Origin of the sequence: Bacillus sp. FJAT-27445 (assembly GCF_001510665.1) — a bacterium.
GTDB lineage: Bacteria > Bacillota > Bacilli > Bacillales > Cytobacillaceae > Bacillus_D.
Window position 1 is genome coordinate 231815 of record NZ_LMTI01000002.1, and the last position, 55873, is coordinate 287687.

The window sequence follows — 55873 nt, forward strand, 5'->3', positions numbered from 1 at the left end:
AGGAGCTGGATTACAAGAACTTGTTTCGAGTTATCCACAAAGTTCTATTTTATAATTTCCTTTGCTACAAAAAAAGGAACCTGAGGCAAGGATGCCCCGGTTCCCCCTTTTTTTATTTTATTCCCCGGCTTTCACCTTTTTACATTTCCTGTTCGATTTCAGGCGTTTCCTGTTTTAGGCTTTCAAACTGAATACCGACGATATGGATATTGACTTCCTCTGCTTCAAGGGCTGTCATATTCAGCAATGTCTGGCGGATATTGTCCTGCACTTTTTGTGCCACCGCAGGTATTGAAACGCCAAACTTCATCATGCAAAACACGTCAACCTTGATTCCAGTATCCGTTAATTCCACTTTAATTCCTTTGCCATGGTTTTTTTTGCCTAGGCGTTCAACGACACCCGTAGCAAAATTTCCTCTCATTGAGGCGACACCTTCAACCTCAGATGCTGCAATTCCGGCGATAACTTCAATAACCTCGGGCGCGATTTCCACTTTTCCATGGCCACCCATTCCTTCATTCATTTCCAAAACACCGTTTTCATACATTCCAGACACCTCCAGGTATATCTAGGATTTCATCACATCATACAATTCAAGGAACTTTGTATTGAATTCCCCGCCCACGAATTTCTCATGCTCGAGAAGCCTGAGGTGGAAAGGAATCGTTGTATGGATGCCCTCGATGACAAATTCAGAAAGAGCCCTTTTCATCCGGGCGATCGCTTCCTCACGAGTGCTTCCATACGTGATGACTTTTGCTATCATTGAATCATAATATGGGGGAATTGTATACCCCGGGTACGCGGCAGAGTCAACCCTTACGCCAATTCCACCAGGAGGAAGATACATTTTGATCTTTCCTGCAGAAGGCATGAAATTCTTTTCCGGATTTTCTGCATTGATACGGCATTCTATGGACCATCCGGTAAATGTGACATCCTCCTGGTTCATGGCAAGTTTGTCTCCGGAAGCCACGTTGATTTGCTCTTTAATAAGGTCTACCCCAGTAACCATTTCAGTAACCGGATGCTCTACCTGAATTCGCGTATTCATTTCCATGAAGTAAAATTTCCTGTCGCGGTAATCATAGATAAATTCTACAGTACCGGCGCCAGTATAATCAACGGCTTTCGCCGCTTTAACCGCGGCATTGCCCATTTCTTCACGCATTTCAGAATCAAGTGCGGGAGAAGGCGTTTCCTCAAGCAGTTTTTGAAGGCGCCGCTGTATGGAGCAGTCCCGCTCTCCTAGATGGATTGTGTTCCCAAACGAATCGGCAAGAATTTGTATTTCCACATGCCTGAAGTCCTCGATAAATTTTTCGAGATAGACCCCCGGATTCCCAAAGGCAGTCATTGCTTCCTGTTGGGTGATATTGATTCCTTTTATGAGGTCCTGTTCATCACGCGCAATCCGGATTCCCTTTCCTCCGCCGCCAGCGGTAGCCTTAATAATGACTGGGTATCCTATTTGGCCGGCAATTTCAATGGCCTCATCTACATCCTTAACAATTCCCGTCGAGCCTGGTACAATCGGAACTCCGGCTTCCCGCATCGTTTCACGTGCTACATCCTTCGTTCCCATCTTGCTGATCGCCTCCGGGCTTGGCCCGACAAAAATAATGTTGCATTCACGGCACAATTCAGCAAAGGCAGCATTTTCGGCCAAAAATCCATAGCCTGGATGAATGGCGTCACAGCCAGTAAGCTTTGCGACACTGATGATATTCGTAAAATTCAAGTAACTTTCTTTGGAAGAGGTAGGCCCGATGCAATAGGCTTCATCCGCGAGCTGTACATGGAGGGACTCCCGGTCTGCCTCGGAAAAGACGGCCACCGACTCGATGCCTAGATCTCGGCAGGCGCGGACAACCCTGACTGCGATTTCTCCTCTATTTGCTATTAACAGTTTTTTAATCATTCGGTTTAACGCTCCCCTGCCGCTTTTACTAGGAACAACGGCTGGCCATACTCAACAAGCTGTCCGTCCTTTACAAGTACTTCAACGATTTCCCCACTCACTTCGGCTTCAATTTCGTTGAACAGTTTCATTGCTTCAACTATACATACGATTGAATCGGGGCTTACCTTTGAACCTGGCTTGACATAGGCATCGGCATCCGGCGACGGGGATTGGTAAAACGTCCCGACCATCGGTGAAACAATTTTATGAAGGTCTGCATGATCCTTTTCGGCTGCTGATTCTTCCGGCTGGCTCGGTGCCTGTTGTGCAGGAGCAGCAGGTTGAACTTGGGCTGCTCGAGCTGCCTGGACTTGGACTGGCGCTGCCTGGACTGGCTGCTGCAGGACAGTAACCTCTTGGGCATGCTTTTTCATTTTAATTTTTGAACCTTCTGATTCATAAACGAATTCATCAATGCTTGACTGGTCTATAAGTTTAATTATTTCACGAATTTCCTGTACTTTTAACACAATTGCAGCACTCCTTAATAATTATGACTAGATATTAATACTATACGATAACACCTTGTAAAAATTCAATAACGAAACAAGGTCGCCATGGCCACCTTTCTATTGTAATCCTTTTTAATAAAAAAAGAAATTTCCGCCTCGTTCTTGTTGGCAAATAAAGAATATTCACCTTTATAACAAGATAGGATCAATTCATAAAAAACAATACGGTTGTTCAACAAAAAGTAGTTTAATCAATGTGTTGATTTGCGCTACAGGCACACGCTTTCCGCGGGGCGTCAGTGGAGCCTCCTCGGCGCTGGCGCCTGTGGGGTCTCCACCTTGCCGCTGCATCCCGCAGGACTCTGAATGGCTTCCCCGAATTCACCCACGCACGAAGAAAATGCGTAGCATTTTCGAGGAGTCGGTGCCCTCCGCTCCAATCAACATATAAGTTAGGCATTTTATCATAAACCAGCACTAATAGTGAAGAACCAACAATGCTTTAAACAAAATTAGTAATATTGATATTTAAAGCTTAAATCCAGACTGACCTTTTTTGAATATTCATGGAATATGAAACCATTCCGAGTTAAAAAGTTTATTTTCCGGTCCACATTAGGTTAATTCAAAAATAACGTTCGCGCGGAAACCTGGCTAGGCGCTCTTCGTAAATCCTCATATTATCCGTGCAAGGATTATGCTATCGAAGCCTATTCTTGAGGAGCTGAAACACATTAATTTATTTCGAGGTATCCTCAAAGTTCTATTTAATAATTTCATTTACAACAAGAAAAAGCCGTGATTTTACGGCCTTTTCTTTAAAAATAATAGGATTGTAATTTTTCATTTCCAAGGTTACCCGAAGTGTCAACTCTTCTATTTCGCGGTTTTGAACTCCACGGCTGTAATGGCCATCGACCCAATCTCTTTCCGGACCAGCTGGATGATTTCGTTCGCTGCCTGGGTTGAATGTCCGTCCTTCGTCTTAACTGTTACTCGCACATTCCCTCCGTCAGCCATGACAAGGGCGTCTTCGTACCCCATCGTCGATTTCAGCAATGTTTCGAGGACTTCTTCCTTATAGCCAATCTCTTTCAGCTCATCAATTTTATCATAGTACTCGCTTCTTTTGCTTTCAGGAAGATTGGTCGTGCCAACAAGTGCTTCCAGCTCTTCCTTCAATTCATTGCGATGGTCGTTCAACCTTAGGCGCAATGTTTCAAATCCTTCATCGGCGGATGCTTCCGTAATGACTGTTTTTCCATCCTTTTGGGCGGAAGTTCCCTGCTGTTTCGTTCCAGCTTCCTCTTTTGCCTTTTCACCAATGGCAGCAAATTCATTTTCACCCTGTGGCTCAGAGGTAATATAGTAAACAGATAAAACGATAACAAGGCTCAGCATCGTTAAAAGCCAAACGGTTTGTTTTTTCAGTAGCATTCTTATGATTCCCCCTTAATTTTTTTTGGCCATCACGGCAACCCTGTGGCTCGGTACCCCGAGTGCCCTCGTGACCGCTTCAATAATCCGTTTTTTTACCTCTATGTTATCCGCACCCCGGGCGACAACTAGTACGCCCCTGATTTCCGGTTTTTTTGTTTCAATGACAATGGGTTCTTCTTTTTCCCCGTTGCGGATAATGACAAGCTGTTCATCAACAGAGGCATCCTCTACTTCACGTGTTCCGCCATTGGGATCCCGCTCATTCGTCATTTGCCTTTTGGTAACTGTGTTCTTTTCAAGAACTTTGGATTCGGTTGAATCCAGGTTGACCATAACAGTCACTTCTCCCACACCCAGCATTTCCTCGAGTGCTTCCTTCAATTGGCTTTCATATGCACGCTCGTAATCGGTGGCGGTTGTTTTCCTTTTTTTTTGCCCAAAGGCGGCTATTTCTTGGCTGTCAGGTTCTGTGCTTGCCAGCAATGCAGCTTCACTATTTTCCCGGTCCGGCAAAAATAAATTCCCAATCAGCATAAAGCCGGCTCCGATACTGAGGACGAGAGCCATGTACTGATACTTCAATTTCCTTCCTTCCGGCTGTCCATCAGCAAGCTTGTTTTTTAACCATTCAATTGGGCTATGCTTATTTTTCACCACCCTTGTCATCCCCCTCCAATGGCAACCTCTAGTGCACTTTCAGGGACACTCCATTTTTCCGCTAAAAACGAGGTTACCGATTCCTGTACTTCTTCCCGGCCATTTTCCGCTACTGGAGAAGATGCCCTGATTACGACCGTTTCCACAACCTTGATTGGCTGGCCCGCTTCTTCCTGCTCTGTTAAGTGCACAGTTACGGTTTTAATAGAACTGGGTAAGCCCTGCCCGTCCGTATTTTCAGCATCTATTGTTACCCCGGCAATCCGGAAACCATATTGTTCCATCAACTCCTCCTCAGCGTCCTTTTTCAGTTGGACAGCCATTTGTTCTAAAATATATGCTTGCTGTGTCTCCTGTATTTCATTTTTCTTCATTTCTATTAAATTTTTACTATTTTCAATTTCACCCGCAGCTTCTATGGAGGGAATCGAGGCCATCGCATCTTCAAAATCACTTGATAGCAGCTTAAGGACAGGTCCTAGAAGAACAGCTATTAAAAGCAGGCCGGTCACAATCTTCGTGTATTTTTGCATTGCCGTATTGGGCAAAAGCATATCAACCACTGTCGCCAGCAAAATGAACATAATAATATTGGTAACCCATTCTATTAAAAACCCCAAGTTTCCGCCTCCTTTATCTCATCATCATCGTTATGTTGCCGGCTGCCACAATTACTGTGATGCATAGAAAGAACATAAGGGATACAATGCCGAGTGAGGCAAAAACATAAATGATGCTTTTTCCAATTATGTCAAGGCATGAGATGACAGGACCTCCTCCAAGAGGCTGCAGGATGGCGGCTGCAAATTTATAGATAAACGCTATCATAAGGATTTTAATAGCGGGAAAGGCGGCTATGATGAGCAGTATGGCAACCCCGGCTATTCCGACTGTATTTTTTAAAAGCACGGACGCGCCAATGACTGTATCCGCCGCGTCGGTAAAGGCCCTGCCAATGACAGGCACAAAGTTTCCGGTCACGAACTTTGCCGTCCTGATCGCAATCCCGTCCGTAATCGCGGAGGAAGCTCCCTGGACGGATAAAACGCCAAGGAAAACAGTCAGGAAGATACCTAAAAGCCCAATGCTCCAATTTCTTAGCAAGCTTGCGAGCTGGGTTACCTTATAGTGGTCTGACATGGCACTGACAATGCTGAGCAAGGCCGAGAGAAATAAAAGCGGAAGGACAATATGCTCAATGAGAACGCCGCTCATATTCATCAGGAAGAGGACAACGGGATGGAAGAATGCCGCCGATACGACTCCGCCGGATGAGGCTATCAAACCTAGCAAAAGGGGAATCAATGCCAGAATAAAGGACGTCATGGTCCGGATTGTTTCATTGGCAAACTCGATGACTATATGGAAGCTATTCAGCGCTATGATCACCAATACCATAAAGACAATTGAATAAGCCGCCTTGCTGATGGTGCTTTTTTCAAAGGAGTTTTGGAGCGATTGCAGAAACATACTGAATACAGTCAGCAGGATAAGGGAGCCAAGCAATTTCCCATTTGCAATGAACTCGTGGAAGGCAAACCTCATAAACCCTTTCGCCCAGTCCTTAAGAGAAAATTGTTTGTCACCTTTTAGGAAATCATATAGGCTTCCTTTTTGGCTTTCGGGCAAAAAACCTTCATACTTTTTAGATAAATCATTCCAAAAACCCATCAACTCGGAGACGTCCATTGATTTTAGCTGGGCCTCTACAAGTTCTTCGGAGAAAGGGGCGGAAGTTTCCGGTGACGCATTTACTTTCGGTAAAAATGCAAAAAAGAATAGCAGGAACACTACAGCAGCAAGGAAAGTAGAGTGCTTCATATATTTCCACCTCGGCAATACGGGACGTATTCGTCTAATTTGGTATTAGCTTGATGATGGTCTCAATCAGGACGGTCAAAATGGGGATGGCCATTGCAAGAATAATAATCTTCCCTCCGAGCTCGATTTTGGAGGCCATCGCTCCTTGCCCGGCATCCTTGGACACCTGCGCGGCAAATTCAGCAATATACGCTATCCCGATAATTTTTAGGATTGTCTCTACATAAATCAAATTAACCTTTGCGCTTGCGGCTAACCGTTCAATCATCGAAATAATTTCATAGATTTTATCCACTAGAAAAAGAAAAATTGTACAGCCGGTGAACAATATAAGGAGAAAGGCGAAATTGGGTTTTTGTTCCTTGAGAACCATCGCAAGGAACGTGGCTGTAAGGGATATGCCGACAATTTTTAGAATTTCAATGGGAAAACCCCTCCCCTCTACTGGAACAAGAAGACTGATTTGATTTTTTGAAAGAGGCCATCGACGATGACAGCCACCTGGAACAGGATATAGATAAACCCAAATAGGGTTACCCATTGGGCATATTCCTTTTTCCCTACTTGGTCAAGGACCGTATGCAAAAATGCGACGACGATGCCTACTCCGGCAATTTTAAAGATGATATCCACTTCCAATCCCATTCCAATCCCCCCTATATCAGTACAATGATGAGCAGCAGGCCAGACAGGAAGCCGAGGCTTTTCAACATCTTTTCGTATTTTGACTGCCTTTCCCTTGCTTCCGCCTCTTCCCTCTCGAGGTGGCTGAGCGTGAGCTGGATGTGCTTTTGCTGTGAGATACGATCATGGCGGCCGAGCGTTTCACCAAATTGGCTCATAATTTCCATTTCTCCTTGGCCGAGCGCTGTCAGTTTCCATACTTCCCGCAGGCTATCTTCCCAGGCATCCTTGACTGTGGTTTCCGTGAGGGCAAGCTTTGAACCAAACGACTCGAACAAAAATGATAATGGTTTGGGAAGCTGGGCCGAAAGCCTTCTTGCTGCTTCGTGCAAGGGTGTATGGCCATACATAATTTCCGCTTCAAGGGATTGAAGAGCCGCTTTTAGCTGGCGGAGCTGTTTTGGCCTTTCACTTAGGTGCCGGGATAATTCAAAGCCCGTCCAAGTTGTCGCTGACAAAATAAATAGGGCTCCTATTAATTTCACCATTTATGTCACCCTCACTTTTCCGGCAAGAGGGAGCCCTGCCTTATCAAGGATATGGCTGATTGTTCCGGGCCCTTCCGCTCTTCCAAGAACAATGTACCGATCGAAAATTTGGGATTGAATAATCCGTTCCAGTGTGGGCCTCTTCCTGATTTCTTCCATAGAACCACCGTGGACAGTCGTGATTATTTTAATTCCCGCATGAACCGCTTCATGGATTGCATCCGAGTCTTCCTTTCGGCCAATTTCATCCGCAATGATAACATCCGGGCTCATCGACCGAATCAGCATCATTATCCCCTCCGCTTTTGGACACGCGTCAAGCACATCGATTCTTTGGCCAAACGTTAGCTGTGGAATCCCTTTTACACAGCCGGCAATTTCGGATCGTTCATCCACGATACCTGCCTTTTTGGGGGCAATTGCGTTAGGTTCGCTTCCGCTAGACACGAGCCTTGCAATATCCCTGAGCAATGTTGTTTTGCCGGCTTGGGGAGGTCCGATAATAAGAGTGTGGAGCCAATTATTCCCTTCATATAAAAAGGGGATCAAAGGATGGGCAATTCCGATTTTTTCCCTTGCAATCCTGATATTGAATGACGAAACATCCCTGATGGCCCTAACTTTGCCGCTTTCAAGAATGACTTTTCCCGCTAGCCCGACCCTATGTCCTCCTGCAATTGTAATGTAGCCTCTCATTAACTCTTCATCCATGGCGTACAGGGAATGCTGGCTGATTTTTTGCAATAGAATGTCCGCATCTTCTTGCATTGTAATCAACGGGAGAAAGACCGGGGCTCCCCTTACGGTTACTTCGATTGGCCTATTGATCCTAATCCTGATTTCTTCGACCTTTTCTCTATCCGCAGAAGGGATACCTTCGATAGCATTCGCGACTGCAATCGGCAAAAACGCCTTGATAATATCCATTGGCATACAACCTCCCTAATGCTTGCACCATTGTTAAAATGTATGCCTGTACAGCCTCGATATGACTTGTTTCACTGTTTTCAGATAGAATGGTTCTAATGTCAACGGTCATTTTTTCACAAATGTTTCAGTAAACTGCAAATAGGAATGGGAACGAAAAACCGAAGGAGGCTGATCCAAGGTGCATTTTGAAAAACAAGGAGCTGTGGATGAGAAGAAAATCAGAGTCAAAGGAGAAGGTACTGTAACTACGAGGCCGGATAGTGCGACAGCAGTAGTTGGCGTTTCAACAGAGCAGATGGATTTGGTGGGAGGGCAGCAGCAAAATGCGCTGGCGGTTTCCAAGGTGATAAACTCTCTCCTGGGTCTCGGGATTCCAGCCGAAAATATCCGCACCTCCGACTACAGGATTGAATCGATGTATGATTACAAGGAGGGTACACAAATTTTTCGTGGTTATAAAATTACCCACCTTTTGCAGGTAAGGATAACAGATTTGGAGAAGGTCGGAATTGTGATTGATTCAGCAGTACAAAATGGGGCGAATTATGTTTCCGACATTCAATTTACATCCAGCAAACGGGATGCCTTTTATAAGGAAGCTCTAACACTCGCAGTAAAAAATGCATATGAAAAAGCCATGACTATTAGTAATGCACTGGGAGTAAGATTGAATCCCGTACCGCTATCAGTCATAGAAGGGAACGAATCTCCAAGGCCTTTTCAGGAATACCATACCTCCATGGTAAAAGGCATCTCTACAACTCAAATTCAGCCCGGCCAGCTCCTAGTCGAAGCTTACGTCACATCAGAATACCAATTCGAAACCGGGAGGTAAAACGAAAAAAAACCTCCCTCTTCGGTTAAAAATGTGAATGTTACTATGAATATAAATAGACAACAAGAAAAGGATTAAGCCCACTGGGAGCTTAATCCTTTAATCATACTTGCTTACAAGATTATAAAGTTCCATTTTTGTGATGGGACCCTGGATGTATTCGCGGATGACACCTTCTTTGTCGATAACGAAGGATTCAGGCTGCTTTAAGACTCCATACATCCTTGAAACTTTGGAATTGTAATCAAACAGGTAAGTGGACGAGCCAACATCGTGCTTTTCAATAAACTTTTTGACGCGGTCGCGTGTTTCGCCCCTGTCAATGATAAGTAATTCATACTTATCTCCATATTCTTTCGAAAAAGCCTCCAGCTCGGGGGCTTCATCCACGCATGGGACGCACCAGGTTGCAAAGTAGTTCAGGACCACAACCTTCCCCTTATAATCGGATAGGCTAGCCATCTTCCCATCCAGATTTTCAAGTTCGAACACTGGAGCAGGGTCGCCTTCCCTTGGAATATCCGATTTATTGGCCATGGTATAAGAGAAATATCCAAACATGCCAATAACCAGCAAAAGAACAGTTAACCTGATCATTCTTTTTTTCATCGGAGAGGAATTGGATGATTCGGCCGGCTCGGCTTCTTCCGCTTTTCCTTTGATTTCATCCTGGTTCATAGTATTTTCCTCCAAACAGTAATTGCCCGCTTCCCCCTTAAGTTATGTTCGGGTTAACCGGCACTTTCCCGGCCGGGGCTCATCCAGGCCGGGAAAAAGATCTTTATTTATCGTGGAGCTTTAGAAATTCGATTTCCTTTTTTAGGCTGCTTTGGCGCTTTCCAAGAACGACTAGATAGGAAAAGATCACAATCCAGGCTACTGAATAAGCTGCATACATGTATTCCATTTTGGTTTCCTCCTAATTTTCAATTGATTCTCTCAATTTTTCTTTATACTGGGCGACTTTTATTTTCATATTTTCAATGGTGACCCCTTTATTCAGCAAATACGCATAAAAGAAAGTCAGCGCTGTAATGGTTGCGAGCAGGGCGACCAGCATTGTGCTGTCAATCCCGCCGCCTTTCTGGCTAGGGCCTTCACCGAATACAATTGGGTGAAATTTGGAATTCCACCAGCGGATGGCAAACCAGACGATCGGCACATCGGCAAAACCGATAATTCCAAATACCGCTGCGAGGCGGGCTTTTTTGTCCCATACCCCGTCCATTTGGTGAATCATGATATAAGCCATATAGATGAACCATAAGACCAGGGTGGTCGTCAGGCGCGGCTCCCAGGCCCACCATGTATTCCATGAAGATTTTGCCCAAATCGGACCTGTAGTCAGGACAATCGTTGTAAAGACGACGCCGATTTCCGCCGAAATGAAGGCGTACGTATCGAAAATTCTCTTTCGTTTAAACAAGTACAAAATACTAAAAATGAATGTTACGAAAAATGCGAGAAACCCCGTCCACGCGGATGCTACGTGTATATAAAAGATTTTTTGAACGGCTCCCATTGTAATTTCAACCTTGGCATACATGAATATTAGATAAATTGCGGCAAGCATCGATACGACAGCACAGCCAAACAATATTTTAGTAACGGCCGGCTTTCCGGTGGACGCCTGGCTGGCTGGGTTGAGTGGAGCATGCTGCTTTTCGAGATTAGCACTCATCTCCTATACCTCCAATACATAGTCTATTAATAAAAAGCAAAGAACAAAGAAGATTACATCATACGCTCCAATCAATTGCATCCAGGCAATTGCTGTAGGGAGATTTTCCATGTTGGTCAGGATAATCTTTGTGGACTGGACCGCACCAATCAAAATCGGGCTGGTTATCGGGAACAGTAATAGCGGCAGAAGCATCTCGCTGCTCTTTGAATTCGCTGCCAGTGCCGCAAGGAATGTCCCGATTGCTATAAAACCGAAACTTCCGATAAAAAGGACGAGAACGAAATACGGGAAGCTGCCCATATATTTAAAATCAAAAAGAAGGAATAAAAACGGCAGCGCGACAATTTCAACAATAAGTATCATCACCAGGTTGGCCAACATTTTACCTAAATAAATACCCGATGCCTCAATTGGCGCAATCAGAAGGCTCTGCATCGTGTCGTTCCTCTGTTCAGAAATAAAAGACCTGTTCAGACCAAGAATTCCTGCGAAAACAATTATGACCCAGATGACTCCTGGAACTACAGCTTTTGTGAAATTGTTTTGCGGGTCGAAAGCAATACTGAATATTAAAATGACTAGCCCTGCAAAAATAAGCATGGTGGCAAGGACTTGTTTTGTTTTTAATTCCGATTTTAATTCCTTTGCTGCGATTAGGAGGGCAGGCCGGAAAATATTCATGAAACTCCCTCCACCTGGTATAAATACTTTTCATTCAAGGTATTGATCTTCCTATCCTTAAGCACAAAGTCATCGGCTATCTTTCCGTTTTTGATAATGATGATCCTGTCGCATATTTCCGCGGCCTGTTTGAAGTCATGGGTTACCATCAATGTGGTCCCGCCCCTTTTCTTCATTTCGAGGATGACATTGTTCAGAATGGAAATCGCTCCTTGGTCAAGCCCGGTGTGAGGTTCATCAAGGAGGAGGATTTCAGGTTGATGGATAATCGCCCTTGCAATTGCAATCCTTTGGACCATTCCCCTCGAAAAGTTTTTGACCGGCTCATTCAGGAAGAAAGATAAACCCACTTCCTTAACAAGTTGAATCGCTCTCTCTTCCGCATTTTTCAACCCGTATAGTTTCCCGAAGAAAACAAGGTTTTCAAGGGGAGAATAGTGGTCATAGAGCAGACTGGAGTGGGGGAGATACCCAAACAGCTTCTTGATCTCGGCCTGGTTCTTCTTCAATTCAAATCCGCCGATTTCCAACTGCCCTGTCGACGGTTTAACAAGAGTGGCGAGCACCTTTAAGAGCGTGCTTTTCCCTGCTCCGTTCGGACCAAGTATCCCAACTGTTTCCCCCTTATTAATGGAAAGGTCAATCCCCCTAAGGATCATCTTATTATCTGCCTGTTTTGTCAGTTTTTTTATCTTAATCACACAGAGACCCTCCCACTCCGCTTTTACTCTACAAACCTTCTTAATCCAATCTTAACTTTTACTAAATGTTGCTTATAAGCATCAATTTTCGCGTTATACTCATCTTCTGTCAGCAACCCATTCCCATAGGTCTCTTCCAGCTCCAAAATTTTGTCCATGATCGTATTTTGCTTTGCCATTAGGAGCTTGAATGCCTTTTCATCGGAGTCATTCTCAAGCTTTTCGGCCTCGGCGCGGTTTTTCATCCTAAAATAAGAGAAGTAGGATATACCGGCGATGAGAATAGCTGCAAGCACAATCATTAATATATGGGGATTAAAGGTTTTCAATGGTGACTGGTACCACATCCGCAGGTGTCCCGGATTATGGAATGCTGGCGATTGTTTGTTCACTACGCCTCCCTTTTCTGTACCGGTCCCTGTTTGCTTTGTTTCTCCCGTACTCGGCTGGATGTCCCTGTTGTAAATCATGGTAATCGCCTGGTCCGCGGGTACTCCTTCAATGCTATACCCAACATATTTCTGGTCTTCAAAATTAAACGATCCTTGGTTTGTCGCTTCTATTCCTTTGAATTCAATGCTGCCCATTCCTTCCGGGATCAGCACCTGCATCATCTGGACCGGATAGTCAAAAGCAAGGTTTATATCTTTTCCCGCGGGCATCTTGTAGCTGTAAGGAAGGACAATCGTCTGTCCTCCCGGAAGAGGATCCGTTGTAATGAATCCTTCCGGAGTTTGTTTCAGGGCAATCTTGCCGTCGAGGAAGTTTAGGCTCGTGCTGCCCTCCGGCAAGGTTACCTTCAAAACGGCCTCACTGTTGCCATCTCCCTTGTATTCCTCCGAATCTGTGTTGGTGTAGTTCACCATATTCATCATGTTCGTCGATCCATCTTCGGCGGGGCTGACAACGAGGTAATGCATATCGATCATGACTTTTGATTCGGCTGCCATACCTGTACCAGCCGGCGCCAGCAGGAGGAGGCCTAAGAGGAAAATCGTGATTTTCCTAATCACTTCCCTCCCCCCTTTTTCTTCTTCATGGAGGCTTCGATTTCCCTTTCAACCTCGGCCATTAATTCCTTGTCTACATTGCTTTCCGTTGTTTCTTCTTCATCACGCATGATTTTCGCAACCTGGCTTTCATATTGCTTCTTCAATTGCCGATAGTCGCTTTCAGAGAGTTTTTCCATTTTATATTCAAATTCAATTTCGTTAAGTGTTGTTAGTAATGCTTCCCTGGAGGCGGCATTTGTCTGGCTTTTCCTTGTATGGTCAAGAAATGTTTCCTCTTTAAACAAGGGCGCCAGTACCAAATAGAGGCAGCCGAGCACAAACACAGCGGTAAGGAGCATCGAGATGATTGAAATGCCTTCCATTCTGTTCACATCCTAAAGATACTTTTTTCGTTCCTCATCAATGATCGAAGAGAGAATTTCATTTTCCACTTCGTCCTGCCCGGTTGTTTCATCGAGTTGTTCGGAAGCCGGCCCTTTCTTTCCAACCCATTTCCGAATGACAAAGAACAATGCTGTTCCCGCTCCTCCGAGTGCTACAAACGGCAGCACCCACGCTGTAAGGCTGAACCCCTCTTTTTCCGGGGCAGTCAGGATTTCTTCCCCATAAATGCCAATGTAATATTTACGGATTTCATCTTTATCCATGCCTTTATTCATCATATCAACGAGGTCTTTTTTAAATTCAACAGTCAGGTTGCAGGTATTTGGGTCGCATTCAAAATGGTCCTGCCCACAGCCGCAAGTACATGAAAACTGAGAGGCAACTGCTTTAAATTCCTTCGACTTGTAATCAAATTCCTTTGCATGCGCGGGAAAACTGGCTCCATTTATGAAAAACAGGGCAAGAACGATTGCGATATATGCTTTGTACCGCATATTACGCCACCCCCTTGGATGTACCAGTATACCTTGGGGTAACTCCTTGGAACTTGCCATTCCAAACCGCAAACAATGAGCCAACGACAATTAGGAATGAACCGAACCACATCCAGGTCATCATTGGAATGACTTTAACGATGAAGGTTGCTCTACCGTCATCCTCCCAAGCACTGAGAATGATATAAAGGTCTTCCTTCGCACTGGAGATTAGAGCTACTTCGGAAGAAGGCTGGTCCCAGTTCCCGTAAAAAACTTTTTCCACTTCGTAGTTGCCAAGACGTTTTCCATTTTTGAAAATTGTCAGGTCAGCATAGACAATATCATTGATGCCTTCTGATTTTTGATCAAGTTTATCGTAGTTAATTCGGTAATCATCAATTTCGATAGATTCTCCTATCGGAACTGTTTTCATTGTTTCATGATCATAGTTTTGCGAGCCGATTATTCCCAGTGCTATGAAAGCAATACCCAAATGGACGATATACCCTCCATAACGGCGGCGATTCTTTGTCATCAGCCTGTAAAGCGCCACGGGAACATTTTCGCGGGTCATTTTCCTTCTCGCCTTTACTCCCCTGTAAAATTCAAGGTAGTGAGTAATAAGGAGCAGGATGATGACCCCATTACCGATTACAGCCCAGGCTTTTTGGATGCCGAGGACAACCATTAGAGCCATTGCGGCTACCGCAAGAATGGCAGGTATCAGGAAGTTTTTCTTAAGGTTTTTCAAAGATGACCTCTGCCATGCAAGGAGAGGGCATACGGCCATGACAAACATCATTGACAACAGGATTGGAGCCTGGACCGCATTGAAGAACGGGATTCCAACAGTTACCTTTGTGCCCCTTACTGCCTCCGATACGAGCGGGAAAATGGTTCCCCAGAATACGGCGAATGCAGATCCGACAAGCAACAGATTATTGATTAAGAACGAGCTTTCTTTTGAAACAAACGAATTGAATTCGCCTGCGCTCCGCTTTATTAGATTGTAACGGCTCATCAGGACATACATCGCGCCAATTACAGCCACTCCCATGAAAATCAGGAAATATAAACCCAGATTCGAGTTTGCGAAAGCATGGACTGAGGTAAGGACGCCGCTTCGCACAAGGAAGGTTCCAAAGAGAGTGAGAGCATAAGAGATTATGATTAAGCTAACATTCCATACCTTCAGCATGTTCTTGCGTTCCTGAATCATAACGGAATGCAGGAATGCGGTGGCAGTCAGCCATGGCATAAAGGATGCGTTTTCAACTGGATCCCATGCCCAGTAACCGCCCCAGCCAAGCTCTACATAAGCCCACTGGCCGCCAAAAATATTGCCGAGGCTTAAGAATAGCCAGGCTATGATGGTCCATCTTCTTGTCATCTTAATCCAGAAATCATCCATGTTTTTTAAAATTAGTGCGGCCATCGCAAATGCGAATGGTACGGCGAGGCCAACATAGCCTAGATAAAGTGTAACAGGGTGAATCACCATCCCCGGATTTTGAAGCATAGGGTTCAGGCCTTTTCCTTCAATTGGGATTTCAGCCAATAGCGTGAATGGCTTTGCTACAAATCCAAGAATAAGGAAGAAGAATACCGCATTGCCCATAAGGATGGACAGGATGTAAGGAATCATTGGATTCCCTTTCATCTTCCTCGAGAAAATAATCATGACAATGTAAAGTGTCAGGAAGAACGTCCATAACAGAAGCGAACCAGAATTCCCTGCCCATAATGCAGTCAGTTTATAAATGATGGGAAGTTCGCTGCTTGTATAATCGTTGACATATTCATATTGGAACTGGGATGTAGCAAGTAAATAGAATAGGGTAATCATTGCAAGGGAGGCGCTAATAAAAACACCTAGTGAAGCGCCTTTTCCGCTGTTGACCAGCCTTTGGCTTTTTACGGCAATCCCGTAGGTGGTTACTAGCAGTGCGTATACAGCCAGTGCCAGACCAACATAAATTGTAGCGTTAGCGAATAAATACATTTGTCGTCACCTTCTTTAGTTTTTGCCTTTATTCATTGCCGGAAGGCTCTTTCTTTAACTTATCTTTATGCTTATCGGGGTCATAGTCTTTCATGTCTTCGCCTTCATATTTGGATGGGCACCTTGTTTTGACAGTTTCGGCGACGAATGTATCTTTTTCTATCGGGGCCCCCTGCAGGATGGTAATTACCCCTTCCGAAAAGTTGTCGGGTTTAACGCCGTTATGGACTACGTGCATGATGTTTCCTTCATTGTCCTTGACATCAAATTTCAGCTCGATTTTATCTGCATTCCATTTAATTGATTCCTCAATCAGTAAGCCTTCTACTGTTACAAAATCATTTTTATGCTTCTGTTGGTTTGCGAGAAGCTCCTTCATGGTCAGTTCCACTCCGCTTGAACCAGGTGTTGCCGCCATGAGCAGAAATACAATTGCCCCAGCGATAATAAAACCGCCTAGCATAACAATCGTGTTTTTTTTCATTTTCCTTCTCCCCCTAAATTAATTTTTTCACCTGTTCATCATATGTTTCCTGGTCGATCTTACCGTTTAACAGCTTTCTGCGGAGTTCCTTGATTTCATCTGCATGCGATGGATTCATTCTTTGCTTCTGATCCGAAGAATTTTTACCTTTATTCTTTTTAGGGGTTGCTGATGTTTTTCGATTTTCAGCCTTGTTCCTTAGCCCGAAGAAAATTAGCATCGCGGCAATGATGATGGATGCGCCGATGATGACTCCACCAGCTGCGCCGATAATTGGGCGGTTTTGTTTTTCTCCACCATTGCCGCCACTGTTTGCGGCAACCTGGTCCGTTGCTGTTGAGCCGGTATGATTTTCATCATTCGGCGCTTTGTTCTTGTCAATCATTGAAAGTGTGGAGTCATTTCCTTCTTTTTTATAGGAAACCTTGTAGTTGAAAGAACTCCCTTTCTTTGCATCCTTTTGCTGGTAAAATGCGATTTGTTCCCCGTATTCACTTTTCTGAGTACTTGATGGCTTGGGATCCATTGAAATCTCTGAAGATTTTAATGGTGCATAGATGATGACGTCCATTGTTTCAATGTCTGCAGGGGCCGTATACTCATAGGTGAAATTTTTTGTACCTTTCACTTCGATAGGGTTGGAGTAATATTCGACAACGAATTTATAGACTTCATCCTTCTTAATTGGATTCTCGGGGGTAAAAGAAATGACCCCTTTTTCTTTATCAACCTCGAAAGGCCGTTGAACTTCCGGTTTGTCGTCACTTGGAAATTCAGCTACTAGATAAACCTGGAAGTTTTTTTCATTGGCAGGAACAGGAACTTCTACTTTGCCGGTATAATCTTGGCCGCTCTTGTTTGTAATGGTTCCATATAGCCCTACCAAAAGGGATGGCTCTTCTTTCGGCCAGTTTTCAGGATAATCGAATTCAGGCATCACTTGGATCTGCAATTCTTTGTAGGGAAATTGCCCTGGGTCAAAATTCACTTCCGCATTTGCACCAGGAGCTCCGATAATCAAACCGGAAGATGTGATTAATAAAAATGCCATTAGTTTTTTCAGCATGACAGTCCTCCTCGATAAGTGAAAACACATGACTAGAACGTACTACTTTTCACTATAGTCCTCTTTGGAATAAATATAATCGACAGCGCACCCCAATTGTTGAGGGACTCTTGAACATTTTGTTAAAGGGTAGAAAACGTTGCGGTTTGGACAAAAAAACATCATAAATTGTTCACATCTTAAAAGCTTTCTATTTACTAGTGAAAAAAACAGGTAGAAAGAACTATTCATCACGGAAAAAATGGAGCCCTTGTGAAACCTTTAACAATAAGAATGCCACGTTTCTCTCTTGACCCCAGCCAGGGCGAGTGGTGCTAGTTGAAGTTTCCATATTGTTACTACATGATAACTATAAAGCCTATCCTTTTTTACCAGTAATAGTGTTTTTGACTATTTTGTTACACTTAGGCAACCTTGGCTGATATCCTTTCGATTTTCCATATCCCGTTGAGCTGCAACTCCCTTATAATCAAGATAAAAGGTGGGGTAACGTTGAAAAAGTATCTAATCCTATTCATTGTTCTCCTGGTTTTAGGCTGTAGCGCTAACAACTATCAAACGGTTTCGGTTGACGAAGCGATGAACATGATAGTAAAAAACGATGTAAAGATTCTGGATGTAAGAACACCTGAGGAGTACAATGGCGGGCATATCCCAGGCGCCCAACTAATTCCCTTGCAAGTCCTTGATGGGCTATCTGAAAATCTCGACAAAGACGAAAAATATATTATCGTCTGTAGAAGCGGAAACCGGTCCCAGCAGGCAAGCGAACTTCTTGCGGCAAAGGGTTTCAAGGTTATCAATATGTCTGGCGGTATGAATGCCTGGACCGGGGAAATTGAATATAAATAAAAAAATCCCTGTCTGCATTGAATGCAGGCAGGGGTTCCTTATTCTCCTTTTTCAAGGGATCTGATATATGAAACGACATCGGTAATATCTTTTTTACTAAGTTGCCGGACACCTTCAGTACCTTTTAGCGATGGTGCCATTCTCGTGTCTTCCCGCCCATATGCAGTATTGATCCAGATTTGCTCATCGGTGTTGTACTTTAAGTATCCAGGATTTGCAAGGGCTGTCCCCATTTTTACTTTTCCCGCGCCCCGTTCGCCGTGGCATTGGATACAGGCACGCTGGTAGATTTTTTCTCCATTTTCCACGTTTCCGGAAATTTTATCGGGGACATCGAATTTAATTTTCTTTTTTTGCCAATTCCTAATAAACGCGACGACATTTTTCAATTGCTCCTCGCTAAGCCTTGGCCCATACGCAGGCATTGCCGCTTCAGGACGTCCGAACTCAATATAGTGGGTTAGGTCCTGGTCGCTTACAGAACTTAAAAATATCTGGCTGTTGATAGAGGTCCCCGCGTTTTTGCCCTCTCCTTTTCCTGTATCGCCGTGGCAGATCAAACATTGCTGTTGATAGACTTTTTCTCCTGCCTGGACAGCCTTGTAATTCTTTCCTTTTAAGCCATTTGTCGTGATAAAAACTGTTACCCCGATAATAGCGATTAACAAGTAAAAACTAATTAATACTTTTTTCTTCATGACAGCACCTTTACTCCGGCCCTTTAATTGGTGATATGGCCAAAGCCCCTTATCCTTAATTCTATCTTTTTCTTGGATGGTCTGAGACAGACTAAGATATGCCTTTGCTCTTTTTTTGAGAGGGCTACAGACAGTTAAACTGTCTTTTGTAGCCAACCTTCCTGCATCGCAAAAGCGGCTGCCTGAGCCCGGTTATTCATGTGGAGTTTCTCCATGATGTTCCGGATATGGTTCTTAACTGTATTTTCAGAGATGAAGAGAGTACAAGCTATTTGGCGGTTTGTCATTCCTTTTGTAACCTCTAAGAGGATTTCCTTTTCTCTCTTGGTGAGCAAATTATTTTTCGCCCCCATCTTTCCTGCTGCAAAATTATTTTCCAGCCTGATGATATTATCAATGATGTTTCTTGCGATTGGGCCGGAAATGACATACTCGCCCCGATTTGCCATATGGATAAAGGCAATAAGTTCATTTGGCAGCAAACTTTTCAACAAGTACCCCCTCGCCCCGTTTCTTAGTGCATCGAGAAGGTCTTGCTCTTCATCATTAACGGACAGCACGAGGATATTGCTTTCGGGCAGTTCTTCAATCAGCTTTTTCATCGCCGCAATTCCATCCTCTGTTGGCATATTTACATCCATCAGGATGACATTCGGTTTTAGATCTTTGGCCAACTCTAATGCTTCGCAGCCATTGCGTGCTTGCCCGACCAGTTCCAGGGAAGCTTCCTCCCTCAGAATACTTTCAAGCCCTTTCAGGAACATAAAATTCACGTCGACAATCAATACTTTTAGTTTTTCCATAAGGCAAAGAGCCTCCCTCATCCTGGGTGTAACGGAAGTTTCGCAATCTGGCTGTCCCGAGCCAGGCCATTAACCGCATTTCCCTAGTAATTACTATTAATTAGTTTCATTGTAGTCCCCCTTACCTATACTGACTAGTTACCCAAAGGGGTTTTAAGAAATTGTTCATAATTAGAGAGAAAAATCTTCACAATATCTTCATAAGTTTGTGCTTTGTCGGCCTTCGAAAATAGAAATCCATCTATCGTGATCTCCAATAGATTATCGTTTTCTGGCTTGGGACCAAATAAAATTCATCAAAAAAACCCGGCTTCCGCTTGATTCGCAGAGCCGGGTTTTCTATTTTTGAAAATCTAATGTAATTAATTAAGCGCGTGATACATAGCTGCCATCGGTCGTGTTGATAATCAGGCGGTCACCCTGGTTAACAAAGAATGGCACATGGACAACCAAGCCGGTTTCAACAGTTGCAGGCTTGGAGCCGCCGGAAGCAGTGTCTCCTTTGATGCCTGGTTCTGTTTCTGTTACCTCTAGTTCAACCGTATTTGGAAGTTCAACTCCCAATGTTTCCCCATGGTACATCATGATAGAGACTTCCATATTTTCCTTAAGGAATTTCAATTCGTATTCAATCGCGCTGGCTGGCAGCTCGATTTGCTCATAGGATTCATTATCCATAAAAATGTGCTGGTCGCCGCTTGCATATAGATATTGCATCCTGCGGTTGTCAATTTGTGCCTTTCCAACTTTTTCTCCAGCACGGAATGTTTTTTCATTCACGTTGCCTGTGCGAAGATTTCGTAGCTTGGAACGGACAAAAGCCGCGCCTTTACCCGGCTTGACATGCTGGAAATCCATAACGCGCCAAATACCGCCGTCTACCTCGATTGTAAGTCCTGTACGGAAGTCGTTAACTGAAATCATGTGTGTTCCTCCTAGTTCCTTAAAGAATAATCAATTCCTTCGTTGAGTGGGTGAGCGATTCATTGTGGTCAAGGGTAATGACCGTATCATCCTCGATACGTACGCCGCCTAGGCCAGGAATATAGATGCCTGGTTCAACGGTCACAACCATCCCCGGTTCGAGAACCGTTTCGGAAATCCTTGATAACGATGGCCCCTCATGGACCTCCAGCCCAATCCCGTGGCCAGTTGAATGCCCAAAATATTCACCATATCCCTTTTCGGCAATAAGGTTGCGAGTCAATGCATCCGCTTCCTTCCCGGTCATTCCAGGCTTGATGCCAGCCATGCCCCGCAGCTGCGCTTCAAGGACAATATCGTAAATATCCCGTAATTTCTGGTCAGCAGCACCAACAGAAACAGTCCTGGTAATATCGGATACGTACCCCTTATAATAGGCGCCATAATCAAGAGTTACAAAATCTCCTGCTTCGATTACTTTTTCGCTTGCGACTCCGTGCGGCAAAGCCGAACGGTAACCTGATGCGACAATGATATCAAAGGAAGAGCTCGAGGCTCCTGCCTTCCGCATGAAAAATTCAAGTTCATTTGAAACTTCCAGTTCCGTCTTGCCCGGGCGAATAAACTCCAAGATATGAGTAAATGCAGCATCGGCAATGCCCGCTGCTTCCTTTAATATCTTAATCTCTGCATCCGTCTTTATCAAGCGCAACTTTTCGATTGCGCCATCAACAGGAACAAGCTCGCCTTCAAAAACCTTTTCATACGATTTGTACAACCCATATGTAACGTGATTTTGCTCAAATCCAAGCTTTGCTATCCCCAGCAGCTTTGCCTGATGGGCGACTTCTTCCTGCATCGTCCCATTGTGGCGTACGACCTCGAAACCTTCGCATTGCTTTGAAGCCTGCTCTACATACCTGAAATCCGTAATGAACAGAGCTTTATCTGCACTGATTAGGACAGTCCCTGCGGAACCTGTGAAATTGGACATATACCTTCGGTTAAATCCGCTTGTAATCAGCATTCCATCAATTCCTAATTTGCCAAACTCATTCCTCAGTTTCTCCACTTTTACCATTATAGTTCCCTCTCCTTTTCCATGTCCAACAGGGCAAAAAATGCAAGCTCATATCCTTTTAATCCGAGGCCGCTGATTTGTCCCCTGCAAACTGCGGCTGTGACGGAAGTATGCCTGAAATTTTCCCGTGCATAGATATTCGAAATATGTACTTCGATAACAGGCACATGAATTCCTGCAATTGCATCCCGTATCGCATAACTATAATGCGTATAAGCGCCGGGATTAAAAATAACCCCTGCAAAACCCGCTTCATCTGCTTCCTGAAGCCAGTCGACAAGGGTACCTTCATGATTCGATTGCCTGCACTCCACTTCCGCACCGTGTGTGGCAGCAAGTTGGGCAACGGAGGCTTCTACATCCTTTAAAGTTCCCTGGCCATACACCCCGGGTTCCCGTTTGCCAAGCATATTCAAATTTGGACCATTCAACAATAATATTTTTTTCATTTCCCGATATCCCCATATCTTATGGTATGCCTTACGTGTCAGCAGTTATTTTTCTAAACCATTTTACCATACTCCCCCTCAATCTCCTACTCGGATACATTCAAGTTTCCTCTACGGTTTTTATAGTCATAGGAAATAGAATACCCAATAAAAACTCCATAAAGGATGAACAGGCATATTGATGTGTACATGGTATTTTGGTCTAATCTGCCAAAAGGAGAAATACCGGGAAACATTGGATTAAGCAATAAAAACACCAGAAGGAATAAAACGATTCCATACCCGATTCCAGAAAGAATGCCGCCTGTTTTCTTTAATAAGGCTGAATAAATGAAGGCTGTTCCAATCGAAATTAACGCAATTAGGACAATGGCAACGAGCGTACCGAGCCATCCGTTTTTCCAGGAACCAAGTGCCCATGGCCCAAGTACCGCCCTAGGGCTTATTTTTGTAAAATGAAAGTAATAGCCAACCTGGCCTATAAAGCTCCAGAACAAGCCTCCCCAAAGCCCGGTAAGCAATACAAGCTTCGCAAATCCCCTTTCTCCGGCAAGCTCTTTATTGGCAGTACAGCTGTTTTTTTCCATAATCACCAATCCTTTTGAACGAGATAGTTGCAGTCAGGATTAGTATGTGCGTTTATTTATTTTTCCTTCCCTTGAGGATATTTTTGTAATGGTAGAGAAATTAAGTCTAATGTAGAGGTTTTCACAATTTTCTAGTAGAATAAATGTAAGTACATCCAGCCTATGCTGTTTGTGCAACTTCAAGATTAGGTTGGTGTAATGTATGGCAAATGGAAACAAACCAATTTACGGGGGCCAGGCAGTGGTGGAAGGTGTCATGTTTGGCGGAAAGCATCATTATGTTACCGCAGTAAGGCGGAAGGATGAGTCTGTAGACTATTTCCGGCTGCCGAGAAAAACACACCCGTTTGTCGCTTTCTTAAAGAAAATTCCTTTTGTGCGCGGGATTGCGGCAATTATCGAAGCGAGTGCGAACGGCTCCAAACATCTGAATTTTTCTACCGAACGCTTTGATATAGATCCAAAGGATGACGAAACGATTGATCAGCAGGAAACCTCAAAACTAGCTATGTATCTGGGAGTTGCAGCAATCGGCGTTATCTCGTTTTTATTCGGGAAATTCATTTTCACGCTTATACCCGCTTCCCTGGCCCATCTGGCAACGCCAATCTTTCCGGGCCACACATCACAGGTTCTCCTTGAAGGTCTAATCAAACTGATCTTTCTGCTCGCATATATATATATTGTATCGCTTACTCCGCTTGTAAGAAGGGTATTCCAATATCACGGGGCCGAGCATAAAGTAATAAATTGCTATGAAAATGGGCTGGAACTGACAGTGAAGAATGTCCAGTCAAGTTCCCGTCTCCATTACCGATGTGGTTCAAGTTTTATTTTGTTTACAGTGATTGTCGGAGTCTTTGTTTACATGTTTGTCCCGGCTGAACCTTTATGGGTACGCCTTTTAAACCGGCTCGCGCTCATCCCAGTTGTGCTTGGGATATCTTTTGAAGTCCTTCAGCTGACGAATAAACTTCGCGATGTGCCTGTCCTCAAATGGCTCGGTCTCCCTGGGCTTTGGCTGCAGCTCCTGACAACAAAAGAACCTGATGACAGCCAGGCGGAAATTGCCATTCTCTCGTTTAAAGAACTTTTAAAAATGGAAAAGGATAGTGAGGAACAAAGAAAAGCGCAAGCGCTCGTTTAGCGCCGTATGGACTGGAGGGCCCCGATGGAGATTAAGGAAACACGATAAGCGTAAGCGAATCGATGTTGACTTATCGTAGCGAGGGGACCGAAGTACACTAGGCGCTGGGCGGTGGAGCTAGACAAATATATAATAAGACAGAAGAAATTGTCTAAATTCCTTTTGGCGTGTGTTTAAAATTGGGGGAATATGCTTATGATGCTCTTAGGGAGGTGGCTATCTTGAAAAAACGGAAATCCGTTCTTTTTATAGGCGCACTTATACTTCTTGCGGGAATCGGCATAATAGGGTCGCTTATAGACAATCCTGCTGGTTTTATCCAACGAATAGCAATAGTTGCCCTTATCAGTTTTGTACTATATTTAATTTTTCGCCGATTTACTGGAGCCGGCCCAGGCAAGAAAGAGCAACGGGCATTCCTCAAGGCTGCCAGGGAATCCAGAAAACGGAACGGACATAAAAATGACTCGGCTGGGCGAAATGTCGTCCACGGCTCACTCGCCTCATTGAGGAAGCCGAAAAAGAAAGCAACGGCTCACTTGACAGTAATAGAAGGCAAAAAAGGCAAAAAGAAAAACCGGGCTTCCTTTTAGGGAGACCGGTTTTCTTTTTCTTAAAGTTAATAACTCCATTTTCGAAAAAAGAGCTCGGCACATTGCTGCCCATGCCTTATCAGCTTTTCCTTTTTCTCATTTGTAAGTTGGAACTCGGTAGAGACTACTCCCGCAGTTGGGATAAAAATAATGTTTTTTGCGTGTTTCCTAGAGATATACCTAGCATCATGGGCGTCCTTCATTGTTTCAAAGAGCGCCTCAAACAACTGGATTGCATTTTTGATTTTGTGTTTTGGATTGTTATCAGGCTCATGGCTTAACTGAATTCCCAAAACTGGCCTCACCTTTTTCACATTCTCGTGGTCAAACAGCCACATCGGAAAGTTGCTTAGCACCCCTCCATCTACGACAATGTTCTTCCCCCCCGCTGTTGGAAGCTTTACCGGTTCAAAAAAATAGGGAATGCTGCAGCTCATCCTTACAGCCTTGGCAACAGGAAATTCTGCAGGTGAAATCCCATATTTATGGAGGTCGTCAGGGAGGATAATCATCGTACCGTTTGTTAAGTCGGAAGCAACTACCCGGAGCGCATCAGACGGAAGGTCGCCAAACGTTCTGAGGCCTTTTAAAGCAAGTTTTTGTGCAAGCCACTGCTCAAGCGCTTCTCCTTTATATAATCCCATTTTCCAATATAAGAGCAGCCATTTTGTTACGGGGCCGGGAACGAGCAGCTTTCTGGAGTCCAAAAATTTGGCCGGATTTAGTTCGTCGAGCAATCCAAGCATTTCACTGCTTGAATAGCCCGCGGAAATTAGGCTGGCGATGATAGAGCCTGCGCTTGTCCCGGCTACCCTGCAAAACCTGAAGCCCCTCCTTTCGATTGCTTCATAGGCGCCAGCCAGTGCAAAGCCTTTAATGCCTCCGCCAGAAAAAACACCATCAATCAGCATGGAAGCCACTCCCGTCGATGTATTCCCTCCTACATCTTTAAGCGGCTTCCTTTAATTATAGTACTGTGGACAAACAGAATATTTTAGTTAAGTAAAATACTGTATTTCTGCTTCTGGGAAGTATTTGTTAATATATCCCCGGATGGTTCTTTCAAGCTCGGCAGCTTCTTCCGTCGGGTATACGTATTTGCCAATTCCGTATCTTCCCCACTTGTATTTTCGCTTTTCCTCATCCATTTCCAGCTTTGTTTTCGGATAACGTTTCATAATGACGTTTTTGGCCGGTTTCGTATAGCGGTGCTGAATCATTTCAAAGGAAAGGCTATTGATATTAACTCCATCGAGCGATGCCTCCAGCCTTTCAAAAAGCTCATGGTACCCTTCTTCCCAGCCTTCGTGCCTGTATATTGGCGCCACGATAAATCCCAGAGGATAACCAGCGTTTGCGACCTTCCTCGCCGCTTCAAGCCTTTCGTCAAAAGACGAAGTCCCTGGTTCGAAATTTTTAATGACAAAACGGGAATTGACACTGAACCTGAACCGGGTTTTTCCATTATGCTTCGCATCGAGCAGATGGTCGACATGCTGGTATTTCGTCACAAACCGCAATTGCCCGAATTCGCTCTGACCAATGAATTCAATTGTCTTTTTAAGAGAATGCGTTAGGTGATCAATCCCAACAATATCGGATGTACAGGCTGCCTCAAACCGGGTAATTTCCGGTGCACGCTCATCCATATATTTTTGCGCTTGTTCAAAAATTTCGTCCAAATTCACATACGTCCGGATATACGGCTTTGAGCCAAGCGTTGTTTGGAGGTAGCAGTAATGGCAATGCCCCATACAGCCGGTGGCAAGCGGGATGGCATATTCGGCGGATGGTTTGGATGTATCAAATTTCAACGTTCTTCTTATGCCTACCACCAAAGTCGACTTTGCTTTCCGGTACTGCTGCAGCTCATTGTTTCCGGGAATGCCCCGTACTTGGTTATGGGATGTCGTTTCGCGTATTTCAATCCCCATCCCCTCAAATTTATCCTTCAATTCACGGCCGAGCGGATATTCCAGTGCCTGCGGCTCGATATAGACCAATTGCGGCATGAACGGTTTCATCTTCAATCCCCTCTCTTTTGCAATACTGTTTAGTGTAGTATTGGCAAAAGCGGTGATAGAAACAAAAAAAGAGGACGGAAAATTTATCCATCCTCTTTCAATCATATTAAAGGCCGCATTTCAACTGAGCATTGCAGTTCGTGCAAGTGTTGCATCCGCCAATTTCCTTTACTTGCCCTTTTCGGCAGACAGGGCATGTATTGCCGATTTCCGAGCCGATTGTGACATTGGTGGAGCGAAGATCGCTGATTGTGTCAACCAACACAACATGCTGCTTCTGTTTTGGTTTAACCTGAACTGAGTCCTCGACTGTATTTTCTTCCGCCTTCAGGGTCAGCACCTGGGAATCGCGCGATCCATCAACATAGACCGTGCCACCCTTGGCGCCGCCTTTGTAAAGACGCTCGTACACTTTTTCAACCTGTTCAACCGTATAGCCTTTAGGCGCGTTGACCGTTTTGCTGATGGAGCTGTCAATCCAGCGCTGGATGACACACTGCACATCGGCATGAGCTTCTGGAGCAAGCTCCATCGCGGCCACAAACCAATTCGGAAGGTTTTCCGGATCCGCTTCAGGATGTTTATCCAAATACTCGCTTACGATATCCGCTTTTACTTCGATGAACTTCCCAAGCCTTCCGCTTCTGAAGTAAGAAAAGGAAAAATATGGTTCTAATCCGGTGCTGACCCCAACCATTGTCCCAGTAGATCCCGTGGGAGCAACAGTCAGTAAATGCGAGTTGCGAATCCCATTGTCCAAAACCGCTTCCCTTACTTCTTCAGGCATTTTTTGCATAAAGCCTGTTTCAGTGAATGCCTTCCTAAGGCGGTTCGTTTCTTCGTCAGTTTGGCCAACGAGGAATGGGAAGCTTCCTTTTTCTTTCGCCAGTTCAACTGATGTGCTATAGGCGGTTACTGCTATGGTTTCAAATACTTTATCAACCAGTTTGTTTCCTTCTTCTGACCCGTACTCTGTTTCACAGTAGATAAGCAGATCGTGAAGACCCATCACTCCGAGTCCGACACGGCGTTCGCCAAGCGCTTGTTTCTTGTTGGCTTCCAGGAAGTATGGAGTTGAATCGATAACATTGTCCTGCATTCTGACGCCGGTTGCGACTGTTTTCTTCAGTTTTTCAAAGTTGACTGTCTTTGTTTCTTTGTCTGCCATTGCCGCTAGATTTACCGCAGCTAGGTTGCAGACGGAATAAGGTGCGAGAGGCTGCTCCAATTTCTCGCTCTCCTGTTTCCAGAAGGATTGGACTATCGCTTACAGTATAATATACTGGCTCAACCGCTTTAGTCTCTCAGCCTGGCATTACCCTTGGCCCCTGTTGCCCTCAGCATTACCTGTTAGGGTTCCAAGTCAATTAGGTCGAGTTTTTAACGTGAGGCAAGCACTTTACCACACGGGTTGGTTGCAACCACCTTTTGCCCATATGCCTGGGCGTTTGTCATGTCATTGGCATTGTCGATAAAGAAGATTCCCGGCTCAGCCGAATAGGTGGCGCAGATGTTAATCAAATTCCAAAGTTCTACTGCCTTGATCTTTTTATAAGTACGGACTTGGTAGCCCATTTTTTCCCACTCGCGAACATCGCCGACTTTATGCCATTCTTCGTTGTAAATTTTCATTGTTTTCTCGTCGTAGCTTTCGACTGCCGGGAAACGGAGTTCATATTCAGCGTCCTTTTCGACTGCCTCCATGAATTCCTTTGTGAGGGTAACGGAAATATTTGCCCCTGTTAAAAATTCAGAATTGTGGACGGTATAATTGCCACCTTCCGCGAGCTTTTCTTCAGCATCGGCTATGATTCTATCACTGAATCCGCCATAGCCTGGAATATGTTTATAATTGATGATTCCTTGGTACATTGCCTTTTCCTGCTCTGTGAGCGGGGTGAACTTAAGCTTGTTTTTCGCCTGCTTCTGGATCCATTCATCGGTTGTGTTTTCAATAAGGAATCTTAGGATCCTAGGGTTTTGCATTTTCGAAATGATGAACTCGATAATATCAGGATGCCAGTCCGCCAGCATGATCATTTGGGCCAAATATGTTGCGCTGAATCGTTACTTCAGCTCTCTAAGTCACCTTAGAGTTCAGACCATCTCTTACACTCTAACTGAGTGTCCTCGCGCTTCGGGACCACTTGATCCCTACTCTACTTCCTTCCGCATAAAAGCGTGGTTTCGATGGTCGTTGGACCTTCTCCATATTCTTCCAGAAACTAGGAGCTTGGCTGCTGATTGTCTTTATCCACCTGCTGTTTTCATGCATTCACGTCTACCGTTTCCAGTTGCGTTGTAGCCAGCAAGGTCATAAAAGAGTTTCCAGCAATTCACGAGGTTTTTTTATAGACGAGGCACTTATTTACCACGTCTTGACCCACCCTGCTCAACTAGATGTGTCAGCTTGGCGATGTCATCGAGCCAGGATACCGAACCGGAAGATTTCCCGTTTACCCCTCTTGCTAGTGTCGCACGCGGCCTGAGCGTTGAACCGTTTGTTCCAACTCCGCCTCCGCGGCTCATGATTTCCATTACCTGTTTCCTGTGGTCTGAAATCCCTTCACGGGAATCCTGTACAAAAGGCATGACATAGCAATTGAAGAAAGTTACGTCCGTACCCGCGCCTGCCCCGTAAAGTACCCGTCCTGCCGGAATGAAGTTCATGTTCACTAGCTCTTCGTAGAATTTATTGAACCATTCCAGCCTTTTTTCTTCCGTCTTTTCTACTGATGCCAGGCCTGTAGCATTACGCAGAGCGATTTGCTCATAAAAGATTTCAAGGGGCTTTTCAATTACATCAAGGGATCTGGTAATAACGCCTGTAGTGATTTCCTCCTGAGTATCAAGGACTCCCCGGTATTCCTCATCGACCATGACCTGGGCAGTTTTCCTCTCCCAGTCAATTCCAAGGATGTAACCAAGGCCTCTCGCCGGGAATTTAGGGTCTTCCTTCACAGTCAAAACAACGAAATCGCCTTTTGTCAGGGTAATCTTTTCAGTATCCTTGAACGTATACCTGTCAAGCATGACGAGGCGGGAAACACCCTTGTGGGTAATGTGCATATCCGGCGTTACAGGATGAACCTGCGGAAATAATCGGATATCCTCATTCAGCCTTTCAAAATCAATATTTAGTTTTTTTCTTAACGCAACAGACATGATCACATCTCCTTGTCTAAATTTTCGCTTTCCTCATTTGTCGAACTCTTGGCTGTTATGTTAAATCAAGTTGTTCTTAGGAATACCCTTAACCTATCACACCGAAACTACCAAAATCAATATATAGTGCCTAAATAATTTTCAGTACTACTATATATTGGGTAATAGGCAAAAGAAAAATAATTTGTCAAAATCAAAATCAATTAAAAAACAGAGATAAACAGAGATTTTGCAGGAAATCCTACATCAGATAATTAATTTTGACATTTTTCGAAGGTTGCTCTTTCGGGGCATAACCCAATAAAGAACAGGAATTTTTTTCTAATTAAAACAAGATAGGAGCGGGGCTCCGCTCCTATCTTTTAAAATTCCATTCATCGTTCTCATAAACGTCCAGAGCAATTTTTTCTACCTTCAGCCGCTGTTCCTCTGTCAGGTGATATGGAACCAATTCAATCTCAAGCCCTGTTTCAAATCCTTTTTTAAAAGCATCCTTCGCTTCGTCTAGACTGACTGGGTGCATACTAACTTCGTTAATCGTAACAGCTTTATTTTTGAAGGAAGCCATCATCCTCTCCTTTACCCTCTCACTCGGGTAATGGAACAAGGAAAAAAGCTTTTCTTCATCAAGGTCGAGTAGGATTGATCCATGTTGGAGGATTACTCCTTTTTGCCGTGTCTGTGCGCTTCCGGCTACTTTTCGCCCCTCGACAACGAGCTCATACCAGCTTGGCGCATCAAAGCAATTCGATGATCTTGGATTCTTTAATGAATCCTTTTCCTCATCTGTCTTTGGTACTGCAAAATTTGCGTCCAGGCCCAGATTCCTAAACCCATGAAGAATGCCCTCTGAGATGACCCGGTAGGCCTCTGTAACAGAAGCCGGCATTTTGGGATGATCCTCCGAAACAATTACACTGTATGTAAGCTCATTTTCATGCAGGACGCCCCTTCCGCCGGTCGGCCTCCTGACAAAGCCCAGTCCACTTTCTCTGACAGCATCCATATTTATTTCTTTCTCTACCTTTTGGAAGTAGCCGATTGATAGTGTCGCAGGGTTCCAGCCGTAAAAACGGATGACAGGCGGCATCTGTCCCTCGCTATGCCAATCCAAAAGCGCTTCATCAAGCGCCATGTTAAAGGAAGGAGAACCAAACCCCGAATCAATGAAATACCATTTTTCCTTCATAAATAGCCCCTCTTTACATGATTAACTAGAAATGCCGCGACTTTTAGTCTATCAGAACAAAGGTGAAAATCCTAGCAGTATGAATTGCCAAAAAGAGCACCAATAAAAAGAATTTGGGAAATGCCCTTTACTGTACCATCCATTGGCTTATATAATAATACTTGTTGTCGCAGCAAAGCTTGAAAGGGGTACTTAAACGTGAGTCCATTATATTTTATGCTAGTAATGATTGCCGGTTTCCTTGTATACTCAGTCATTATGTGGCTCTATCAGCGCAAAATTGTCAAAACGCTTTCAGAGGAAGAGTTCCGCGCAGGCTATCGAAAGGCGCAGCTAATTGACGTACGGGAAGCGAATGAATTCAATGCAGGGCATATCCTTGGCTCAAGGAACATCCCGCTATCCCAATTGAAAACACGCATGAACGAAATCCGTCCCGACCTGCCTGTTTATTTATATTGCCAAAGCGGAATGCGCAGCGGACGTGCCGCTCAATTCCTTTACCGAAAAGGCTACAAGGATTTGAGCCAGCTTGCAGGCGGATTCAAAAAATGGTCCGGAAAAGTGAAAGCAAAGAAATAATAACGAGGCCCTTGCAGAAATGCGAGAGGCCTTTTGTTATTTTAAAGCACTTGGCAGATTATCTCGATGAAAAAAGCCCGCACAAGTATGTACGGGCCTAATTTCTATTTATTCCGGGCGGTAGCGGAGTATCGGTTTCCTTGCCGCTGCGGTTTCATCAAGCCTTCCGACCACGGTTGTGTGCGGCGCTTCCTGAACGATTTCCGGATTTTCCTCTACTTCTTTTGCAATCTGAATCATCGTGTCAATGAAGCCATCCAGCGTTTCCTTCGACTCGGTTTCAGTCGGCTCAATCATAATGCACTCCTCGACATTAAGCGGGAAGTAGATGGTTGGCGGGTGATATCCGAAATCTAGAAGTCTCTTGGCGATATCAAGTGTACGGACGCCGAGCTTCTTCTGCCTGCGGCCGCTCAAAACGAATTCGTGCTTGCAATGGCGGTCAAATGGAAGATCAAAATGAGGCTGTAGCCTTCTCATCATGTAATTCGCATTCAGTACCGCATATTCGGTCACTGCCTTCAGACCATCCGGACCCATGGAACGGATATATGTGTAGGCACGGACATTAATACCAAAGTTGCCATAGAATGGCTTTACCCGGCCGATTGATTGCGGCCTGTCATAATCAAATACGTACTCGTCACCACGCTTGGCAACGATCGGCTTTGGCAGGAATGGAATCAGGTCAGCCTTGACGCCGACTGGCCCCGAACCTGGGCCGCCGCCGCCGTGCGGGCCGGTAAACGTTTTATGCAGGTTGAGGTGGACGACATCGAATCCCATATCTCCCGGGCGCGCCTTCGAAAGGACTGCGTTCAGGTTGGCACCGTCATAATACAGCTTGCCTCCAGCGCCGTGGACAATTTCAGCCATCTCAAGGATATTTTCCTCAAAAAGCCCAAGTGTGTTCGGATTGGTTAGCATTAGTGCGGCAGTATCCTCGCCAACAACCCTGCGAAGGTCATCCAAATCAACTAGGCCGTGCTCGTTCGACTTTACCGTAATGGTGTCAAGGCCGGCTACTGTTGCGGAAGCAGGGTTGGTACCATGGGCGGAGTCAGGCACGATAACCTTTGTTCTCTTTAAATCATTGTTGGCCTCATGGAATGCGCGGATCATCATCAATCCAGTCCATTCACCATGAGCTCCGGCGGCTGGCTGGAGCGTTACTTCGTCCATGCCGGTGATTTCGATCAAATGCTGCTGAAGGTCATACAGCAGTCCAAGGGCGCCTTGGACGGAGCTTTCATCCTGGAGCGGATGGATGTGGGCAAATCCGCTGTACCTGGCAACATTCTCATTGATTTTCGGATTGTATTTCATTGTGCACGACCCGAGCGGGTAAAAGCCCGAATCAACACCATGGTTACGTTTTGATAGCGCTGTATAGTGGCGCATAATATCGAGTTCGGATACTTCCGGAAGATTCGGCTCCTCCTCGCGGACATAGCCAACCGGAAGAAGGCCGTCCAAATCAAGCTCGGGAACATCCATTTCCGGCAGGCTGTAGCCGATACGGCCTGGTTTGCTTACCTCGAAAATTAGCTGCTGGTCCTGGTTATGCATGCAGATCCCCCAATTCCTTAGCAAATGTATCAATTTCTTCCTTTGTCCTCAGCTCTGTTACAGCGATAAGCATGTGTCCTGATAAATCTTTGTAATCACGGCCAAGGTCATAGCCGCCTATAATCCCTTTTTGAAGAAGGGCCTGATTGATTTCTTTAACAGGCTTATCAAGCTTTAGGACGAATTCATTAAAGGACGGGCCATCCATGACGATTTCAAGGCCGTTTTCCTTCAAGGCTTTTTTCGCATAGTGTGCTTTTTGAATATTGGCAGCCGCCATCTCCCTAACGCCCTTTTTACCGAGAGCAGTCATCGCAACAGAAGCTGCAAGAGCGTTGAGCGCCTGATTGGAACAAATATTGGATGTCGCCTTGTCACGGCGGATATGCTGTTCACGGGCTTGGAGCGTCAGTACAAAGCCGCGTCGTCCCTGATCATCGTGGGTTTGGCCGACAAGCCTGCCCGGTACCTTTCTCATCAGCTTATCCGTTACGGCAAAATAACCGCAATGAGGGCCGCCGAATGCTGCAGGGATTCCGAATGGTTGTGCATCTCCTACGACGATGTCCGCGCCGAATTTGCCTGGAGGTGTCAAGACACCTAGTGAAAGCGGGTTGCTTGAGACCACGAACATAGATTTATTGGCATGGGCAATTTCCTCGATTTCCTTTAACGGCTCAATTCTGCCAAAGAAATTTGGATATTGGACGATGACAGCCGCAATTTCCCCTCCTGCGAGCTCTCTCATTGCATCCAGGTCAGTTATTCCGTCTTTTAACGGAATTTCAACAACTTCGATGTATTGGCCCTTTGCGTAGGTTTTTACAACCTCGCGGGATTCAGGGTGGACAGCTTCGGATATAAGGATTTTCTTCCTTCTCGTCTGAGCGGCGCTTAGCATGGCTGCCTCGGCAAGGGCGGTTCCCCCGTCATACATCGAGGAGTTTGCCACATCCATGCCGGTTAGCTCGCAAATCATTGTTTGGAATTCAAAGATAGCCTGGAGCTCCCCCTGTGAAATTTCCGGCTGGTAAGGTGTATATGCTGTATAAAATTCTGAACGCGACAGGACATGGTCAACGATAACTGGCATGTAATGATCGTATACCCCTGCGCCAAGGAAGGAAGCGTGGCTCTTGAAATCGGCATTTTTCCCTGCGAGGTCAGCGAGTTCCTTCATGAGTCCAGTTTCTGATTTTGCAGGTTTGATGTTGTACTCTCCCTGAAAACGTACTTTTTCAGGGATATCATTGAAAAGCTCATCAACGGATTTGACGCCAATTGCTTCAAGCATTGCCGCTTTATCTTGTTCCGTCATCGGTAAATAGCGGTGTTTCATCAGGATTTCCCCCTAATTATTTCTTTTCCCTTTTGTAAAAAGGCACTGGCACTATAGTTGCTTTTAGTTTTTTGCCGCGTATTTCAACTTCCACTTCATTATCCAATCCTGCAAATTCAGATTTAATCAGGATAAGGCCAATATTTTTCTTCAATGTTGGAGACTGTGTTCCAGTTGTTACCTCGCCTATCAACTCTCCGCCCGCATAGACCGGATAGCCATGGCGAGGAATACCGCGATCAATCATTTCAATGCCGGCGATCTTCCTTGGAATACCATTTTCCTTTTGCTGCTTAAGCGCTTCTTTGCCGATAAAGTCATCTTCCTTATTGACTTTGACGGCAAAACCAACTCCCGCCTCAAGCGGAGAAATTTCTGGGGACAATTCCTGGCCGTAAAGGGCAAGATTAGCTTCAAAACGAAGTGTATCGCGCGCGCCAAGGCCGCATGGAAGCACTCCTTCCTCACGTCCTGCATCAAGTATGTCCTTCCAAATCTTCACTACATCTTCAGGATTGCAGTAAATTTCAAAACCATCCTCACCGGTGTAGCCAGTCCTCGATACAAGTGCCTTTGCTCCATTCAAGTCAACACCATCTTTAAACTTGAAGAAGCCAATATCGGATAAATCGTCTTCACTAGCAAGCTTTTGCAGTACATCTTCGGCCAATGGCCCCTGAATTGCGAGCTGCGCTGTTTTTTCCGAAAGGTTGACCATGGTGACATTGCCTTCAAGATGGTCATTTAACCATTCATAGTCCTTATCAGTATTAGAGGCATTGACGACAAGGAGGTAGTGCTCAGCCCCCATTTTATAAATAAGCAAGTCATCAATAGTGCCGCCGTTCTCATAGCACATTGCTGTATATTGGGCAGCGCCGTCCTGGACCTTTGATACATCATTGGTCATCATCTTTTGCAAAAACTTCAAGCTGTCGGGTCCCTTTATTTCAATTTCGCCCATATGGGAAACATCGAATAATCCAGCCCTTTTCCTGACTGCTTCATGCTCTTCCTTAATACCGGAAAATTGGACCGGCAATTCCCAGCCGCCGAAATCAACCGTTTTGCCGCCGTATTCCTTATAAACCCCATAAAGCGGCGTGCGCTTCAGTTCCGCCATTCAAACTCCCCCTTTTCTGATTCGTCCCTCAACTCTTTGCACTTCTCTCATCAGGATCTGCACCCGTACCATGCCACGTCCATATCTTGCTTCGTTCGTGCCCTCCAAAGCTTTTTCGGCAAAAAAGGACAGAAGCCTCCCTATAAACGTAAGAGAGGTCTCTGTCCTTTCACCTGAAAGTTTACCTGTGGCAGGTTTTCCCCTTTGGTGGCTTTATCATATGTAAAGCGCTCTCCAGAGCCGCGTCCAACAAGGGTTCTTTTGCCTGAGAGATTCGCATAGTTTGCTTGCTCCTTCGGCGCTACTAATGTAGTCTCTCCCCTTGTTTTCATCCGCAATTATAATATTTTTTAAAAAGGCTATACTAACATTCAGTCAAACTTCAAATTAATGAAGGTCATGCTGCCATTGCCTTTTCATGGATGGCCATTTCCCTAGCCTTCCCTTCACTGTCAATAAAGGATTAGGCAGAGGTCTTCTGTAGTACGGGAAAACAGGTGAGATCTGAGATTGTTGCAATAATTGAAACTTTTAAAACTACATCCATCCTATCATTAAACCAGTAGGGAGAGCAATGGTTTTGTGGCTGAATTATTACCCCAGAAACAAAAAAAGAAAGCGTTTGCAGCATTTTGTTTGTTTTCCGACACTTTTTGAAAGGGGCTTTGCTGTATGCCTGTTCAAATAGATTTCGATTGCTCCTGGCATGACGATTTCCTCCAAAGGATTGACCAGGACGGGCCCTGGGGCAACTGGGAACTTTATAAATTGGCAGTTGCATCGGAACAGCATCTAGCCATTCCAGATTTCGAGGGGCTGCAGGCTCCTAAACATCTGCCCGGGCTGACCCCACTTCCCCACCAGCTTGAAGCTGCCAGACAGGTAGTTGAACATATGAATGGCAAGGCAATTTTGGCGGATGAAGTGGGCCTTGGCAAAACGATTGAAGCAGGTTTGATTCTGAAGGAATATATGATCAGAGGGCTAGTGAGGAAGGTTTTGATTCTCGTACCGGCTTCCCTTGTTACTCAGTGGGCCATTGAACTCAATACGAAGTTCCATATACCCGCGATTGCGCAAAAAAAAGCATATGTTTGGGAACAGTGTGATGTAGTCGTATCCTCTATTGATACAGCAAAGAGAAATCCGCACAGAGAACTCGTATATAAACAAGACTACGATATGGTCATCATAGATGAGGCGCATAAATTGAAAAATAACAAAACGAAAAACTATGAATTCGTCCAGAACCTAAAAAAGAAATTCTGTCTTCTCCTGACAGCTACCCCCATCCAGAATAAAATCGAGGAAATTTTCAATCTCGTCTCACTACTAAAACCTGGCCATCTGGGAAACGAGTCCGTTTTTTATGATAGGTACAGAAAGGACTCACGTACAGTAGGTGAAGATGCCAACTTGAAGGCGCTTGTAAATAAAGTCATGATTCGGAACCGGAGGGGAGATACCGGAATTGAATGGACAAAACGCCATGTACAAACCATGCCGATAGATTTTTCGCCCTCTGAGAGAAGGCTTTATGATGCAATAACAAACATCAGGGCTACTGGAAACTGGGCGGATAATAGTGCATTTTCGCTAATTACCCTACAGCGGGAAGCGTGCAGCAGCCGTGAAGCTGTCTACTATACATTAAAGAATATGCTCTTACGGAGTAAGTCCCCTTCCAGTGGTTTTGAGGGCAGCATTAATGAGCTTATTGAACTTGTTAATCTTGTCGATAAAAATTCAAAGGCTGAAAAAGCGCTGGAACTGATAAAATCGATTGGGGACAAAGTCATTGTTTTTACAGAATACCGTGCTACACAGCTTTATTTGCAATGGTTCCTTAAACAGCACGGCATAAGCTCTGTCCCATTCCGAGGTGGCTTTAAAAGGGGCAAAAAGGACTGGATGAGGGAGCTTTTTGAAAAACATGCCCAGGTGTTGATTGCTACTGAGGCTGGCGGAGAAGGAATTAATTTGCAATTTTGCAGCCATATTATCAATTTCGATCTTCCGTGGAACCCTATGCGCCTGGAACAGAGGATTGGACGCGTTCACCGCCTCGGCCAGGAAAAAGATGTAATGATCTATAATTTTGCAGTTAGGGACACGATAGAAGAGCAAGTCCTTAAGCTTTTATATGAAAAAATCCAGTTGTTTGAAAAAGTAATTGGAGACCTTGATGATATTCTCGCAAAATTCGAACTCGGCAATATTGAAGACCATTTGGCCGATATCTTCGGCCATTCTTTAACAGAAGGAGAAATGAGGATTAAAATGGAGAACTTAACTTCCATGATTGAATTCGCAAATGTTTTCAGGGAGGGAAGCCAGCATGCTGCAGCAGGACATCCATAATTTTCTTAGCGGCTATTTCAAGGCGACCGAATGCGGCGTGATTGAGCAGAGTCCCGGCCACCTATCAGTCCAGCTGACAGAGGATATTGATAAAGAACTCATGAACCGGCCCTTTTACTGGCACTACCTTGAAAAAACAGGCGGAATCCCGAACCCAATGTCGGTTACATTTATTACCGACAAAGATAATGCGCCCTCCGACCTAAAGGGGGAATATATTCATTTTGGCTCGCCCCGCCTCCACCAAATCTTTGAATCGGCAAAAAAACTCGCAAAATTTACTCGGCAATACCATGCCCATGGAACAGCCAGCCAGACAGCACTCCTGCCCTGGCTTGGCATGAATATTGTTATCTCCTATAAGTGTGATCGAAAAAGGGATGTATTTATGTCTGTCGGTCTCCATTTAATCAATGGCCGGATCGTTGAAGGCTTTCATGAAAAGATGCTTAAAATACCATTAACCCCAAAGATACCGGATTATTCTTATACGCTTTCCCCGCTTATTAAACCAAAAAGCGGTTTTTCTCGAATAGAGAACTATGTTAAGGCAGAGATTGACCAGGAGGACCATGAATGGGCCAGGGCAGCAATTGATAGATGGGAAAAGGACCAACGCCTACTCGACCACTTTTATGAGGATTCCACCGAGGAACCCGCTGAAAGCTACCAAATCGAAAAAACAGCCTTAAAGGAACAATATGAGCCTAAGGTGATTATCTCCCTGGTTAATGGAGGCCTTTTTTACTTAGAGGAAGAAGCAATTTGAGTCCAAGTGTTCTTTTACAAAAAAAACAATGGGAAGCTTGAATTAAATTCGGCTTCTCATTGTTTTTTTCGTTTCACGCCAAGATAAACAACATAAGGCAAAATCCCAAACCATCGATACCAAAAGGATGCCCTTCCCTGCCTTTTTTCCGTCCGTGCCCTTTTTCGTTCATCCTTTGGCTGGTCAATATATTTAACGAAGGACTGAGCCATATAATGGACAAAATCATTTGTTTTCATTATGCACACCTGCTTTCATTTCTGCTAACAAGTATGCCCCAGCCCGCGTTCTTTCAAACTTGAAATTAGCTCCTCCGCTATTTCTGCCGGAGTTTTTCCGCTTGTGGATATGCATATATCTGCTGTTTCCAGGTAGAATGGCATTCTTCCAGCAAGCCTGTCACGCACTTCCTGTTCTTTATTTCCCTGAAGGAGCGGACGGGATTTATCTCCCTTTAGCCTTACAAGAATTTCCTCGGCAGGAGTATCAAGAAAAATGACAGTTCCCTTTTCTTTCATCAGCTTCCGGTTGCAACCCCTCTGAATTGCTCCTCCGCCTGTTGAAACAACAGTATCTCTTTCAGGCATAGTTTCTAGGGCTGCCGTTTCTAAATCCCTGAACCATTTTTCACCATTGTCGCCAAATATTTCATTAATGCTTTTCCCTTCCTGCTTTTCAATTTCCACGTCAGTATCCAAAAATTCCATGCCTAGCAATTCCCCTAACAGCCGTCCAACCGTGGATTTGCCAGACCCCATAAAACCAATTAAAAAAATTGTCTTCATAATGCAGCTCCGTTAGTTCTTTTCCCCCCATTTTACCATCTTTTTAAGTGTGATGTCATAATACCCATAGCCTATAACTGATGATCTTCCTTCAACCTTGGCTAAAAGGGTTACATAGAGCATACCTGGAGCACTTGATACGACTGTATAGGAGGCGGTTCCTTTTCGATAGGTGAAACTGCCTGCCGCTGGAGTTCCGCCCTTCTCCTTAAGGATGGTCTCAACTTTCTTCAGGGTTCTCAGTAAATAATAGTCCTGCAGCTGGATTATTTCTGCTTCCTTGGCCATCCTCCTCTCAATGAGCAGTAGCTCTGAAGTCGCAGCGAGGCAAATGGAGATTGAGAGAAGGATGGACAAAGTTATTGGATAGGTAAAGCCGTTTTCATCGTTGGCCATGTTTTTTACTCCCAATTAACAAAGGAATGGATGGTCCCTTTGTATTCCTTACCGTACAAGTCCTTGAGCCGAATGGTGACCGTCTGCCCTTCTTTTGAAAATGTAGAAGCAGCTATATTTTGAATGAGGATTTCATGTCCGGTAAGGTTTACCCTCCGCCTAATGGAGTTCCCATACTTTTCGTAAAATATCGTGTCCTTCCCGTTCTTCATGACAAGCCTTTCCGAAAAAACTTCAACAGAACTGCACATTCTTAACTCCTTTTTTGCCTGATTTAAAAAAACATCCCATTCCATTTCTTGAAGCCTGTACTTAGCCTGGTCTTTGCTGCTGCCGATAGACGATATTGCCGGAACTAGAAGGAAGGCTATCATAGAAAATGCGCTCAGAGCAATCAGCATTTCCGCCAAACTGAAACCCTTCTCATTCGACATAGCCGCAAACCGTTCCTTTACCTGTTGATAAGCGGCCATATTCCACACAAACCTCTGAAGCCTCGTCCAGTGAACTTTTCAAAAAGATGGTAAAAACAGATCCATTAATCGTTTCGGTGCGGGCAATTTGGTTGTTCCCTTCGGCAGCGGCTTTGAAAAGCTCCGCATACATGAATTGCGTAGCGGTCTTCTTAAGGCTGACCTCCTCCCCTTCTTTCCAAAGAAAAAAAATGGCCGGAAGGAGAAACAGGACAGCGATACCAAGTGCCGATATGGAGAGAAGCATTTCAGCAAGGAAGAAGCCCTTATTCTGCCGTAACATAAAATCTCCCCCTCCCGATCTGGATCGTCATCTTGTACGTTTTATCATCGATAATGATAAAAAACGACCCAAAAAAGTTTACATTTCCATTCGGCATAAATTTAAAGGACAAGGGCATCGATCCTTTTGTGATATTGATATACTCTGGGTACTTGCGCTCTACTATATACGGCAAGTCAAATTGTTCAAAGGAAAAATAGAGGTTTTTTTCCCTTACAATTGTAAAGGTAACTTCCTTTTGATGGGAAATTGCGTAGAGCTGTGAATAATAAAGGTCTGACTTCAGGTCACTGAAGAACTTTTCTTTTGTAGCAGTTTCATAAATGGGTCCCGCCAAAATTAGGGAGGCACTTGAAATGACAAGCAAACAAGCCAACGCAATTAAAGCTTCTGCCATCGTAAAACCTTTTTGGCCCCTTATCATTGTGAAGGTGTGACTTCTTGTACTTCACCATTTGGCCCGATTGTTAAGGTCGTTTTACCTCCAGGGCAGCCGCCTGCTTTGGGTGGCAAGTACTCTGCGGTAATTAGTTCTTCGATAGTAGTGGGATACTTCCCTTTATCCATTTCATAAGCCTGAACCTGGGCCTGAACCATTTTTTTATACGCATCGCAACCTTTTTTATTAATATTCTGGTTGTGCTTGGTGATATTAGGGATGGTAATAACGAGGAGTACGGAAATAACCAGCATGACGACCATCATTTCAATTAGTGTAAAACCTCGATTGTTTTTAATTAGGCGTTTCATAATTTTCCTCCTTTATATGCCGTCCATCATATGGAACATTGGCAGCAATATAGACATGTATATGGAAACAACAAGCAATGCAATGACCAGGAACATTGTAGGCTGGATGACACTGGTCAGTTTTTCGATTCTCGCTTCTAGCCGAACCATGCAATTCTGGCTGTAAAACCGCAGTTCCTCCCCTAGCCGTCCGTTGTCCTGCCCATGGCGAACGACCATGGGCAATTCCTTTTCAAAGTACGGCAATGAGGCCAAAATGGCATCGAGCCTTTCTCCTCCGGCCAGTTGACCCTTTATCAGCAATCCTACACTGCTGTAAAACTCCTGCTCCCTGTTTTCCACAAAAAACGAAAGTGCTTCATAAACGGATAATCCTCCTGACAACAGGTAGCTTAATTGTATGGATAAATAATGGGTTTGAAGAATTCTTTGCAGGCTGCCCGCGAATGGAACACGCAAAATGAGTTTCCGCTGAATTAAGATTTGAAGTTTTTTGAACCAGGAATGATAGAGTATGGCGCCTAGGAGTATAACGGCAGCAAACATAAACCCAATAACGGGAAGTGCTTCTGCAAAAGAGGAGATAATGATTGTAAATAGGTTAGCCTTGAGCCCCATTGAGTCAAATAATAGGGAAAAACGGGGAAGAAGTGATTTTTGGACAAAAATCAGGAGAATGCTTGTAAATAAAAACAGAAGAAGCGGATAATACATTAGCTTCATCAGCTTGCGAGTATCCCTGTCTCTCGTAAGAAGCGCCTTGCTCCCTTCAAGCGCCGCTTCGGCGAAATTTCCATGTTTCTCTGCAAAAAAGACATATCCAGTCAGTTCTTTGTTGAAACCCATCTTTTCAAGGGCAGCGTGGAATGGAATACCGTTTTTTAGTGAATTCAAACAATCTGTGAGGTCGAGCTTTCGTGTTTCGGGGAGCTGGCAGGAAATGGACTCGATGGCTTCAGAAATGTGGTATCCCCTTTGAAGAAGCTCCCCCGCCTTTTTCAGGAACTCCGCCTGCTCCTTTAATGGCCAACTACGCTTCCTCATGGGAATACACCAGCCTTTCGTATTCTGATTCCTTAATAAATCCCAGCGCGATTCCCTTCCTGATCGCTTTTCCCAATGTTTCATACTTAACCAGAGCCCCTTCCCCTCTGGATGCTTTAATGGCTGCATCAAGGCTCTTCCCTGTCAGCAGTTCAAACACGCTTGCTCTCTTCCTTACCCCGCTTGAATGGCAGAAAGGTGAACATTCCGTCCCACAAAAAGGACATTCCAATTCCACAATCCGCTGGGCAGTAACGGCAATGAGGGTCTGTTCAACCTCAAGCCAATTTACCCCGAATTCATGAAGCCTGTGAATTGCACCAGGAGCGTCACGGGTATGCATTGTCGTGAGCACAAGGTGTCCGGTCATTGAAGCCCTTACAGCAACTCTTGCCGTTTCGGCATCCCGGATTTCCCCCACCATAATGATGTCAGGATCGTGCCTAAGGATAGCCTTCAGACCAGCAGCATAGGTTACGCCGGCTTTCTCATTCACCTGAACCTGCAATACAGTCCCGCATTCTTTTTCAATTGGGTCTTCAAGGGTGATGACACTTCGCTGCAGCTTGCTAGCGGTTTCGTTCAAAAGGGAATAAAGAGTCGTGGTCTTGCCACTGCCGGTTGGCCCGGTGAAAATGACCATCCCGTGGGAAGCTTTTAGAAGGTTTAGCAATTTTTTTGCCATGCCGGGAAAGAGGGATAGCTTATCGAAGGAAAACTTATCATGCTGGGGCAAAAGCCTGATGACCATGCTTTCTCGGTTATTGGATGGGAGTGTCGAAAGCCTCAGCCCAAAAGAATTGCCGTTCACTTCGGCAAATACCGCACCGCTTTGCGGCCTTCGCCGTTCTCCTATATCCATGTGGGCAGTAAATTTAAAGTGGGATATGAGGCGGTCACATTCTTCTTTTGGCAGGGACAAGCGCGGGCTTAGTTTGTTGGTAATGCGGAATTGGATCAGCGTATCTTCTTTACGGGGGAGAATGTGGATGTCTGTGGCGTGATGCTGGACAGCTTCAGCAATGATACGGTCAGCGAGGGCTTCTATGGCACTTGCAATGAAAAACACCACCTTTCTTCTCCATTATACAGAAATTACGACAAATTTCTAATTTCTTCCGGCTTTAAATTGTGAATTTTTTGTAAACAAAATTCTATAGTATAAAACAGTTTGCCTTTTCCAGTTGCCCCCTATTTTTATAGTTTATAAAACAAAAAGAGTGTAAAAATGAAGGAAATGTTCAGAAAACGAGTATTGACAGAAACATTGTATATCATTTGTTTATACTTTGTATAACTTTTGTAAAATGACAATAGGTCATTTGTGAACACTTTCCAAACAGTTGGTGTTAACATTGTTAACCTCATTCCAATGGGGATTGAGCTGTATTATAATGGAATAAAATGAGGGGTTCGAGGTGAACTAGTATGGAGCAGACTTTAAAAATTACAAATGTGTTATCCGATCCAACCAGGTATTACATTTATCAATACATTACAAAACGCCATCAGGAAGTGACCGTCCAGGAGGTAGCCGACAATTTTAATATTCACCCCAATGTCGCGCGCCTACATCTTTCCAAGCTTGAGGATGTTAACATGCTTTCTTCTGAAACGAAAAAAACCGGAAAAGGCGGCAGGCCGAGCAGGCTTTACCGTTTATCCGAAGATGTCATCCAGCTTCACTTTCCATACCGCGATTATATGCTTTTATCAAAAGTGGCCATTCAGACAATGCTCTCCCTGGGGGAAGAAGGTAAAAAAGCACTTTATATGACAGGGAATCGGTTCGGTACGGAAATAATCGAACAGGAACTGGCAAAAAAACAGCAAGCCGGGCATGAGCTTGATTTTGAGCAAAAGCTTGCTATCCTGAAAAGCGCCGCAACCCTAGCAGGCTTTTATCCCGAATTTGAAGTGAATGGGGAGCAGACCAAAATATTCCTACAAATCTTTAACTGCCCGTTCAAAGAGATTGCAATTGACCATTCGGAAGCAGTCTGCAGCATGCACCATGAATTTTTAAAAGGCATGTTTGAGGCGTTATTCGATTCCGCGGAACTGACTGAGCACCAGAATATCGCCAATGGCTGTGAAACCTGCACCTATCAGGCGCTTATAACAAATTAACTTTATAGTCGATAGTTTACTTTTCCCTCTCTTTTATCTTATAATATGGTACGATGGTATTGCGGGTAAAAGGGAGGGTTACATATGGAGCGAATGTACAGGGTGCTCGGCTTCTGGACAGGGATTTTCACGGTGATGTTTTATATAGGGAATATGCCAAAAACATCCCTGCTTTTCCTGGCACAGACCGGTTTCTTTGTCCTTTTAAGCTATCTTAAATTATCCGAACGCATGTATATGTACGTTTTTGGGGCATATTTGACAATCTTCTTTGCTGGTTTCACCTACTGGACCACCTTTATGATGCCATTAGGCGGAGGACATTAATTTCGAATTTGCTCTAAAAGAACCGCCGGACACAATGTTCCGGCGGTTTTTCATTTACCTTTATGGAAAAAGCCTATCCAAACCCAGATTCAATCCTTTTTGCTGGATTAGAACATGGAATGCGGAACTCATCCCTGAAGGAATCACTAGGCTCCTAATCGCCCGGTTCCGTTTACTCCTTTCTGAAAACGGATCTGGGTCATAATTATCCTCAAGCTCCCCAAGTATCCCGGCAGCAAGCAGAAATTCATCTTGCCTGAGCTTGCTTAACGTTTCAAGGCCATATTTCTCTCCTGACTTTGAGAGTGCATCAAAATGGATGTGGGTCGTAATATCCATTAATCCTGGATACTCAAGTACTCCTTCGAACAATTGGTGGTTCATGTAACCTCGAAGGCTACCTCTTCTTCTCGGCGGGGACATCCACTCTTCACACGTGTAACCATAATCGACTGTTAAGACGATACCTTCTGACATGGCAAATGATAAATCGTGTATCATCGACTCCGCAGCCAATGGCACTTCAATCCGCTGCCCTTCCTTCAAGCTAAGACCGTTTATCTTAAGAAAGCCTTCAATGTTTTTATTTTTTAAAGGAGAAAGTTCTTCATAAAGTGTTCCGTCCCTAATACCAACCATTGCCTCCATGAGTAATCCGGCCCTTTTTTCAACAACATGGACAGGCAGAGCATCGAATAATTCGTTTGAAAAGATCATTCCTTTAAAATCCCGGATTTCACTTATCGAGCTTTTTTGTAAAAATCCTTGAAAATCTCCTAGTGATTCCTTTTGCAATTTCCGATGGTAAGGACTCGCTTCTACAATCAGATACGTAAGAGTTTCACTAGAATGTTTGGACCATTCTTCTATGAATGCTTTGGCAAAACGCCCGTTTCCCCCGCCGATTTCGCAAACTGCAGGTGCTAGGCCATTCACTTCGGCATGGCGCGCAAACCATTTTGAAAAGGTTCGGCCAAAAACGTCGGATATATTGCTGGTGGTAATAAAATCCCCGCGCCGCCCAATTTTTTCCGACTCTCTCATATAATACCCGTGTACAGGATGATACAATGCTATTTCAATATAATCCGCGTAGGTAATCAGCCCGTTGTCTGATTTCCCAATAACATTCTCGAGAAAAGAAATCATATTGCTCCTCCCAAACCCTCACTTTATTTGTAGGAATTGCTTTCATCTAAACCCGTGCAGGAAAGGATTTGAATCCATTTCATCCTCAATGGTCGTAACAGGCCCATGTCCCGGCAAAACAATTGTATTTTCAGGAAGGGATAGGAGCTTTGTATGGATGCTCTTCATAAGTTCTTTTTCGTTCCCCCCGGGTAAATCCGTCCTCCCAATACTGCCCATGAACAGCGCATCGCCTGAAACAACAAGTCCCTTTTCAGAGAAATAAAAGGAAACGCTGCCCGGTGAATGGCCCGGAGTTTCAAAAACATCAAACTCGAAGCCCATTAATTCCATTTTTCCTTCATTTTTAAGAAGATGATCCGCGGGCCCAACTCGTAGTGGAGGACCGACAGGAAACAGTCCCGAGCCATTTAAATGGGGATCGCCAAGCCATTTCGCTTCCCTTTCATGAAGATAGACGGGAATTTTGTAATGATCCCTTATTGCATCGACCGCCCCTATATGGTCAAAATGGGCATGAGTCAGAAGGATAGCTGCCGGCTTCAGCTTTTTTTCCGAAAGAATGTTAATCAGTTTTGGTGCTTCTTCTCCTGGGTCAAAGATAAGGCAGGTTCGATCCTCCCGATAAAGAACATAACAATTCGTTTGCAGCCCGCCAAGCGGGATAGGAAACCAATTCATCAGACAACCTCCAGTTGCACAGTGTAATAGCCTTATTGTACACTAATGCTCGACAAATCAAATAAAAAACTATAGAATTGAATCGATGGAAATGAATTGTTTGTTACATAATTGGGCAGGCTTCACCGCCTGCAGACTAAATGGTAAAGGGGGCTTTAAAGATGCTTAAAATTGGGCTTGTTATCATTTTCACGCTTGTTACTTTGCTAGCGGGTTATAGTTCTTTTACCTCACTAAAAAATAAAAATTTCCTAGGACTATTTTTTGCGGTAGCGACACTCCTGGTTTTCGGCTGGTTCACTTTCATGACTATTTTAAAAAGTGGCTACCCGACCGGGACTTAAGCCTACAATAAACAGAGGACTGCCCGTGTTTCGGGCAGTCCTCTTTCTTTATTCCTGTACAAGGCTCATGATATTTTTGCCTGTCACGTCAATTATTTTCTCATATCTGTATCCATATAGTAATGCGTCTCCATTCGGCGAGGATTCGATTGGCTGATTATCCGCCCCTTCCAAAATGACAGACCTTCCACCACCAAGAGAATGGGAAGCAAGGATAAAACCTTCGTTATACGTATCCGCATCACCGCTTTTCACTGGTTCAAAAACAGTAAATTCCTGCTTTGCTTCATTGAAATCCATAAAAGGAATGAGCCAGCCGGAAAACCTCCCTAATTGCGGAAGCGAAAAAGAAGAAATCTGGGTGAGCTTTGTATCGTAAAACGTAAAAATAGCTTTTTCCCATTCTGCCCCTGCCGCACTGATTCCCATGATCAGATTTTTATAGGTTTCTATCTGATAGAGATTCTCAAAAGGCGCTGTTACCTTTTCGCCATGAACATCCATTAGTACCAACGGAGCGAAAAAGGCCTGGGATGTCTCATCCCATTCAAGGAAAGCGAATCGATCTTTTTCAATCCATTTAACAAATGGATCAGTGAGTTCCAGCTCTTCCACTATCCTATCGGATGCATTCATTCTGAAAGCCTTATAAGACCAATCCTCGTTAAATGCCACAATTAGCATATCATCTTCAAGATATGGATTCCATTCTGCATGGAGCTCGGAGGACGGAAAAGATTGGTTTGCCATTTCCATTCCACTCGTATCATAGATCGTTACGACCGCTTCATACGAAGAGGGGGAAGTATGGACCATCAGCCTGGTTTTTTGAGGATTAATGGAGACGGTAACAATGGGACTGCCGGTTGAGAGTATCAATTTGCTTTCTCCAGTTTCGAGGGCATAGGAATACAGGTTTGACCCTGAGGGCAAATTTGAAGCAAATAATATTTTGTTATCACTTAGCCAACCAAACACTTTGAAAAACTCTCCTTCAGGTACTTTAAGTGGGAGTTTCCATCCTAAAGCGGGATTTACAGCCTGTCCTTCTTCTGCAGCAGGCTTGCCGCTCTGGCTATCTGGCTGGGCCTTTTCTTTTGGTTGTGAACAAGCTGCCAGAGAAAAGAAAAGGATGCACAATAAAAGCAGCCTGGCAGGTATGAATTGATAGATAAGTATTTTTCGCAGACTATTGCCCATTCCTTTCCCCCTCGCACTAATATAACTAATAGACGTAATGAAGGTAATAATTGTTTCAAAATAGTTAATTTTTATTCACATTTTTTATCATTCGGCCAAAGCAGTAATAAAGATACTTGAGACGTCCTTATAAATCTTGTTAAACAGTGAAAGCGGAAGAGGATTAATTCCTTTGCCAAGCTCAATGGTAAATCCCGCCTTCCCGTATTCCTGAATGAACCAGTCTTTAAATCCAGCATGGCTATCAATGGTGCGGACAGGTTTATACCCGCTCACCTTAGCGAATGCCTCAGCAATAGCGGCAGATTCCGCTGGTTCCTTTCCCCCATAACCCCAATAAAACTCTTCCCCTTGAGTATGGAAAGCCACGACAAGATCGAACTCGTTCTTTAATACGTGGCTAGCCATCGCAATTGCTTCTGGCTCGGAAAGAGGCGCCGTTCCTGGAAAGTCACGCGAAGAGGGAGACTTTGGTTCCTTTCTTTCTTTTTCAATCTCCCAATTGGCGGGAAACTGATTATTCAAGTCTACCCCGTTACAATTTGCTTTCCATCCTGAAAAATCTTTCCTTCCGTTATTCATAGATATAAGTATGGCTTCATTATCTTTAGGAGGGCCATGTAGGACCAGGTCCACCCCGTCAGGGTTCACCATCGGCACAATTGACAGCTCTACTGAATTATAAATGGATAATGCACTTTTGCCAGCAATCTGGTTATTATGTGTGAGTGAAAGCAAATACATATTTACCAATTCCATAAGAATCCCGCTGGTAATCCACTCATTCGCATGGAAGGAAGCATTAAAGTGGACCTTTTTTTTCCCGCTGCCGATTTTAAGCTCCCAAATTGGCTTTCCAAGGACACTTTTACCTATTGTAGAAAGCCTTACAAATGGGTAGGCTTCCTTTATCGCTGAAAGATCCCTCTCAAGCGTAATGGAACAATATTCAGTACTGCCAATGAGTATTGGGGCTGTTAACTTATATGGTAAAAGGACTATGTTGTTCCTCCGCGCTTCTTTTTCCTGCCTCCAGCCATTTAAGAGCAAAATCATTTCCGTATCCAGTTGTCTGCATGCAGCAGCCGTTTTCAGATTCTCTTCCCTTTTTAGATGGCAGGGAAACGCAGTATAACCAGGGATATTGATTTTCCCCTCAAATTCTAACTTTCCATCGAGAACCTGCTCATTAGAGTCCCTTATCAATTCAAGGGGAATTTGGAATAGGCAACTATAATCCAAAAGAGTTTTTCCATTCTGCTGACTTATTTCCATCGTTCTCCTCCTGCCCATGAAAGTCATTCCTTAGCTCAATAAGATATGTATGAACCTTTAGGGGAATCATTCCTGTTCCTGGAGAAGAACAAAGAGAGCTCCCACATTGTGGAAGCCGCTCATAAACAGTCTACTATATCGATAGCCTTTCTTTCACACGCCAGGCAGCACCGATTACCCCTGCGTCATTTCCGAGTGTCGCCAAAGCAATAGTAGTCGTTTCACGGACCCTTTCGAAGGCAAATTGTACAAATTGCTCCCTAACTTTTTGGACCAGAATCTCTCCAGCATAGGAAACCCCGCCGCCGAGAACAATTTTTTCGGGATTAAGGGTATTTGCAACATTTGCCAAGGCTAGCCCGAGATGGAATGCTAGTTGATCCACTACGCCCATTGCAGCCTTATCACCGTTCTTCGCACTATCGAATACATCTTTTGCGCTAATCAGGCCATTGGAGGCAAGAATGTCAGCCAGCATCCCTTGCTCGCCGGCCGCCACAGATTCCATCGCTAGCCTTACAATGCCAGTAGCCGAGGCGATTGTTTCAAGGCAGCCTGTTTTCCCGCAATTACACTGTGCGCCCCCCACAGGTATGGAAGTAATGTGCCCAATCTCTCCCGCAGCCCCGCTAACGCCCTGTACAATCTGGCCATTCGCGATGACTCCTCCTCCTACGCCTGTACCGAGGGTAACGCAGACAAGGTCCTTGGCTCCTTCACCAGCCCCCCTCCACATTTCGCCGATTGCCGCGCAATTTGCATCATTGTCAATCGCTGCAGGAAGCGAGGTTTCCACTTCAAGGATATCCCTCAATGGGTACTTTCCCCTCAGACCGATATTAACTGCATTATATAGGACACCTGTATCCGAATTTACTGGCCCCGGTGCCCCCATCCCGATTCCAGCAAGCCTTTCCTTTCCCTGCCCAAGTTCCTCCAGGCGCTCGTCAATGGATTTTGCTATATTCAGGACAATATGCCTGCCTCCATCGGATCGGTCCGTAGGTATTTCCCATTTATGGAGTATCTCCCCATATACAGTTAAAAATGCAAGCTTTATTGTGGTCCCTCCCAAGTCGATTCCTGCCAGCCATTTCTCCATCGTTGCTCCCACCTTTAATTATTGTTTTTTTCTCTTTCTAGCTGAATTTCGTGCCTTAAAAGCATGAGTGCATTTTTAAATTCTTGTGTTTCAATTAATTGTGAGTTATACATCTCAGTCAATTCCTCTTCCATCAGTTCCAGGTCAGCTGCTCTATTGCCTACATAAATAATGGTTCCATACTTTTTTAGGAATTGTTGTATTTCATAAATGCTTTTCATTTACTTCCCTCATTTCCTACACCCCATGGTGCTATCATCGTTGCTAATTTTCAGGCTGGCCGGAGAGTGCCTTATTAATTTCGGCAACCAGATTTTGATATTCCTTTTGGCCGGGCTTCAAGGCAGCCGCCTTCTTGGCATGCTCTCTTGCGGTGAGATAGTCCTTCTCCTGAAGATAGATTAACGCCAAATTATAATGTGCTTCCGGGAAGTCATTGTCCATCTTGACCGTGTGAATTAAATGGGCCTTCGCCTCTGGAAGCTTTCCAAGTTTTATTTCCATATAGGATAATAGAAAATAGGTTTTTTCCGAAACACTGTTTTCCTCTTCAAAATTCCGCAATATAGTATAAGCTTTCTCAAAATCATTTTTGTTGGCTTGCTCCTCTGCCAGCAGGATTACCGAGTGTTCATCCTTTGGCCCCAACCCTTCCCCGTAACCATGCTGCAGCATCAATGCTGCCAGTAGTATGGAGAAGACGGTAAAGGCAAATTGGCTCAACGGCTTTTTTTTCTTCGGAAAATGGACTATTCCCGCTCCAAGGAAACCGGCTGCCAGCCCACCGAGATGGCCCGCGTTGTCAACCATTGAAACAGAGAACCCGAAGGCCAGGTTGACAATAATAATGATAAATACTGTATGGCCCATTGTCCTGAAAAATAGGCTTGGATATATCATGCCAAAGTAAAGGAGCGCGCCAAGGCAGCCAAAGATCGCTCCACTTGCGCCAGCCGATAATTCATGACTGAACAAGAAGCTTGCCAGCGACCCTCCAAAACCGGCAAATAGGTATACAAACATAAAACGGGGGCTTCCCAATATCCTCTCCACAGCGGTTCCAACAAAATAGAGGCCAAGCGTATTCATGGCCAAGTGCAGGAAGCCAATATGAAGGAAGACGGGCGTTATAAACCGCCACCATTCCCCTTCAAGGATTAATGGATTGAATTTAGCGCCAAACCTGATTAGTGTGGATGGATTGGTGCTGCCGCCATACAGTTCAAGCGCAATAAACATCAATACTTGAATGGCCATGAAAAAATATGTAAGGAGCGGTTTTCCCGCTGTAAAAATCGCCTGTTCCTGCCTGCTTGCCTTCAGTGCGTGTTCCAGCGCACTACGTTTGGCCTCCTCGATATCTTCGGGAGTCCTTCCCTCTAGTTCAGTGGATTGTCCAAGTGCGCCGCCTGCCAGTTGGAAAAGCTTTTCAGAAGCCTTTTCATATGTACCGTTTGCAAAAAGAATGGTATGAACAGCAGTTTCAGAGAAACGTTCTTTATAGATAAATGGTTCTTTTAAAACGGATGTATAATCATCGACCGGGGGCTGATCGCTTACATATATATTGACCATTCCAAGATTTCGAAGCCTAAGCTGGCTTCTGATTTTCGCCGCCGTTGCCGCCGTTGCCTCAATATCCTGAATCATCCTATTGCTCCAATCAAAATTGGAGCGGAACAAGCGAATAATCGATGTTTGCCTGGATTCCTTTTTTTCCAGCCATAGTTCGTTTTCATCTGGAAACAGTTTCACAATCCTGTAGCCAGAACGTTTGATAAACGATTCCGCAAGTTTCCAAAATATATATTCTTCGTTATTGTACAAAAGATTCCCTGCTTTCTTCCAGCGCCGCAATAATTGCTTAGCACCGTATATCACTACCATTATAAACGAATTTTCCATCAACTTGTAATAATATCACGGGAGAACATAATGTGCAGGCGCTTTATCAAGCCATGATTTGTTACAAGATACTCAAAGATGCTTTTTCAGGAAGAAAACTGGCTAGGCGCCCCTCGAAAATCTTCAATTATCCTAATGATAATTTCGTGCGAGGATTATTCTTGAAAGCTTTCCTTCTGCTAACGCTTTTTCTTCGTGCGAGGCCGATTCTTCTGAAGCTTATTCTTGTGGAGCTGGAACTTAATTCAAGTTATCCATAATGATGATCTATTTTATTTCTTGGTGTACGAAAAAGAGCCGCCCGTCTTACAACCGGTTCGGCTCTCCAAATACAGAATCCATCATCTTTCTTTTCACCCCGGGCATGCCCATGATTGTCCTGACTGCGGCTTTTCTAATCCAACCGGTTCCAAGCATCAGATTCATGAGTTTATACCTGTTCCTGTAGAGCAGGTACCCCGCCGTTCCAAACATGATGACTGACGAAATTGTTTTATTCATTTCACCAACCTCCCTTTTTTAGCATTTCCTTGAGGAGGCAGGTTATTCGAAAAAACACCGGCGATAGATTTCCAAGCCACTCATTTACATCACAGTAGGAAAAAATACGTTCCCAGAACCGCAAGTGCTCCCGACAAAAAATTAACCATATCATTGTCCAGTAAAGCTATTCCTTTGGTCTTTATAGTCGATTTTCCACAATGTATAGGCCTTTCAGTTTCAAAGCCGCACTCCTTACATTTATAGGAAACCTGAAAATAGGCACCCAGGAGTGTATCAAGGATGCTTCCCATAAATCCAAAGGAAAAAATAATGATGCCTTCGCTATACGAAAGCCTAAAAAAATATACCGCCAGCAGCGCAATAAACGCGCTTCCTGCTAATGAAGCGGTTGTTCCCAAAATGCTTACTGCGCCAGATGTTCCTCGTTCAGCTCGTTTAAATCCATGAATATTGATTGGGTCCTTTTTACTGAGAGGGCCAATTTCCGATGCCCAGGTATCCGAGTTGGCGCTTGCAATAGCCGAAGAAAAACAAATAAGCCATACTGGATTTCCTGTTGCAAGGAGCAGTGCGCTGCATATAGCTGCAGGGCCACCGTTCGCCGCAACCTGTCTCCAGTCCCTTGTAGAGCCCTTTGCAAGCTTTTCGTCCATGGAAGTTTTTCTTTTGCCTTTAAAGTTAGACCATAGACTTGAAGAAGCAAAGAAAGCACCTAACAGGCCAAGCCCTTCAACACCTGTACCTGCAAGGGTTGCAAATCCTGCCGCCACTGCTGCCAAAGAGCCAGTCACAGTTAGCGCCTTAACCTTCATTCCGGTCCAGGCAACAAGAAAAATAAGCGCTGTACTAATTAATTTCCCAGTAATCATTGAGAAATAACCCGATCTTCTGAAATGATTAATTCCACAGGTATGTCATGAGCCTCAATGGGCAGGTTTTCGACAATTTGGCTGTTAAAGGCCAAAGAAGCGGTTTGCCCTTTGTAGGTTTTCAGGAAACGATCATAATAACCTCCGCCAAAGCCAAGCCTATAACCATTCGTCATAAAAGCCAGGCCTGGAACAATCAGCATGGATATGTCATCCGGAATTGCTTGTTCCGTCTCTTCTACGATTGGCTCAAGAAGGCCATAGTAAACCTTTTCAAGCTGTGAGAAATCAGTTAAATACCGGAACTGCATTTCCCTGGTGGCAGGCAGGCACTTGGGAATGGCGACCCGCTTTCCATCCTTCCATGCTCGAGAAATAATTTGATATGTATCTACCTCAGGCGGCCGGGAAATTGTTATGCCAACAACATTTGCGTCCTTCCAGGCCGGCTGTCTAAAAAGATTTTCAGCAATCCGTTCTGAACGTTCTCTATATTCCTCTTTCCTTATTGATTTAAGTAGATCCATCATCGTTTTTCGTAACTGGCTCTTTTCTTCCATCTTCATTACCCCCTGTTCCTATTTTTAGGCAATAACAAAATGCGCAAGCGCCTTCGCGACAGGCAAAAATCTCCTTTTCCTGCGATGAAAATTCTCGGAAGCTTCCTTAATGGTAAGCCCCGACCAGCTTAAGCCGGTTCCTTCCTGAGGGAACCGGCTTAAGACCTCTAGCTGTAACAAATCATCGCTTTAACAAGCCGTGATTTGTTACAAGATACTCAAAGATGCTTCGGGATGAAACTGGCTTGGTGCTCAACGCAAAATCCTCATTTATGTCTAACGCATAATTTCGGGCGAGGATTATTTATCCGAAGCCTACTCTCGTGGAGCTGAATTACAAAATCTTGTTTCAAGTTCTCCACAAAGTTCTATTAATAGTTTTTTAGACAACAAAAAAAGCAGTAGGAAGCCCCACTGCTTATTTTGTTTCGCGATGTACTGTTGAACGCTTTTCCCTTGAGCAATATTTTTTCAGCTCGAGGCGATCTGGATTATTGCGTTTATTTTTCTTAGAAATATAGTTGCGCTCTCCACACTCTGTGCAAGCTAACGTAATATTCACGCGCATGTTTTTCCCTCCAAACAATTAAAGCTTGTTCGTTATACGACTTTTCTATAATATCACTTTTCATTTGGAAATGCTAGTCTGTTTTTTAAATGCACCTGTTTAAGGGAAATCAGTTCGTTTTTACTGTCTCCCGAAATAATCCATGATGATGCCTTTACTGTTTTCCCTGGAGGAATCACGATTGCCGCCGATAAGATGCTGGCTGGATTCCCTTTAGCCATTGGGAAGTATTTAAGTATGCCTTTCCCTATATCCGCCCAGATAGTATCAGAGGATACATGCCAGGAAGGAATGACTGTTGCCGCCCATTTAGATGACGGTCCTGGAACACCGCCGAGTAAAAACATTTTTTCCCCCGCAAGATGAAAGATTGTTTCATCGGCTGGGGAAATAAAGGAAAATTGGTCCATATTAAATGTTTTTGAAAGATGCAACGCCAATAGCTTTAATTGCTTTTCAGCGGAGCTGTGATTACAAATATAATAATGAATAACTGTAATTCTCGAATG

65 protein-coding genes, 3 pseudogenes and 1 riboswitch (1 of these 69 only partly in view) are annotated in these 55873 nt (G+C 44.4%); of the genes and pseudogenes, 10 read left to right on the forward strand and 58 right to left on the reverse strand.

Features of this window, described 5'->3' with window-relative positions; all coding sequences use genetic code 11:
- Positions 1 to 139 precede the first annotated feature (139 nt).
- From AR337_RS05795 to spoIIIAA, 11 genes are all read right to left on the reverse strand, one after another.
- Positions 140 to 550 carry an Asp23/Gls24 family envelope stress response protein gene (locus AR337_RS05795; protein ID WP_059171082.1) on the reverse strand — a complete coding sequence of 137 codons (411 nt, stop codon included), beginning with the start codon at positions 548 to 550 and terminating at the stop codon, positions 140 to 142.
- A gap of 21 nt (positions 551 to 571) precedes the next feature.
- A complete protein-coding gene (accC, locus tag AR337_RS05800; protein ID WP_059171083.1) occupies positions 572 to 1924 on the reverse strand; it encodes an acetyl-CoA carboxylase biotin carboxylase subunit in 1353 nt (450 codons plus the stop codon).
- Between the two features lie 5 nt (positions 1925 to 1929).
- Positions 1930 to 2436: an acetyl-CoA carboxylase biotin carboxyl carrier protein gene (gene accB, locus AR337_RS05805; protein ID WP_059171084.1), complete on the reverse strand. Its 507-nt coding sequence runs from the start codon at positions 2434 to 2436 to the stop codon at positions 1930 to 1932.
- A gap of 858 nt (positions 2437 to 3294) precedes the next feature.
- On the reverse strand, positions 3295 to 3855 hold the full coding sequence (locus AR337_RS05810; protein WP_059171085.1) for a SpoIIIAH-like family protein: 561 nt from the start codon (positions 3853 to 3855) through the stop codon (positions 3295 to 3297).
- Between the two features lie 15 nt (positions 3856 to 3870).
- Complete coding sequence (gene spoIIIAG, locus AR337_RS05815; RefSeq protein WP_367576251.1) at positions 3871 to 4515, reverse strand: stage III sporulation protein AG; 645 nt, start codon at positions 4513 to 4515, stop codon at positions 3871 to 3873.
- Positions 4516 to 4520: 5 nt separating this feature from the next.
- Positions 4521 to 5135 (reverse strand): stage III sporulation protein AF, encoded by a 615-nt coding sequence (gene spoIIIAF, locus AR337_RS05820; protein ID WP_059171086.1) that lies wholly within the window; start codon positions 5133 to 5135, stop codon positions 4521 to 4523.
- Positions 5136 to 5148: 13 nt separating this feature from the next.
- On the reverse strand, positions 5149 to 6336 hold the full coding sequence (gene spoIIIAE, locus AR337_RS05825; protein ID WP_156424324.1) for a stage III sporulation protein AE: 1188 nt from the start codon (positions 6334 to 6336) through the stop codon (positions 5149 to 5151).
- A 34-nt stretch (positions 6337 to 6370) separates the two neighbouring features.
- A complete protein-coding gene (gene spoIIIAD, locus AR337_RS05830; protein ID WP_301335713.1) occupies positions 6371 to 6754 on the reverse strand; it encodes a stage III sporulation protein AD in 384 nt (127 codons plus the stop codon).
- Positions 6755 to 6777: 23 nt separating this feature from the next.
- Positions 6778 to 6981, reverse strand: a complete 204-nt coding sequence (spoIIIAC, locus tag AR337_RS05835) for a stage III sporulation protein AC (protein ID WP_053367087.1) — start codon at positions 6979 to 6981, stop codon at positions 6778 to 6780.
- Positions 6982 to 6992: 11 nt separating this feature from the next.
- Positions 6993 to 7508 carry a stage III sporulation protein SpoIIIAB gene (spoIIIAB, locus tag AR337_RS05840; protein ID WP_059171089.1) on the reverse strand — a complete coding sequence of 172 codons (516 nt, stop codon included), beginning with the start codon at positions 7506 to 7508 and terminating at the stop codon, positions 6993 to 6995.
- Positions 7509 to 8435 (reverse strand): stage III sporulation protein AA, encoded by a 927-nt coding sequence (gene spoIIIAA, locus AR337_RS05845; protein ID WP_059171090.1) that lies wholly within the window; start codon positions 8433 to 8435, stop codon positions 7509 to 7511.
- 181 nt (positions 8436 to 8616) lie between these two features.
- On the opposite strand from spoIIIAA, the gene AR337_RS05850 reads away from it, so the two are divergent.
- A complete protein-coding gene (locus AR337_RS05850; RefSeq protein ID WP_059171091.1) occupies positions 8617 to 9273 on the forward strand; it encodes an SIMPL domain-containing protein in 657 nt (218 codons plus the stop codon).
- Positions 9274 to 9372: 99 nt separating this feature from the next.
- Here AR337_RS05850 and AR337_RS05855 read toward each other — a convergent pair whose 3' ends face one another.
- From AR337_RS05855 to AR337_RS05900, 11 genes are all read right to left on the reverse strand, one after another.
- Positions 9373 to 9951: a TlpA disulfide reductase family protein gene (locus tag AR337_RS05855; protein WP_253701533.1), complete on the reverse strand. Its 579-nt coding sequence runs from the start codon at positions 9949 to 9951 to the stop codon at positions 9373 to 9375.
- 103 nt (positions 9952 to 10054) lie between these two features.
- Positions 10055 to 10180 (reverse strand): CcmD family protein, encoded by a 126-nt coding sequence (locus AR337_RS22620; protein ID WP_082686868.1) that lies wholly within the window; start codon positions 10178 to 10180, stop codon positions 10055 to 10057.
- Positions 10181 to 10192: 12 nt separating this feature from the next.
- Positions 10193 to 10954 carry a cytochrome c biogenesis protein gene (locus AR337_RS05860; RefSeq protein ID WP_082686869.1) on the reverse strand — a complete coding sequence of 254 codons (762 nt, stop codon included), beginning with the start codon at positions 10952 to 10954 and terminating at the stop codon, positions 10193 to 10195.
- Positions 10955 to 10957: 3 nt separating this feature from the next.
- Positions 10958 to 11638, reverse strand: a complete 681-nt coding sequence (locus AR337_RS05865; RefSeq protein WP_059171092.1) for a heme exporter protein CcmB — start codon at positions 11636 to 11638, stop codon at positions 10958 to 10960.
- The gene (gene ccmA / locus AR337_RS05870; protein WP_059171093.1) at positions 11635 to 12339 is read right to left on the reverse strand and encodes a heme ABC exporter ATP-binding protein CcmA; all 705 of its coding nucleotides are present in this window, start codon (positions 12337 to 12339) and stop codon (positions 11635 to 11637) included. Before ccmA ends, AR337_RS05865 begins: the two co-directional genes overlap by 4 nt.
- 23 nt (positions 12340 to 12362) lie before the next feature.
- Positions 12363 to 13352 (reverse strand): hypothetical protein, encoded by a 990-nt coding sequence (locus tag AR337_RS05875; RefSeq protein ID WP_059171094.1) that lies wholly within the window; start codon positions 13350 to 13352, stop codon positions 12363 to 12365.
- Positions 13349 to 13714 (reverse strand): hypothetical protein, encoded by a 366-nt coding sequence (locus tag AR337_RS05880; RefSeq protein ID WP_059171095.1) that lies wholly within the window; start codon positions 13712 to 13714, stop codon positions 13349 to 13351. The genes AR337_RS05875 and AR337_RS05880 overlap by 4 nt, the downstream gene beginning before the upstream one ends.
- 12 nt (positions 13715 to 13726) lie before the next feature.
- Positions 13727 to 14230 carry a cytochrome c-type biogenesis protein gene (locus tag AR337_RS05885; protein WP_059171096.1) on the reverse strand — a complete coding sequence of 168 codons (504 nt, stop codon included), beginning with the start codon at positions 14228 to 14230 and terminating at the stop codon, positions 13727 to 13729.
- A gap of 1 nt (position 14231) precedes the next feature.
- Entirely contained in the window at positions 14232 to 16214 is a 1983-nt protein-coding gene (locus AR337_RS05890) for a heme lyase CcmF/NrfE family subunit (protein ID WP_059171097.1), read from the reverse strand.
- Positions 16215 to 16242: 28 nt separating this feature from the next.
- Positions 16243 to 16698 carry a cytochrome c maturation protein CcmE gene (locus AR337_RS05895; RefSeq protein ID WP_059171098.1) on the reverse strand — a complete coding sequence of 152 codons (456 nt, stop codon included), beginning with the start codon at positions 16696 to 16698 and terminating at the stop codon, positions 16243 to 16245.
- Between the two features lie 13 nt (positions 16699 to 16711).
- The gene (locus tag AR337_RS05900; RefSeq protein WP_059171099.1) at positions 16712 to 17764 is read right to left on the reverse strand and encodes a hypothetical protein; all 1053 of its coding nucleotides are present in this window, start codon (positions 17762 to 17764) and stop codon (positions 16712 to 16714) included.
- Positions 17765 to 18256: 492 nt separating this feature from the next.
- On the opposite strand from AR337_RS05900, the gene AR337_RS05905 reads away from it, so the two are divergent.
- Positions 18257 to 18616, forward strand: a complete 360-nt coding sequence (locus AR337_RS05905) for a rhodanese-like domain-containing protein (protein WP_059171100.1) — start codon at positions 18257 to 18259, stop codon at positions 18614 to 18616.
- A 38-nt stretch (positions 18617 to 18654) separates the two neighbouring features.
- Here AR337_RS05905 and AR337_RS05910 read toward each other — a convergent pair whose 3' ends face one another.
- The 6 genes from AR337_RS05910 to AR337_RS05935 form a co-directional block, all read right to left on the reverse strand.
- On the reverse strand, positions 18655 to 19314 hold the full coding sequence (locus tag AR337_RS05910) for a c-type cytochrome (protein WP_059171565.1): 660 nt from the start codon (positions 19312 to 19314) through the stop codon (positions 18655 to 18657).
- A gap of 134 nt (positions 19315 to 19448) precedes the next feature.
- Positions 19449 to 20117, reverse strand: coding sequence for a response regulator transcription factor (locus tag AR337_RS05915; protein WP_059171101.1), 669 nt, complete (start codon positions 20115 to 20117; stop codon positions 19449 to 19451).
- A 366-nt stretch (positions 20118 to 20483) separates the two neighbouring features.
- Entirely contained in the window at positions 20484 to 21041 is a 558-nt protein-coding gene (gene efp, locus AR337_RS05920) for an elongation factor P (protein ID WP_059171102.1), read from the reverse strand.
- A gap of 19 nt (positions 21042 to 21060) precedes the next feature.
- A complete protein-coding gene (locus AR337_RS05925; RefSeq protein ID WP_059171103.1) occupies positions 21061 to 22122 on the reverse strand; it encodes a Xaa-Pro peptidase family protein in 1062 nt (353 codons plus the stop codon).
- The gene (gene aroQ, locus AR337_RS05930) at positions 22122 to 22571 is read right to left on the reverse strand and encodes a type II 3-dehydroquinate dehydratase (RefSeq protein WP_059171104.1); all 450 of its coding nucleotides are present in this window, start codon (positions 22569 to 22571) and stop codon (positions 22122 to 22124) included. The genes AR337_RS05925 and aroQ overlap by 1 nt, the downstream gene beginning before the upstream one ends.
- Positions 22572 to 22657: 86 nt before the next feature.
- On the reverse strand, positions 22658 to 23158 hold the full coding sequence (locus tag AR337_RS05935) for a YqhR family membrane protein (protein WP_059171105.1): 501 nt from the start codon (positions 23156 to 23158) through the stop codon (positions 22658 to 22660).
- Between the two features lie 202 nt (positions 23159 to 23360).
- On the opposite strand from AR337_RS05935, the gene AR337_RS05940 reads away from it, so the two are divergent.
- Together AR337_RS05940 and AR337_RS05945 are read left to right on the forward strand one after the other, a co-directional pair.
- The gene (locus AR337_RS05940; RefSeq protein WP_059171106.1) at positions 23361 to 24305 is read left to right on the forward strand and encodes a DUF1385 domain-containing protein; all 945 of its coding nucleotides are present in this window, start codon (positions 23361 to 23363) and stop codon (positions 24303 to 24305) included.
- Positions 24306 to 24517: 212 nt separating this feature from the next.
- Positions 24518 to 24898 (forward strand): SA1362 family protein, encoded by a 381-nt coding sequence (locus tag AR337_RS05945; RefSeq protein ID WP_253701535.1) that lies wholly within the window; start codon positions 24518 to 24520, stop codon positions 24896 to 24898.
- Positions 24899 to 24924: 26 nt separating this feature from the next.
- Here AR337_RS05945 and AR337_RS05950 read toward each other — a convergent pair whose 3' ends face one another.
- The 6 genes and pseudogenes from AR337_RS05950 to AR337_RS05975 all read right to left on the reverse strand — a co-directional run bounded on the left by AR337_RS05950 (position 24925) and on the right by AR337_RS05975 (position 31276).
- Positions 24925 to 25809, reverse strand: a complete 885-nt coding sequence (locus tag AR337_RS05950; protein WP_059171108.1) for a patatin-like phospholipase family protein — start codon at positions 25807 to 25809, stop codon at positions 24925 to 24927.
- 87 nt (positions 25810 to 25896) lie between these two features.
- Positions 25897 to 26922 (reverse strand): spore photoproduct lyase, encoded by a 1026-nt coding sequence (gene splB, locus AR337_RS05955; protein ID WP_059171109.1) that lies wholly within the window; start codon positions 26920 to 26922, stop codon positions 25897 to 25899.
- A gap of 106 nt (positions 26923 to 27028) precedes the next feature.
- Positions 27029 to 28147: pseudogene (locus tag AR337_RS05960) on the reverse strand (ribonucleotide-diphosphate reductase subunit alpha); the annotation flags it as partial.
- 173 nt (positions 28148 to 28320) lie between these two features.
- Positions 28321 to 28971 (reverse strand): annotated as a pseudogene (locus AR337_RS05965) (ribonucleotide-diphosphate reductase subunit alpha); the annotation flags it as partial.
- Between the two features lie 321 nt (positions 28972 to 29292).
- A pseudogene (locus AR337_RS05970) lies at positions 29293 to 30087 on the reverse strand (ribonucleotide reductase N-terminal alpha domain-containing protein); the annotation flags it as partial.
- A gap of 355 nt (positions 30088 to 30442) precedes the next feature.
- Positions 30443 to 31276, reverse strand: a complete 834-nt coding sequence (locus tag AR337_RS05975; protein WP_059171110.1) for a biotin/lipoate A/B protein ligase family protein — start codon at positions 31274 to 31276, stop codon at positions 30443 to 30445.
- A gap of 198 nt (positions 31277 to 31474) precedes the next feature.
- Here AR337_RS05975 and AR337_RS05980 point away from each other — a divergent pair, with 198 nt between their 5' ends.
- Positions 31475 to 31858 (forward strand): rhodanese-like domain-containing protein, encoded by a 384-nt coding sequence (locus AR337_RS05980; RefSeq protein ID WP_156424325.1) that lies wholly within the window; start codon positions 31475 to 31477, stop codon positions 31856 to 31858.
- Positions 31859 to 31966: 108 nt separating this feature from the next.
- Here the strand turns inward: AR337_RS05980 and gcvPB are convergent, their stop codons facing one another.
- Genes gcvPB through gcvT form a run of 3 tightly spaced genes read right to left on the reverse strand, consistent with a single transcriptional unit; the run spans position 31967 to position 35889 of the window.
- Entirely contained in the window at positions 31967 to 33427 is a 1461-nt protein-coding gene (gcvPB, locus tag AR337_RS05985; protein WP_059171111.1) for an aminomethyl-transferring glycine dehydrogenase subunit GcvPB, read from the reverse strand.
- The gene (gene gcvPA / locus AR337_RS05990; RefSeq protein WP_059171112.1) at positions 33420 to 34766 is read right to left on the reverse strand and encodes an aminomethyl-transferring glycine dehydrogenase subunit GcvPA; all 1347 of its coding nucleotides are present in this window, start codon (positions 34764 to 34766) and stop codon (positions 33420 to 33422) included. Before gcvPA ends, gcvPB begins: the two co-directional genes overlap by 8 nt.
- A 16-nt stretch (positions 34767 to 34782) precedes the next feature.
- A complete protein-coding gene (gene gcvT / locus AR337_RS05995; protein ID WP_059171113.1) occupies positions 34783 to 35889 on the reverse strand; it encodes a glycine cleavage system aminomethyltransferase GcvT in 1107 nt (368 codons plus the stop codon).
- A 243-nt stretch (positions 35890 to 36132) separates the two neighbouring features.
- Positions 36133 to 36221, reverse strand: a riboswitch (glycine riboswitch).
- 340 nt (positions 36222 to 36561) lie between these two features.
- On the opposite strand from gcvT, the gene AR337_RS06000 reads away from it, so the two are divergent.
- Positions 36562 to 38250 (forward strand): DEAD/DEAH box helicase, encoded by a 1689-nt coding sequence (locus tag AR337_RS06000; RefSeq protein WP_059171114.1) that lies wholly within the window; start codon positions 36562 to 36564, stop codon positions 38248 to 38250.
- Positions 38228 to 39019: a YqhG family protein gene (locus AR337_RS06005; RefSeq protein WP_059171115.1), complete on the forward strand. Its 792-nt coding sequence runs from the start codon at positions 38228 to 38230 to the stop codon at positions 39017 to 39019. The genes AR337_RS06000 and AR337_RS06005 overlap by 23 nt, the downstream gene beginning before the upstream one ends.
- 56 nt (positions 39020 to 39075) lie before the next feature.
- On the opposite strand, the gene AR337_RS06010 is transcribed toward AR337_RS06005, so the two are convergent.
- From AR337_RS06010 to comGA, 9 genes are read right to left on the reverse strand one after another with little or no spacing between them, the layout of a single operon-like run.
- Positions 39076 to 39258: a YqzE family protein gene (locus AR337_RS06010; protein WP_059171116.1), complete on the reverse strand. Its 183-nt coding sequence runs from the start codon at positions 39256 to 39258 to the stop codon at positions 39076 to 39078.
- Between the two features lie 24 nt (positions 39259 to 39282).
- Positions 39283 to 39804 (reverse strand): shikimate kinase, encoded by a 522-nt coding sequence (locus AR337_RS06015; RefSeq protein ID WP_059171117.1) that lies wholly within the window; start codon positions 39802 to 39804, stop codon positions 39283 to 39285.
- Between the two features lie 12 nt (positions 39805 to 39816).
- Positions 39817 to 40200, reverse strand: a complete 384-nt coding sequence (comGG, locus tag AR337_RS06020) for a competence type IV pilus minor pilin ComGG (protein WP_059171118.1) — start codon at positions 40198 to 40200, stop codon at positions 39817 to 39819.
- 5 nt (positions 40201 to 40205) lie between these two features.
- Positions 40206 to 40673 (reverse strand): competence type IV pilus minor pilin ComGF, encoded by a 468-nt coding sequence (gene comGF, locus AR337_RS06025; RefSeq protein ID WP_082686872.1) that lies wholly within the window; start codon positions 40671 to 40673, stop codon positions 40206 to 40208.
- On the reverse strand, positions 40624 to 40956 hold the full coding sequence (locus AR337_RS06030) for a hypothetical protein (protein ID WP_059171120.1): 333 nt from the start codon (positions 40954 to 40956) through the stop codon (positions 40624 to 40626). The genes comGF and AR337_RS06030 overlap by 50 nt, the downstream gene beginning before the upstream one ends.
- Complete coding sequence (comGD, locus tag AR337_RS06035) at positions 40940 to 41380, reverse strand: competence type IV pilus minor pilin ComGD (protein ID WP_059171121.1); 441 nt, start codon at positions 41378 to 41380, stop codon at positions 40940 to 40942. The genes AR337_RS06030 and comGD overlap by 17 nt, the downstream gene beginning before the upstream one ends.
- Positions 41377 to 41706, reverse strand: coding sequence for a competence type IV pilus major pilin ComGC (gene comGC / locus AR337_RS06040; RefSeq protein WP_059171122.1), 330 nt, complete (start codon positions 41704 to 41706; stop codon positions 41377 to 41379). Before comGC ends, comGD begins: the two co-directional genes overlap by 4 nt.
- 12 nt (positions 41707 to 41718) lie before the next feature.
- On the reverse strand, positions 41719 to 42750 hold the full coding sequence (gene comGB, locus AR337_RS06045) for a competence type IV pilus assembly protein ComGB (protein ID WP_059171123.1): 1032 nt from the start codon (positions 42748 to 42750) through the stop codon (positions 41719 to 41721).
- Positions 42737 to 43822, reverse strand: coding sequence for a competence type IV pilus ATPase ComGA (comGA, locus tag AR337_RS06050; RefSeq protein ID WP_059171124.1), 1086 nt, complete (start codon positions 43820 to 43822; stop codon positions 42737 to 42739). The genes comGB and comGA overlap by 14 nt, the downstream gene beginning before the upstream one ends.
- Positions 43823 to 44178: 356 nt before the next feature.
- Here comGA and AR337_RS06055 point away from each other — a divergent pair, with 356 nt between their 5' ends.
- Positions 44179 to 44880, forward strand: coding sequence for a metalloregulator ArsR/SmtB family transcription factor (locus tag AR337_RS06055; protein ID WP_059171125.1), 702 nt, complete (start codon positions 44179 to 44181; stop codon positions 44878 to 44880).
- A gap of 84 nt (positions 44881 to 44964) precedes the next feature.
- Positions 44965 to 45207: a DUF2626 domain-containing protein gene (locus AR337_RS06060; RefSeq protein WP_059171126.1), complete on the forward strand. Its 243-nt coding sequence runs from the start codon at positions 44965 to 44967 to the stop codon at positions 45205 to 45207.
- Positions 45208 to 45267: 60 nt separating this feature from the next.
- Here the strand turns inward: AR337_RS06060 and AR337_RS06065 are convergent, their stop codons facing one another.
- Both AR337_RS06065 and AR337_RS06070 read right to left on the reverse strand, forming a co-directional pair.
- Positions 45268 to 46356 carry a class I SAM-dependent methyltransferase gene (locus tag AR337_RS06065; protein ID WP_059171127.1) on the reverse strand — a complete coding sequence of 363 codons (1089 nt, stop codon included), beginning with the start codon at positions 46354 to 46356 and terminating at the stop codon, positions 45268 to 45270.
- A gap of 42 nt (positions 46357 to 46398) precedes the next feature.
- Complete coding sequence (locus AR337_RS06070) at positions 46399 to 47037, reverse strand: MBL fold metallo-hydrolase (RefSeq protein WP_059171128.1); 639 nt, start codon at positions 47035 to 47037, stop codon at positions 46399 to 46401.
- A 170-nt stretch (positions 47038 to 47207) separates the two neighbouring features.
- Here AR337_RS06070 and AR337_RS06075 point away from each other — a divergent pair, with 170 nt between their 5' ends.
- Positions 47208 to 47381, forward strand: a complete 174-nt coding sequence (locus AR337_RS06075) for a DUF2759 domain-containing protein (RefSeq protein ID WP_082686901.1) — start codon at positions 47208 to 47210, stop codon at positions 47379 to 47381.
- 48 nt (positions 47382 to 47429) lie between these two features.
- Here AR337_RS06075 and AR337_RS06080 read toward each other — a convergent pair whose 3' ends face one another.
- The 10 genes from AR337_RS06080 to AR337_RS06125 form a co-directional block, all read right to left on the reverse strand.
- On the reverse strand, positions 47430 to 48581 hold the full coding sequence (locus tag AR337_RS06080; protein ID WP_059171130.1) for a hypothetical protein: 1152 nt from the start codon (positions 48579 to 48581) through the stop codon (positions 47430 to 47432).
- A gap of 87 nt (positions 48582 to 48668) precedes the next feature.
- Positions 48669 to 49856 carry a M14 family metallocarboxypeptidase gene (locus AR337_RS06085; protein WP_059171131.1) on the reverse strand — a complete coding sequence of 396 codons (1188 nt, stop codon included), beginning with the start codon at positions 49854 to 49856 and terminating at the stop codon, positions 48669 to 48671.
- A gap of 133 nt (positions 49857 to 49989) precedes the next feature.
- The gene (locus tag AR337_RS06090) at positions 49990 to 50958 is read right to left on the reverse strand and encodes an ROK family glucokinase (protein WP_059171132.1); all 969 of its coding nucleotides are present in this window, start codon (positions 50956 to 50958) and stop codon (positions 49990 to 49992) included.
- Positions 50959 to 50972: 14 nt separating this feature from the next.
- A complete protein-coding gene (locus tag AR337_RS06095; protein ID WP_059171133.1) occupies positions 50973 to 51179 on the reverse strand; it encodes a YqgQ family protein in 207 nt (68 codons plus the stop codon).
- A gap of 43 nt (positions 51180 to 51222) precedes the next feature.
- Positions 51223 to 52785 carry a rhomboid family intramembrane serine protease gene (locus tag AR337_RS06100; protein WP_059171134.1) on the reverse strand — a complete coding sequence of 521 codons (1563 nt, stop codon included), beginning with the start codon at positions 52783 to 52785 and terminating at the stop codon, positions 51223 to 51225.
- 384 nt (positions 52786 to 53169) lie between these two features.
- Positions 53170 to 53364, reverse strand: a complete 195-nt coding sequence (locus tag AR337_RS06110) for a hypothetical protein (protein WP_059171136.1) — start codon at positions 53362 to 53364, stop codon at positions 53170 to 53172.
- 89 nt (positions 53365 to 53453) lie between these two features.
- The gene (locus AR337_RS06115; protein WP_082686874.1) at positions 53454 to 54236 is read right to left on the reverse strand and encodes a DUF92 domain-containing protein; all 783 of its coding nucleotides are present in this window, start codon (positions 54234 to 54236) and stop codon (positions 53454 to 53456) included.
- Positions 54233 to 54796, reverse strand: a complete 564-nt coding sequence (locus AR337_RS06120) for a 5-formyltetrahydrofolate cyclo-ligase (protein ID WP_172797515.1) — start codon at positions 54794 to 54796, stop codon at positions 54233 to 54235. Before AR337_RS06120 ends, AR337_RS06115 begins: the two co-directional genes overlap by 4 nt.
- A 418-nt stretch (positions 54797 to 55214) precedes the next feature.
- Complete coding sequence (gene rpmG, locus AR337_RS22625) at positions 55215 to 55364, reverse strand: 50S ribosomal protein L33 (RefSeq protein ID WP_082686875.1); 150 nt, start codon at positions 55362 to 55364, stop codon at positions 55215 to 55217.
- Between the two features lie 53 nt (positions 55365 to 55417).
- Positions 55418 to 55873: the 3' portion of a hypothetical protein gene (locus AR337_RS06125; RefSeq protein ID WP_156424326.1), read on the reverse strand. The gene runs 189 nt beyond the window's last position; only the last 456 of its 645 coding nucleotides appear in the window; its start codon lies off the right edge, out of view; the stop codon is at positions 55418 to 55420.

Excerpts from the sequence above, each read along its gene's own strand:
- AR337_RS05880 (WP_059171095.1), bottom strand. The coding sequence starts at position 13,714 with ATGGAAGGCATTTCAATCATCTCGATGCTCCTTACCGCTGTGTTTGTG.
- spoIIIAE (WP_156424324.1), bottom strand. The coding sequence starts at position 6,336 with ATGAAGCACTCTACTTTCCTTGCTGCTGTAGTGTTCCTGCTATTCTTT.
- gcvT (WP_059171113.1), bottom strand. The coding sequence starts at position 35,889 with ATGGCGGAACTGAAGCGCACGCCGCTTTATGGGGTTTATAAGGAATAC.
- AR337_RS06110 (WP_059171136.1), bottom strand. The coding sequence starts at position 53,364 with ATGAATAAAACAATTTCGTCAGTCATCATGTTTGGAACGGCGGGGTAC.
- AR337_RS05950 (WP_059171108.1), bottom strand. The coding sequence starts at position 25,809 with ATGCTGATTGATGGTGTTTTTTCTGGCGGAGGCATTAAAGGCTTTGCA.
- AR337_RS06055 (WP_059171125.1), top strand. The coding sequence starts at position 44,179 with ATGGAGCAGACTTTAAAAATTACAAATGTGTTATCCGATCCAACCAGG.
- rpmG (WP_082686875.1), bottom strand. The coding sequence starts at position 55,364 with ATGCGCGTGAATATTACGTTAGCTTGCACAGAGTGTGGAGAGCGCAAC.
- AR337_RS06095 (WP_059171133.1), bottom strand. The coding sequence starts at position 51,179 with ATGAAAAGCATTTATGAAATACAACAATTCCTAAAAAAGTATGGAACC.
- accC (WP_059171083.1), bottom strand. The coding sequence starts at position 1,924 with ATGATTAAAAAACTGTTAATAGCAAATAGAGGAGAAATCGCAGTCAGG.
- AR337_RS05975 (WP_059171110.1), bottom strand. The coding sequence starts at position 31,276 with ATGAAGGAAAAATGGTATTTCATTGATTCGGGGTTTGGTTCTCCTTCC.
- spoIIIAB (WP_059171089.1), bottom strand. The coding sequence starts at position 7,508 with ATGGTGAAATTAATAGGAGCCCTATTTATTTTGTCAGCGACAACTTGG.
- AR337_RS06080 (WP_059171130.1), bottom strand. The coding sequence starts at position 48,581 with ATGGGCAATAGTCTGCGAAAAATACTTATCTATCAATTCATACCTGCC.
- AR337_RS05915 (WP_059171101.1), bottom strand. The coding sequence starts at position 20,117 with ATGGAAAAACTAAAAGTATTGATTGTCGACGTGAATTTTATGTTCCTG.
- efp (WP_059171102.1), bottom strand. The coding sequence starts at position 21,041 with ATGATTTCAGTTAACGACTTCCGTACAGGACTTACAATCGAGGTAGAC.
- AR337_RS05855 (WP_253701533.1), bottom strand. The coding sequence starts at position 9,951 with ATGAACCAGGATGAAATCAAAGGAAAAGCGGAAGAAGCCGAGCCGGCC.
- AR337_RS06065 (WP_059171127.1), bottom strand. The coding sequence starts at position 46,356 with ATGATTTCTTTTCTCGAGAATGTTATTGGGAAATCAGACAACGGGCTG.
- AR337_RS05910 (WP_059171565.1), bottom strand. The coding sequence starts at position 19,314 with ATGAAGAAAAAAGTATTAATTAGTTTTTACTTGTTAATCGCTATTATC.
- AR337_RS05795 (WP_059171082.1), bottom strand. The coding sequence starts at position 550 with ATGTATGAAAACGGTGTTTTGGAAATGAATGAAGGAATGGGTGGCCAT.
- spoIIIAA (WP_059171090.1), bottom strand. The coding sequence starts at position 8,435 with ATGGATATTATCAAGGCGTTTTTGCCGATTGCAGTCGCGAATGCTATC.
- spoIIIAC (WP_053367087.1), bottom strand. The coding sequence starts at position 6,981 with ATGGGATTGGAAGTGGATATCATCTTTAAAATTGCCGGAGTAGGCATC.
- comGC (WP_059171122.1), bottom strand. The coding sequence starts at position 41,706 with ATGAAACGCCTAATTAAAAACAATCGAGGTTTTACACTAATTGAAATG.
- AR337_RS05890 (WP_059171097.1), bottom strand. The coding sequence starts at position 16,214 with ATGTATTTATTCGCTAACGCTACAATTTATGTTGGTCTGGCACTGGCT.
- AR337_RS05865 (WP_059171092.1), bottom strand. The coding sequence starts at position 11,638 with ATGAATATTTTCCGGCCTGCCCTCCTAATCGCAGCAAAGGAATTAAAA.
- AR337_RS06070 (WP_059171128.1), bottom strand. The coding sequence starts at position 47,037 with ATGAATTGGTTTCCTATCCCGCTTGGCGGGCTGCAAACGAATTGTTAT.
- AR337_RS06010 (WP_059171116.1), bottom strand. The coding sequence starts at position 39,258 with ATGAAAACAAATGATTTTGTCCATTATATGGCTCAGTCCTTCGTTAAA.
- comGF (WP_082686872.1), bottom strand. The coding sequence starts at position 40,673 with ATGGCCGCTTATCAACAGGTAAAGGAACGGTTTGCGGCTATGTCGAAT.
- AR337_RS06090 (WP_059171132.1), bottom strand. The coding sequence starts at position 50,958 with ATGGAGAAATGGCTGGCAGGAATCGACTTGGGAGGGACCACAATAAAG.
- AR337_RS06030 (WP_059171120.1), bottom strand. The coding sequence starts at position 40,956 with ATGTTACGGCAGAATAAGGGCTTCTTCCTTGCTGAAATGCTTCTCTCC.
- AR337_RS06000 (WP_059171114.1), top strand. The coding sequence starts at position 36,562 with ATGCCTGTTCAAATAGATTTCGATTGCTCCTGGCATGACGATTTCCTC.
- AR337_RS05940 (WP_059171106.1), top strand. The coding sequence starts at position 23,361 with ATGGCAAATGGAAACAAACCAATTTACGGGGGCCAGGCAGTGGTGGAA.
- AR337_RS06115 (WP_082686874.1), bottom strand. The coding sequence starts at position 54,236 with ATGATTACTGGGAAATTAATTAGTACAGCGCTTATTTTTCTTGTTGCC.
- comGD (WP_059171121.1), bottom strand. The coding sequence starts at position 41,380 with ATGATAAGGGGCCAAAAAGGTTTTACGATGGCAGAAGCTTTAATTGCG.
- comGG (WP_059171118.1), bottom strand. The coding sequence starts at position 40,200 with ATGGCCAACGATGAAAACGGCTTTACCTATCCAATAACTTTGTCCATC.
- AR337_RS06060 (WP_059171126.1), top strand. The coding sequence starts at position 44,965 with ATGGAGCGAATGTACAGGGTGCTCGGCTTCTGGACAGGGATTTTCACG.
- gcvPB (WP_059171111.1), bottom strand. The coding sequence starts at position 33,427 with ATGCATAACCAGGACCAGCAGCTAATTTTCGAGGTAAGCAAACCAGGC.
- AR337_RS22620 (WP_082686868.1), bottom strand. The coding sequence starts at position 10,180 with ATGGAATACATGTATGCAGCTTATTCAGTAGCCTGGATTGTGATCTTT.
- AR337_RS05925 (WP_059171103.1), bottom strand. The coding sequence starts at position 22,122 with ATGGTAAAAGTGGAGAAACTGAGGAATGAGTTTGGCAAATTAGGAATT.
- AR337_RS06085 (WP_059171131.1), bottom strand. The coding sequence starts at position 49,856 with ATGGAAATAAGTCAGCAGAATGGAAAAACTCTTTTGGATTATAGTTGC.
- splB (WP_059171109.1), bottom strand. The coding sequence starts at position 26,922 with ATGAAACCGTTCATGCCGCAATTGGTCTATATCGAGCCGCAGGCACTG.
- AR337_RS05860 (WP_082686869.1), bottom strand. The coding sequence starts at position 10,954 with ATGAGTGCTAATCTCGAAAAGCAGCATGCTCCACTCAACCCAGCCAGC.
- AR337_RS05885 (WP_059171096.1), bottom strand. The coding sequence starts at position 14,230 with ATGCGGTACAAAGCATATATCGCAATCGTTCTTGCCCTGTTTTTCATA.
- AR337_RS05900 (WP_059171099.1), bottom strand. The coding sequence starts at position 17,764 with ATGCTGAAAAAACTAATGGCATTTTTATTAATCACATCTTCCGGTTTG.
- AR337_RS06015 (WP_059171117.1), bottom strand. The coding sequence starts at position 39,804 with ATGAAGACAATTTTTTTAATTGGTTTTATGGGGTCTGGCAAATCCACG.
- AR337_RS06005 (WP_059171115.1), top strand. The coding sequence starts at position 38,228 with ATGCTGCAGCAGGACATCCATAATTTTCTTAGCGGCTATTTCAAGGCG.
- AR337_RS05935 (WP_059171105.1), bottom strand. The coding sequence starts at position 23,158 with ATGGAAAAAAACAGCTGTACTGCCAATAAAGAGCTTGCCGGAGAAAGG.
- comGB (WP_059171123.1), bottom strand. The coding sequence starts at position 42,750 with ATGAGGAAGCGTAGTTGGCCATTAAAGGAGCAGGCGGAGTTCCTGAAA.
- AR337_RS06120 (WP_172797515.1), bottom strand. The coding sequence starts at position 54,796 with ATGGAAGAAAAGAGCCAGTTACGAAAAACGATGATGGATCTACTTAAA.
- gcvPA (WP_059171112.1), bottom strand. The coding sequence starts at position 34,766 with ATGAAACACCGCTATTTACCGATGACGGAACAAGATAAAGCGGCAATG.
- aroQ (WP_059171104.1), bottom strand. The coding sequence starts at position 22,571 with ATGAAAAAAATATTATTGTTGAATGGTCCAAATTTGAATATGCTTGGC.
- AR337_RS05895 (WP_059171098.1), bottom strand. The coding sequence starts at position 16,698 with ATGAAAAAAAACACGATTGTTATGCTAGGCGGTTTTATTATCGCTGGG.
- AR337_RS05810 (WP_059171085.1), bottom strand. The coding sequence starts at position 3,855 with ATGCTACTGAAAAAACAAACCGTTTGGCTTTTAACGATGCTGAGCCTT.